Raw genomic sequence first — 50,698 nt, 5'->3', positions numbered from 1 at the left:
GCTCAGCCCAGTGGAGTACGAACTGCGTGCAGAACCTGTAGCGTGAAATCAGGTATCCCGACTCTGTGTAACTCGGGGCAGGCCGGAGCCTCCACAGATCCCGGAGCGGTGCAGTATGGGCCTGGCGCTGAAGCCGCATCAGCGGGTGGATTGCCTGTCCAAGTCGCACGAGGTGCGGGACGAGGTGTTGGTGCGGCGCACGGTGGAGCTGCCTGAGCATGCAGCGCCGGTGTACGTCTTCGGGCACACAGCCGTGCGGTCGCGGGTGAGTTTGGGAGCAGTGCGGCATGCGCTACGACGGCTGGGCGCGGGTGCCCCGGGTCGTTGGCCGTGAGGGTGTGCGACGCTATTGCGATGTCGCTCGCCCCTGACTCCGCAGAGCCGATAACGCCCGACCCGGTGCGCGGAGTACCGGACACGTTACTCACGCAGTCCTGGCTCGACCTGTCGTTCCTGCACTGGGCGGCCGACCCTGCGGACGTGGCGCCGCTGCTGCCGGCCGGGACCGTGCCCGACACCCATGACGGGCTCACCTACATCGGCCTGGTGGCGTTCCGGATGTACCGGGTGGGCTGGTTCAGGGTGCCGGGCATCCCATACCTCGGCACCTTCCCGGAGACCAATGTGCGGCTCTACTCGGTGGACCGGCACGGCCGGCGTGGGGTGGTGTTCCGCTCGCTGGAGGCGTCCCGGCTGCTCCCGGTGGCCGTCGCCCGCAGCGCTTTCCAGCTGCCCTACATGTGGGCCCGGATGGCGATCCACCGCGAAGCCGACACCATCACCTATGACAGCAGCCGACGCTGGCCGGGGCCGCGTCGGGCGCACTGTCGGATAAAGGTGCGAATCGGTGAGCGGATCGAGGAGCCGACCGCCCTCGAACACTTCCTGACCGCCCGTTGGGGCATGCACAACGCCTTCTTCGGCCGGCCGGTGTACCTGCCCAACACCCACCCGCGATGGCCGCTGCACCGAGCCGAACTTCTCTGCTGTGAGGATGAGTTGGTGACCGCTGCCGGGTTGCCGTCGCCGGTCGGACCGCCGGTGAGCGTGCTGTATTCCCCGGGTGTGCCGGTTCGCTTCGGCCGCCCAGCCCGCCCGGGGGGCCTGCCCACACCGTGACGCCTCGTAGGCGGCGGCCAGGCGGGCGCCGGGAGCGCGCCATCACTCGCGGGAACGTGTGTTCCATGGCCCGGTCCACGGCAGCGATGGGATGTTCTGCGGCTGGTGTGGCCCGTCCTGGTCTGGGGCAGCGGGCCCAAGCCGGCCGGCCGGGCCGGTGCCCGGCCGGCTGCTCCCCGGTCTTGGGGCGTCGACGGACGGCGGCCCGTCCTCCTGCGCCACGCGATCCACGGCTCAGCGATCGCGACGGCGGCGGCGATCACCGCACCGAGGGTGCCGCCTTGACCGAGGTTCCTCTGCGGGCCTTCGATCACGAGAAAGCCTGGGTGCGCGGCGCCGGTTTCAGAGGCCGCGCAGATTGACGCGGTGGGGTACCTCGGTGGCAGAACGGGCACGATCCTGGTCACCATGGAGTTGCGAAGCTCTGTGATCACTGGGGAGACCTGTGTCCGCCCTTCCGACATGGTTGACCGAACCGTTCCGGGGCCAATTCGCGCCCCTGCGTCCCAAGCGGCCAGAGTTCCACCTGGACCATCCGCTCGGCTGCTAGCGCCGGCGCATCAGCGTCCGGGTCATCTTTGACGAGCTACTGCACCTGCTGCGCTTCAGCTGTTCTTACGAGGCGATCGCCGACACGGCCTGTTCGGCTACCGCGATCCGCAACCGTCGCGACGAGTGGATACGATTCGGCGTCTTCTCCCGGCTCGAGCGATCGCAGTGGAGTCCTACGACCGGATGGTCGGCCGCGTCCTCGACCGCGGCAAACAGGGCCTCGAACGCTCGGGCATGACGGATGGATACGGCATTTCCCCAGGGCGCGTCCTGGCCGGTGCCAACCGTCACGACTCTCCATTGCTCGACCCACCCTGGACCGCCTGGACGACCTCGGCCCATTGCCCGACGACATCACCGTGCACCTGGACGACGGCTACGACTCGGACAAGACACGCGCGCCGCCCAGCGAACGCGGCGTCCACGGCCGCATCGCGCACAAAGGCGAGAGGGCGCCCATCCAGGCCAGTCAGCGTGGGCACGTCGACCGCACCCACGCCTGGCGCAATGCCTTCCACCGGCTCGCCCGATGCTACGAGCTGCGCACCGTCGTCAGCGACGCCTTCTTCGACCTCGCCGATACGATCATCACCGCTCGCCGCAGGGGCCATCCCCGCCTCCACTCGCGTCCAGGAATAGCCGCGGGCCCGCCCCGCGTTGCCGCAAGTATGACGACGAATGCGCCGCGGCCCGAGGTACTGCGATACACCGCCTTCTCCAGCGCCCCTGACGGCGGAAACCCCGCCGGCGTCGTTCTGGATGCCGCCGCCCTGGACGACAGCGACATGCTGGCTATCGCCGCCGACCTCGGGTACTCGGAGTCCGCGTTCCTGACCGCGCCCCCGGAGGGCCTCGGCGGCCAGGAGGGACGGGCGTACAGCATCCGTTACTTCAGCCCCAAGGCCGAGGTGCCGTTCTGCGGGCACGCCACCGTCGCGACCGCCGTCGCACTCGCCGAGCGGATAGGCCCCGGGGAGCTGGTATTCGCGACGCGTGCCGGCGCCGTGCCGGTGGAGGTGGCCGTGGAGGGCGGGACGGTCAGGGCCACACTCACCAGTGTCGAGCCGCACATCGAGGAGATCGCCGACGCCGACCTCACGGAGGCGCTCGCGGCGCTCGGCTGGCCGGCCGCCGATCTGGACCCGACCTTCCCGCCCCATATCGCGTTCGCCGGTGCCCGCCATCTCGTTCTCGGGGCGGCGACACGCGCGCGCCTCGCAGATCTCGCGTACGACTTCGCGCGCCTCGAAGCCCTGATGCACCGCTTGGACCTGACCACGGTCCAGTTGGTGTGGCGGGAGTCGGCCACCGTCTTCCATGTCCGTGCCCCGTTCCCAGTCGGCGGCGTCGTCGAAGACCCTGCGACCGGCGCCGCGGCCGCCGCGTTCGGCGCATACGCCCGTGAGCTCGGCCTGGTCCCCGAGGACGCCGTCCTCACCCTGCATCAGGGCGAGGACCTGGGCTGCCCCGGCGAACTCACGGTGACGCTGCGCGCGGGTGACCCACGCGTCCGTGTCAGCGGCACGGGAACTTGCATCGGCTAAAGCGCCAGCCATGACGGCAGAGAAGGCACAAGTCTCCCCAGTTGTCACAGAACGTCCCACTTCCGCGAACCTAGACCCGGGTTTCTACGCCGCCGCGCAGTTCAGCGCGGCGGCCCAGGTCGACGGCTTGCTGTCCCAGGCCGCCCAGGCTGTCAGCCTGCTGCTGCGGATGGAGCCAGCCGTACGGCCGGGGTCGAGCGCGTCAACGAACTGCCCGTGAGCGCCACCCCGGACGGAGACTCTGATCGAGCTGGGCGGCCTGTACTCCGGGGAGACTCGCACTCTGACTCTCGTCCTCGACGTGTCGGCCGTACCCCCCGGCTGAGCCCTGTGCGACTCGGCGAACTCGTCCGGCCAGTGACAACCCCCTCCCTGTTCGCCGTTCCCGGTTCCCGGGTACGGCGAACACACGCTCCGCTACCGAGTGGTACACGCATCCGTGTGAGTCCAACCGACCGCGAGCAGGAGTGCCGGGCCGCCCGGCGTCACCCCGAGGGTCGCCAGTGTTGCCCCATGAGCGCATTGGACACGGCCGAGCGCGAAGCCATGATCGAAGAGGCGACTGTCGACGCCTACAACGAGGACGAGCAGTTGACCGGTCTGTTCACCATGCTTGAGGAGCATCTCGACCTGCCGTTCACCACCGTGGTTCTCGGCGTCGAGGTCACCGTGGGCGGCATCGACCTCACGCCGGACGGAAGGATCGTCGCCCTGTGCTCTCGCGGCGGCGTGCGGCAGTCGATCGGAATCCTTGATCTGCCTTTGCCCAGCCCGGCGCCCGAGGGTGCTCAGTGGATCGCGGCGTACCATCACTGGGCCGGTTGAGGTCGGGCACGTCGCACCCACGGGGAACCGGTTGTGTGGAAGGGCTGGACATGGCTGACACCGGACAAGGCACGCACCAGGAAGTCGGCGGACGGTTGCTGACCGACCTCATCGAGCGCAGTGCCGAGTTGAAAGGCCAGATGGTCGCCTTCGGGCAGAGCTCCCGCTTCGACCGGTGGTTGACGCCTCTCCTGCTGGAGGCCGCCGGGCCTGAGCGGCAGCTGGACGAGGGCGAGGCGATCCGGATCGTCGACCACTTCATCCTGCGGTACCGCCTGCCGGACGGTTCGACCGTGGTGGACCGGTTCGTCGCCGAACGGAAGGACTTGACCGCGGTCGACCGGGAGATGCTGCTCGGCTGGCGCGACCCGGTCGAGGGCATCTTCGAGATCCAGCGCAAGGAAAAGGATGCCCTCGTTCTGCTGAACCTGGTCGACGACCTGGAGTACCGCACGTACTCGAATGTCGGGCGGGCGGCGTTCCGCGGAGTGACCAAGGGGGGCTTCCTCCACACCTGTCTGGTACCAGTGCACTCGGCCGGCGGGGCGTGGCTGGTGTCCGGGGCGATGTCGAGCTACCCCGAGTCCAGCGCAACCGAGATCGCCCAGGCCGCTCTCCAACTGGCCACCAGCCGACCCGAGCTGGTCTTCCGCAACCCCCAGAAGGTCGAGCAGGGGTGGCAGGCGATGCGGGAGGACCGGGCCGCGTTCGTCGAGTTCTGCGGGGGCGACGAACTGGTCCTTCCGCCTGTCGAAGCCGAGGACCTCCTCAACGCCTACTACCGCCACCGCCAAGAGGCCGCCGTCGCCGCACAGCCCGACCGCGCCCGGGGCAGGCGGCTGCCCGGACTGGACCTGCCCCTCTTCGAGTTGCCGCAGGAACTGGCGGGCTCGGACACCGTCGGTGTCATCTACGACCGGGTCGACGGGCTCAACTTCTACGCGGACTACGGAATGCTCCGAGACCTCTTCGCGGACCCGGTGCTCGGGGGCCGCAGGCAGTACCGGGACTTGCTGCGCACGTACCTGTGCGAGGAGACGATCGGGCCGCTGCCGATCCGCCGACTGGCTGCCGCTCACCCGGAGACAGCCGACGCTGTGTTCCGAAAGCTGCTGAGGAAGCCCGGATTCACCTGGAGCGAGCACGGCGAGGCGCTGCTGCGCCGACGCAAGCCCTGGTACTACGCGCACGAGCCCCGCCCCGGTGTCTCCGTCATCGGCGACCGCCTCAGTGCGCTTGCTGCCGGCCGTCGACAGTCACCGTTCCCACGACCGTGACTGCGGCGCAACACCGGTCGGTGCACGGGCTGAGGCCGGAGGCGCTGCCGGTCTTCCTGGGGCGGCCCGGCCTGTGAGACGGCTGCCGGTGCGGGGCTCCCGAGCCGGCCCGCGGCCCCGGCTGAGGTTCGCGGCACCAGGTGGTCGCGCGATACGGAAGAGCAGACCCCGGGCCCGCTCGTCGGGCAGGTCACCGAGGCCGCCGATGAAGCACAGGCGGAAGTCGTGAAAGGCGTAGCAGAACGGCCGGGGCTCGATGATGCCCGACGCCGCTTGCCGCAGTGCCCGCACCGCGGATCCGTACACATCGGAGGCACCGGACCGCAGACCGGGCGGGATATGGAGATGCAAGTGTTCGCTGAAGGCGTCGCACTGGTGGAGGTAGGGCAGGTAGTCCCGGTTCTTCCACTCGACCAGGTCGTCGTAGAAGTGTTCGATATCAGCCGTTCCCTCGTTCAGGGCGAAGGTGAAGTCGACCGACACCACGCCGAGCCACGGGTATACCCGCATCCGGCAGTCGAAGCTCCACTTGGCTCCGGCGAGTACCGCTTCCCCGCCGGGCAGCGTGCACGAAAGAACCGGTGCGTGCCCGGCAAGATAGGACAGGTTCCAACTGCGCAGCAGTGTCGTGTCCACGACCACCTCGCCATGCCGCGCCTCCAACACCTCCGCGAGGCACCTGGTGTCGGCAACGGTCCCACCCAGGTCGTACTTGAAAGGAACGAAGACCCTCAACCCCGATGTGCGATGCGCGTCCACGCACCCTCCCGTGAATCCCCCGACGCCGCGCGCAGCCCAGACACCCACCATACGGTCCGCGACCCCACAACGACCGCAAATCACCCAGGAGAAACGGTTCTTTGAGCAACATAACGCCGCGATCCGGCTGAGCGGGTCCTCGTAGGCGCGGGTGGCGTCCAGGAGCATCGTGGCGAGCCTGATCCTGCTTGCGCGGAGGGAGGAGCGGGCCTCTTCCCATTCCTGAACCGCCCGTGCCGCAGTGACGTCGGCACGGGAACGCACGTACGCCTCGGCGGACGACAGGAGGAGACGTTCACCGATCCCCAGAGGGTCTGCGGCCTTCTGCACCAGGATCTGGGCGAGCGAACAATGGCTCGTGGTTGCCCAGAGCGGGGCGACCGCGGGCCAGGGCGGGCCAGCCCACCGGCGGCGGCCCACTGCTGCAGCCACGCCGGCGCCTCGGGTACGCGCCCATCGTCCTCCAGCAGGTCGACCGATTGACGTATGTGACGGAGCACAGGATCAGACGAAGGCCGCCCTCACGTCCGGGGGACAACCAAACCCATCAGCAAGTTCGAGGCCATGTTCGACCGCAAACCATAAACGCCAAGCTTAGGGCTGCCTCGAGTACGCGTGCAGCTCTCGCCGGCGCTCAGGGCGGAGACGCCGTTAGCGCCGAAGGAGACAACGGTGCGCGGCCCGTCGCTTGTCTGAGGGGTTGCGGCGTGAGCCGGTTCGGCAGCGAGGCCGGTGATCAGGACTGCGGGGCCTCGGGCGGCTCTTCGGCGAGCGCCCTGGTCAAGGGCCGCCTCTCGCTCCACACACGATCCAGCAAGGACGAGCTCGGCATGCCGCCCGCGTCCTGGAAATCGACGTGCAGTCGGTCACCGGCACGCTGCTACCCCGGGGCAGGTGGTCACACGCAAGGCGACAACGGCGTCGCCCGCCGACGGGGACGGAAGCCTGGCAGAAGGGGTGGGGTCACGGTGATTGGGGCCCCAAGAAGTGCCAACCAGCACCCGACTTCAGCCTGCTCATCGATGGTGGGCGAGATGTCCTGATTCGGTCCAGACCGAATGAGGACGCGCTACCGCTGCTTGGATCAGCACCATAGGTGTCAATTGTTGTCCTTGCCGCCTTCCGGGCGGCCCGGTGGGAGGGAAACATGACACGCATCCGCAAACTGGCCTTTGCCGTCGCCGCAGTCGGCGCGCTCGCCGCACCGTTAGCCGGTGCGACCACCGCTCAGGCCGGATCGAACGGCCAGCAGGTCGCGGTGTCCACCTACTACTCGGACGAGGTGGATGTCTGCGGGCACAACCAGAACGGTACCTATGCCTGCACCGGCTGGTTCGCCACGCCGGGAAGCGGCTACACCGGGCGCGCCGGATACTGGTTCAAGGGAACGGTCACCATCTACGGCGTCAACGACAACACCGGCACGCGGCGGCAGGTCACCTGTTACGTGCCCACCTCGCAGTCCGGGAACTGGACGTACTGCGACGGACGCAGTAACAAGGCGCTGTAGCGCTCCTCGGCGGATCGGACGCCGCCGCATGCCCCTCGTCTCGGCCGCCGGTGACTTGACCAGTCCCCGGCGGCCGGGACGCCCGCCAAGTCGCCACCCCGTCGGTCAGCTGTACCGTCTGCCCGTCCGGAAGGTCATCAGGGCGAAGGGCACGCTGAAGGGCAAGCAACACAAGCTGACGGCTCGGCAGCAGGCCCACGTGGTCGTGCAGCGCGCCACCGGCGAGCATTCCATCGCCGGCCTCGCCGAGCTGTTCTTCGTCAGCCGACTGTGCGCGACGGCTGGCGCCCTATCCGACCCCGCTGGGGACGGATCTACCCGGAGCTGGGGTGACGCGGCCTCGGCGATTGAGGCGGAGCCTTTCGACGCGGGCCCGCGCACAGTGCGATCTCCTGCCAAGCCCCAGCACAGGTCCCTCTCTCGCCGTCGCGGCGTTCCGCCCACGGTGTGCGGGGCTGACAATGGTCAGGAGAGGTGGTGACACATGGTCGAGGATCGCTGCGGGCTGATCTCCGTACGGTGGGTATATGTCGAACTGCTCGTCGACCTGCGCCATCTGGGGCGGGTTGCCCTCTATGACGTTGTCTCCGGGGACAGCGGTGGCCTGGGATATAGCGCTGTCCCGGGTACCGAGGAGGAGTGCCGGCAGTGGCAAGACGCGGCGGGCGCGTACCGGAAGGCGGTCACCGAAGCGGCCGAGCGGCTTGGTGAGGAGGAGTCGGGCCCCTGGTGGCTGCGGTGGCTGCCGGGTCGTGCGGATCGGGCCCGGAAACGGTTCGAGGAGCGGTTCGATGCGGCCTGCGAGGAGTACCGGCCCGTGACGGAGGTCATCCAGCAGCGATTACACCTCCAGCGGGAGGAGAGGCTCCGGCGTCAGGAGCAGATGTACCGGGCGACGGTGGAGCGCTGTCAGCCGCTGGCCGAAAGGGCGGTGTGGAAGTGGATCCAGGTCCGCCCGGCCGTCGTGTACGTGTTCCGCCATGACGTGCCGCCGGCCCACGCGCTCCCCAGCGGATATCGGCAAGCCGTGGAGCCACTCAATGCCGCCGACCTGCTGACGGCGCTCGCAGATCTGGTCGAGGGCGGAGTGGCCAGGATCGACTGGGACGCGAACGCCCGCAAGGCGGTGGAGGACGAGTGCTCGGTGCCGGGTGACCGAGTATCGAACGGCAGGTGGTGGATCGTCATCACGAAAGGTCAGTGGCCCCAACTGAATCGGCACCCCTCGCACTTGAATGGCTTCCCCTCACCCGCGGGTGTCAACTCCACTGAGAGGTCCTGGGGATGGCCCTACGCTGGCGGCTACGACGGCCACTACTACGACGACGGCTACAGAGCCTCTGGCGCTCACGGAGGCCACCACTCCGGCGGCTACCACAGCAGTTACGGAAACCCCTTCGGCGGCATCTTCTGACAGAGTGACGGGCCCGAACCTCACCCGCTCCGCGCGGATGCAACCTCGGAACAATCCGACGAGCACAGCGCCCTGATCGTTCCCGACCGTCCGGATGCAGGTGCGGCCTGGTAGGGTCCGCGACCGCGTTCGGGTCCGGACTTCATGCTGGCCAACATATCCGTGAACAAGCAAGCGAGGTTCTTTCATGTGGGTGGGCCTTCTTCTCCGTGCCACAGGTCATGACGCGCGGGACGCCGCGCAGCCCTGGGCGGAGATCGAAGCGGAACTGGGGACCGAACTGCCGGTTGACTACAAGGAGTTGTGCCAGGCGTTCGGCGTCGGCGAGTTCTCTCGGGTGGTGTCGGTGCTGTGCACTGATGAAACCCGCGTGGCGGATCTGCTGAGGATGTGGCGCGTACTGCTGGAGCACGACGACCCTTCGGACGGCCCGTTCGCGCCCTACCGGATCCATGAGCCCGGGACGACACGGGGCCTGATCCCGTGGGGAATCTCGCGTGCGGCCGACAAGTTCTTCTGGCAGGTCACGGACGGCGCGGTGGACGCATGGCCGGTTCTCGCCAAGATGGAGGACGCCGAGGAGTGGGACCGTTACGAGATGTCCGCCACGGAGTTCCTGTACCGGATCCTCACCGATCCGGGATTCCGGCCCTACACCGTGGCCGATGCCGTACCCGAGCCGATCTTCGAGCCTGTCTGAACAGCCGGTGATGGAGAGGAGGGCTGTGATAGACCGGGGCCGCAGTTGTACGGGCTCAGCAACCGGCTTCCGCGCGGTATACCTCCCAGATCATTGGGCTGGTCACCCTCACAACAATCAACTGAATACTTGAATTGCCGGTGGTTGATCAGGCAGCAGGCGAGTTTGAGGAACGCCTGGTGCATGTCCGCTCGTCGTTCCCAGCGCACGCGAAGCCGGCGGAAGCCGTCAGACAGGCAGAGGTCCACGTGATCACCCACCTGGGGGCGCCCAGGCCGCTGCCGTGCCCGGTGCCGCGCCGTGCGATGGCGGGCGCGGACCCGCTTGCGGTAGCTGTCGTGGTCGTAGCCGCGGTCCGCGTAGAGCGCGACCGCTCTGCGGCGCGGTCGGCCGACCCGGCCACGAACGGGCGGGACGGCATCCAGCCGGGGCAGGAGCCGGGTGACGTCGTTGCCGTGGCCGCCGGTCAAGATCACCGCCAAAGGGGTTCCGTGCCCGCTGGTGATCAGGTGGTGCTTGGAGCCGGGTCCGCCCCGGTCGACCGGTGACGGGCTCGTGTGGCTCCCCTTTTTTAGCGCTCTGACGTGGGAGGAATCGACCACACAGCGGGCCGGTCAAGCCTGCCGGCGGCGTTGAGCTCGGCGAGCGGGACCTCGTGCAGCAGCTGCCGGACCCCGGCCTCGTTCCAGTCCGCAGCCGACGCCGGCACGTCATGCCCGAGCCGAACCCGAGCTCCTTCGGCAGGTACTCCCACTGGCTGTCGGTGTGCAGCACGTACAGGATCCCGCACAGCACCTGCCGGTCCGGCAGCGGGTTTACGGCCCGGGTACCGGAAAGCCGCGTTCCCTCTGCGGCAGGAGCGGCTCGATCCGCGCCCACAGCTCATCCGACACGATCCACGGTGATTCCCCCACGCGTCGGACAACGCTCGACTCATCGCCCGGACACGGCCCACGGGGCCGATCCGCCTCATTGTGTCAGCCCTTGTCAGTCACCCTTTCTTCGTAATGCGTCCGAAGGATCACGCCATGCCCGCTGAGCAGTACGGGACGCTGAATCAGCGCCGCCGCCGCCGGCTTCGTGCAGGACGAGTTCCCGGCTGCTGCACGTAACCGGGGAGCTGGCGGTCACTGTCCCGAGACCACCCCGTACGGTGTCGGCGTCGAGCCTCGGTAGCTGCCGGGGTCAAGAGCGGTGGTGACACCACGGCCATCCAGTGCCTGCCCCTGGACGACCACTTTCGCGCCGGGCCGCTGGGAGGCGTACTCGAAGGGGTGCGCTTCGCGTGCAATCTCCTTGCCCAGCGTCGAGCCGGGGTTGATGCGTCCACCGGTAACTCCGCCGCTTTCGGAGTAGCTGTTCACGAGTGAGGTCCAGCGTTTGTTCTCGCCGAGCGTGAAGGTGCCGTCCGGTGCCATGTCGAGGTGGTCGGCGATCCGTCCTCGGCGTGCGCCGAAGGAGCGGTTGATCGTCTCCACCGGAACGAGGGTGCCGTCCTCGAGCCGGACACCGAGGATTTTCACCTGCAGAAGGTAGGCGTGGTCCGGATGGGCCAGCGCATTGTCGAGAACGGTCTCGCGTTCCAACTGGTTGAACACCGCCTTGGCGTTGCGCAGCCGTGCCGAGCCACCCGGCTGCCGGATGCGCTCGTCCAGCCGGCGGCCGAGGGGAAGCTGCTCCTGGCGTCCTGCGGCGACGGCACGGGCGTGATCGGTGAGGCCTCGCTGAAGGGACTTGCTCATCCGCACGTAGTCACGGTCGAACACCGGAAGGTTCCGATCCATCGGATGGGGCCGCGACAGCGGTCGCGTCGGCAGACGCTGCACGCCGTTGCGGTAGACCTTGCCCGTCACCCCGCTGCCCGGCTCCACCGGAACCACGGGCACAGTGGCGGGCGGCTGAGCAGCCGCCGTCCCGCCGGGGCGGGACGGCGACGCCGGAACAGGCGGTTCGGGAGCCACCGGGGGAGTCGGCGGCACCGCGCGGGGTCGGGAGGCAGGCCCGTACCTGCGGTAGGCGGAGACTCCCCGCTCAGCCAGGGCCGCCGTCTCCAGTACCCCGAAAACCGCGTCGACCATGGCCCGCCCGGACTCACGGGACAGCTCCACTGCGCGCTGCCAGTCCCGTGGGGCGACGCGCAGTGCCTCACCGGCGAGCTGGTCTGCCTCGACCGGCTTGATGAGTACGCGGGTCATCGGGTTGAGCACGGAGTTCGCGGCCTCCCACGGGCTCTCCCCGAGCGAGATCCGTTCGTCGATGCCGTCGATGATGCGGCCCATCCGCCGCAGGGAGTTGGTGAGCGGGTCGCCCGTCGTGTCCTCGGCAAGGCCCTGTGCCTGGCCGACGGCCGCGTCCAGCAGGCCGAGGCCGACGCCTTGGATCAAGGCGAGTCCAAGATTGCCGGGGCGGGTCGCAGCAACGGCCCTTGCGGCCTGTTCACGCAGCGCGTCGGCGCCCGCGCCGATCAGATCCTGCGGGTACGGCAGCCGCGAGTTCGGCACCAGCCCCGGCATCGGCACGAACGGTGAGATCCGCAGATCGGGCACGATGCTGCGCCGCAGAAGGGCCTTCGCCTGCTCGAGGGCCTGGTAGGGCGTGGGCTCCGGCCGGGCTGCCAGCCTCTGCTGTGTACGCGTCAGACCTGCGACAAGGTCGGCGAACGCCAGGGCCTGGCCGGCAGTGAGCGCATCGGCAGCCATGGTGGATACCACGTCAGCCTCCTCTGCGGCTCGTTCGTCAATCGGCGTGTCCGCAGCCGGTGGCGGCACCGCGTAGCCCAGCGCGGCATCCTTGCCGGGAGCCTCGCCACGCTCCATGAGCACTGCGTCGGCAGCGGACTCGCTGCGCCCCGGTCCTGGCCCGCCCGAGCGGGTCGGCGCCGCCCGTAGCACGCCGAACTCGCGGGCCAGGGTCTCGTCGCTCAGCGGCTGCGCGACCGTCGTCACCGGAGCGTCGCTGCCCGACGAGGCGCCGACGACGGGCACCACGCCTGTGTACCCTTCGGCACCGGTGTATCCGGCCACCTGGCTGGAGTGCAGCACCCCCGAGTAGTCGCCACTGGCTGCCATGGCCGCCTACTGGGAGTCGTCGTTGCTGACGGCGGCCACAGGCACTACCTCGATCTCCGGTGTCTCGGGGAATATCTTGGTCCAGGCGTCGATCTTGTCCTTCTCCGGTGCCAGATCGCTGACGAGTGCCAGCGCGTCCGTAAGCCGGCGCGTGTCTGCGATGCGCCACGCCGTGTCCGCCTGCCGGGACTCCAGGTCCAGAGCTTGCAGCGCCGACGCGTAGGGGTCCAGCGCGTCCGCCTCGCCCAACAGCGCTTCGACCACGATGTTGTCGGTGCGCAAGACGATCTCCGACGTGTCCGTGATCAGTCCCCGGATCTGCCGTCGAGCCCCGGGTGTCAGCGCTCCCGGCTTGAACCGCCAGTGCACCTTCGGGGACAGCGGATCGCCGTCGAAGTCAAGGTCGCCGTTGTCGTCCAGAGCGGCGTCCTGCCACGTGTAGTGGCGACCATCTCGACGCTCGCCCTTCTGCAACACCGCCACCGGATTGCCGTCGGCGTCCAGTCGCTCGGCGCACAGTCCCAGCACGAACGCGGCCACCTGAGCGTGCCGCCCCGGCGGGAAGTGGCGGGTGATGAGACGCCGCAGATCGGGCAACGGCACGACCTCCGCCGATCCCGCCCGGCCGTTGTAGAAGGCCACCTTGATGTCGCGCAGCACGACATGTGTTTCGTACGTCTGGTTCAGTTCCCGGAACACGAAGTTGAGGACCCGGCGCAGGTTGGTGTTCGCGATCTCCCTGACCGTGGTCGTCGTGGTGCCACTGGACGTGGTGGTGGTCGACGACTGCTCCACGGCCTGCCGGCGGCTGTTGTTGGTCTGGTTCGCGTGCTCGCTCGCGGCCTGGCTGATGTCGCTCGCCCAACGCTGGCTGGCCTCCTGGTGGTTGGCGGAGAATCCCGCCTCGACCGACGCTGACCCCTGCACGATCCCGAAGCTCGCGGACGCGGATGCGCTGGTCGAAACCGAGAGGGCCCAGCCGCCCTGGTCCTGGAACGCGGAACCTGTCTCCGACGTGACGCTGTCTGCGAAGCGGCTCTGCGCAGCAATGTCCGACGAGTCGAAGATTGATGTGGCGTCCTCGCGGGTGGCCGCGTCTGTGCGCCACGTCTGCATGGTGATCATGGTTCGCTCACCCGGGAGCAGTGAGAACGTCTGCACGGTCCGCCCCAGCCCGTAGTCGCCCAGAAACGACCGCAGTTCCCACGTCTCGACAAGCGCGAGTTGCGGCACAGGGGGCGCCACGGGGTTGACCGCGAGCTCCTGGATGCTGTGGCCAGGGCCTTGCACAGGCAATGAGATCGTGGGCAGGACCCGGGCGTTGGCGACGGCGGGTATGGCGGCGGATTGAGCGTCACTGAGCCTGTCGATGTAAGAGCGCACGCGTCGCCGCTGCACCTCCACGTCGTCGGGCTCGGCGACAAGCTGCCGTCGCTCCAGCACACTCAGCGCGTCGGTGTCATGATCGGCTGCCAGTCGCTGGACGTCGCCCTTGCTTCCGGGCCTGGTGGCGTCCGTCAGCAGCGGCTCCACATCACCGTCGACCTTCGCCACGTGCCGCAGCGACGGGCGTGCGGTCGGCGGCAGGGTGCGCCGGTAGAACTGGGCGAGTCGTTCGATGTCGATGCCGCGGAGGCTGTTCTCGTCGCCTTGAACCACACCCAGGTCGATCAGCGACGAACCTAGCCGGGTACTGCCCTCGGAGAACCATTCCCCTGGTATTTCCATCGGCACGATGCGATTGATCGTGTACGCCCCTGGCAGGGGAACGTTGTAATTGATTTTCGCGACCGGACTCGGCTGCCCGTTTCCGCCGAACCGAGCAATGTCGTCGGAAACCACGGGCTTGGTCAGATCGGGCAATGACATGTCGTCCCCCTCTTTCAGCTCAACCGCTCCACCTGCTGCTCCTCCAGCGTGGACGCACGCATTCCATGCCGGTTCGGCGGTGTGGGGCTGCGTATCTGATATCGACACCTTCCATCGACAGTCAAGGCCTGCAGGCGAATGCGCACACGACGGCAGATAATTGTCTTGGGGTCCGCGGGGCAAACAGCGTGTATTTCGCTGCGCGTTCCAGGGGAGGGGGTGTCGGCAATGTGAGGAACATAGCCGACCGGTGCAGTACGGTACGAGCACTTCCGGGCGCGCAGCGCCCTGAACGCGATCCGGGACGTCAGCTCTCGGCAGGCTCGCCGAACTACTCGGCGGCTGTATGACCGCAGTCGGCGCGAGCTGCGGATCCGCGCCGCCACCGACACCCATGCCGCCCTGGTAGAGGCGTCGGTCCACCTGTACGCCGGCGAGCTCGCCGAGCGCCTGGGCCTCACCGTCGCCGGAGTGCTGGGCCGGCGTACCGGCTGGGAGATCACCTGCCTGTTGCAGGGCAGGCACCACCTCATCGACCTGACGGCACACCAGCCCCAGTCGTGACCGCGCACCGCGACGACCCTCAGAAGCGGACGACGGCGGGATGCCCTTCTGGCAGCGCTTGTGCGGGCGAGGACCGCACGGGCCGGCCGGCACCATCACGGCGCGAGCGCCGACGAACGCGCGCTGGCCGCCCGGCCTGCTGACCCCGCTCGGCGCATTCCGTCACTTCTCGTCGATCCGCTGGATCATCATGCGCGTCACCGCCAGGCCCGAACCCCGCATCAGCTCATCAGATGGCATCGACACCAGGAGCCATCCCGATGGCGATCCCCGCTCCCTCCCCTCACCGACCGGCTGTGCGATTGACTGGGGCCGGCAATGATCGAACGACACTGAATTCATGGGGACCGTGCAGTGAAGAGCAACGACATTCCGCTGATACCGGATGCGGTGTGGCTGGAGGAACGGCTGGGCGAAGGCTCGCTCTGGCGACCGGACGAAGCCGGCCTGCCGGCTGAGCTGACCCATGCGGGGTCGAGGGAGTTCCTGCTCACGGTCGGCTTTCCCGTCGTCCACCTCGACACCGTGGGGATCGACACGAGGCACTTGCGAGACGAGGACGGGCTGCAACCGTTCGATGCCGACGAGATATACGGGGAGCGGTACCCCGACGACGACTCCCCGCCCACGAACTTCTGCTTCACCGTGGCCACCTGGTACGACCAGCACCTGATGCTCGACGCGGCGAATGGTGGCATCACCCATTACGACCCCAACGGGTGGGACCACGGGGCCGGGTGGAAAGGCCCCGCCGCCGATTCCCTGCCCGACCTGGCCGTGCTCCTCGGGCTGATCGCCGAGTCGAGCAACGCCCTGGAATCGGCCGATGACGCCGTGCGTGCGGCCACCATCACCGAGCTGCGCGAGCGCATGATCGGCCAGGACCTGAACGTGGACGACTCCGCGTTCTGGGACGAGATCTTCGAGTGTCTGGGCTGAGAACAGGGCCGGTGAGGACAGACGCCGATGCCGGCGCCGATGCAGCCCTTGTCGGCCAGGGTCGTCAGGCCGCCGGCCGCGGCCTTGTAGAGGGCGGGCAGGGCGTGGATTTGGGCGGCGGTGATGTCCGGGGTGGAGCCGGGTTCGACGTCGGAGACCCACAGCGGGGTCCCGTCCGGATCCACGTCGACATCCGCCCGAGCTTCGTGAAGGCCGGCCTGGACACGCACGTCGACGACGACGCCAGGGCCTGACGCACATCCCCCTCGACGGCACACTGATCGAATCCGACCGCCTCGCGGGCGTCCGCGAGAACGGCAACGACCTGTGCTTCAGCCAGAAGCACAAGGCGTTCGGCGGCGACATCCAGTTCCTGTCGGCTGTTGCTGACGATTGCTACCTTCACCCCGGCTGCCTTGAGCGCGCCCAGGGTGGGTTCGACATCGACGGCGAACACGTTGTCGGTGACGTCGCACAGAGCTTCGTACATCGCCTCGGCCAGGGCGCAGTCCGCGCCGGCGGCCGTCACCCGGCGGAGACAGCTCTCCCGGTGGGCAGGAGCGGACCTGTCCGCTCCTGCCCAGCCCTCTGCGACGTCAGGGCGCTTGCCTGCTGCGCTCAGGGCTGCAGCAGGTGCGTGAGCAGGCAGGCTGCCACTTGCCTGCCGACGGGGCAATCTTCCCGAAGCCGCCCGCCGGCACGCCGGGCCGTTGGATGCGACGGTGGCGCCGGGCGCGTGCGATGCGGCTGTCGCCGGTCTCGGCTCTGGTCCCAGGCGCGGGCTCTGGGCGAGGTATGAGGGGCGTCTCTCCGGCGGCTGCTTCAGCGCCCGGTACCGGGCACATGTGCCTCGGCGGCGAGAAGAGCAGAACCGCTCCCGCTGTCCCTGGGTTGCCGTACGCTACGCGGCAGATGCGGACGGCTACGGACCTCGGGGGAGATCCGCGTGGATGCCTCATTTTTCATCTCCTATGCTCGCCAGGACGTGGCATACGTGTCCCGGCTGGCCGAGCATCTTCAGGGGTTCGGTCTTCCGCTGTGGTTCGACCTCCATATGGCGTGGGGGAGCCGTTACCCGGAGGAGATTCGCCTGCGGCTGTCCGAGGCCTTGGGGATCATTGTTGTCATGTCCCCCGGGGCCGACGCCTCCGAGTGGGTCGAGCGCGAGATTCTCGAGGGCCAGCGGAACGATCGTGACTTCCTTCCGATTCTGCTGGCGGGGGAGCGGCTCTTCCTGCTGGCCAGCAGCCACTACTTCGACGCCCGGGACGGCGCGTTGCCGGGCGAGCGCGAGATCCGCCAGCTCAGGGCGATCTGCGATGCGCGGACCACGGGCGTCGAAGCGGGACCGGCCCTGGTCCTGCGGCCACCGGTGCAGCCGCCGCCTCCGCCGCCGGTACGCCCCTCTCCGGACCGGGCATTGCTCAAGCTCACCTCTTGCCTCGAGGAAGGACAGGTGGAGCACGCCGACATCCTGACCACCTCGCTGCTGCTGGAGGCGGTGGGCCGACTCGGCAGCGGGTGGATGCGCCGGGCCGACGGGAAGCGGCTGCCGGTCGCGTTACTGGACCGCATCGACCTGGCCTGGTCGACGTTCTCCCAGGGGGCCATGGGGTTCCGGGCGCAGCTGCACAAGTGCCCGAGCCCACCACCGGGGGCACCTGCCGGCAGTCAGCGGGACTTCTCGCTGCTGGCCTTGTCGCTGGGCTGGAAAGCGGAACGACGCGACACCACGCCGAGGTACGGGGAGTTCGTCAGACCGGTCGGCCACCCCCCGGGGTTCTTTCCCACGCTGCGCAACCCGCAGCTGGAACGCCATGTGAGCTGGCACGACCAGTGGGTTGAGACGGTGATGGCCGTCCATGTCCGGCTGCGCACCTGGGGAGGGCACGCATGAAGTGGCTGCTGTTGTTGGTCCTGGTAGCTGCGTTGGCCGCTGGCGCCTACGTGGTGGCGACGGGGACCCGCCGGGTTCCGACCGGTCACCTCGGCGTGGTCCGCCGACGGTTCGGCGTCGCGCACCCGGAGGACCGGTTCAAGGTGCGTACCCACGGGACTCCGGGTCCGCAGGCGCAGACCCTCGAGGCGGACCGCCTCTATTTCCGGCCGCACCCGTTCTTCGAGGTGAAGTACGTACCGCAGACCTATGTGCCGCCCGGCACCATCGGTGTGGTCGTGGCGAAGGCGGGAAGTCCGCCGCCGCTGGACCGGATGCTGTGCCGGCACGTCGAGTGCGACTACTTCCAGGACGGTCGGGCCTTCCTGCTCGGCGGCGGGCAGCAGGGTCGGCAGCCCGGCATCCTGCCCGGGGGCGCGTACTACGACATCAATCCGCTGCTCTTCGAGGTGCTCACGGTCGACACGATCGAACACGGTCGGCATGATCTCACCGCTGCCGACCTCAGGGAGATCACCATTCCCGAGGGCGCGACCGGTGTGGTGATCGCGCTGGAGGGCGTGCATCCCGACGAGAGTGACGGGACGGTTGGTCGCCAGGTCCCGGGCCACGAGAGCTTCCAGCGGCCCTCGGTGTTCCTGGACAACGGAGGCCAGCGGGGCGCGCAGGCGGAAACCCTCACCCGCGGAGGGGTCTACCGGATCAACCCCTGGTTCGCGCGCATCGTCCTGATCCCGACCCGCGACCTCATCCTGGAATGGCGCGCCAAGGACGACAAGCCTGACCGCAACTTCGACGCGTCGCTCGGGCAGATCGTCATCAACGTCGAAGGCCATCGGCTGCGGGCCGGCATGACGCAGACCATCCGCATCCCGGCCAAGGCGGCCCCGCGTCTGGTCGGCCGCTTCGGTGAGCAGGAGGGTGACACCTTCGGTGCCAGCAGCGCCTCCGATCCCGCTCCGGTACAGCGTTTCGTCGAACGCGTCCTGGGCCGCACGGTAGAGGGGTACTTCCAGGGCATCGCCAGTTCGTACGACGTGCTGGACTTCATCACCGGGCACAACGAGGTGCGCCTGGAACTGGAGGAGCGGGTACGCCAATCACTGGCCGAGTGGGGCGTCGAAGCGGTGCGCACAACCCTCACCGAGTTCGAACCGGAGAACTCCGGTCTGGACGAGTTCCGGCGCGAGATCGCCACCGAGCGGGATCGCAAGCGGCTGCTCGAGCATCGTCACGTCAGCGCAGACCTGGAGGCGAAGACCGAGCTGATCAGAATCGATACCGAGAAGAGGCGCCGACGGATCGAAGTCACCGAACTGGAGGAGAAGATCAGGGTCCTGGGGCGGGACACCGTCGCCCTGGAGCGCTTCCTCGCTCAGCTGGCCAAGATGAACGTGCCCGAGTTCGTGGGCGGTGACGCCGATTCGCTTCTGCAGTACCTGCCGCTACCGGTCGCACGTGACATGATCAACAGGGCGTTGCGGCGCGTTGACGCAGCGGAATCCTCCGTGGGGCATCAGCAGTTGGACGCCGGTTCGGCACGCGCGCACGGCAGGCAGGATGCCGGTCCGGACGCCGATCTCGGCGGGGAAGCAGCCATCGCGCCGCAGACCGATGCGGTGGACACCCCTCGGCCGAGGTCCCCCGACCAGAGCGGGCCGGACAGTGACATCGGCCGGCTGGGGTCGGCGCGGTGACAGCACCATTCATGCATTGAAGTGCAGTCGAGCCGTGGTCCGGTCGGCCCGGCTCTGTTGTACCTGGCCGCTCGGTCCCGGCACAGCGTTCGATGCCCCGGGTCGCCGAGTGGCCGGCCTTTACGGTCGCGGAGAGCATGGTCTTCTCCATCCGGCCGTACTCGGCGAACGCCTGGCCCAGCGGGGTCGCGCGGGCCTTCGCGACCGAACATCCGCAGCAGGTCGTAGGCGCGGACCGGGTTGGTGACCAGCGATCCGGCAACGCGGAGCGTGTCCGGCCACCAGGTTGGCCTTACTCTCCCCGCGGACACGAAGGAGAGACCCCACGTTTGAGCCGCGCGGACCTCGCTGCCGGCAGGGCAGCGAGGTCCGTCGGCCTGGCCGGGGTGGAAGGACTACTGCTCGATTGTCCAGCGCTGCCGGTCTGCGTCGTTGCACTGCTCGGCGGTCACATCGCCCTTCTCCCTCAGCGGCGGGACCAGGCACAGGTGCGTGGCCTCGTCGCGGAAACGCAGGCTGCCGTCGGCGTACGGCTCCGCCTGCCAGCGGTGTCCGGTGCCGTCGTTCTTGCTGTTCGGGTCATCGCAGTTGAACAGCACGGTGTGGGTGCCGGGCCGGCGCGGTCGCTCTCGAAGACGTCCACGCACCGGCCGCTCGCGACTCCCTTGATGCGGACCAGGTTGTCGCCTCGGGCGGCGTACTCGATGTTCCAGCGCTGGTTGTACGCCGCGCTTGTCTTCGCCGCCGCGCCGCCGCTGCCGCCGTACCCGAGGTAGTACCAGCGCTCCACGGCTGTGCCGACGGTGAAGCGCTGCTGGTCGTTCCAGCGCGGGGGATGGGTGATCACGCGGCCCGAGCCGTCCGCGGGGACGTCGATCATAAAGACCCGCACCATGGGCAAGGCCCCCGCACCGAGACCCGACCCCGGCCGGCCGGGCGCCTTCCTGCCCAACGGGGCCTTGGCCAAAGCCGGGCTCAACAGGTCGATCGGCGATGCCGGATGGGGGGTGTTCCTGACGATCCTGCACGCCAAGGCTGAAAGCGCCGGACGGGAAGTGATCGCCGTCAACCCCCGCAACACCTCCCGCACCTGCCCCGAATGCGGGCACACCGCGCAGGAGAACCGGCCCACACAGGAAAAGTTCCACCGCGTCTCGTGCGGCCACCACGCGCACGCTGACACCGTGGGCGCTCTCAACGTTCTACGGGCCGGGCTGGTCCGTCGCGACGCTGACCCGGCGTAACGAGAAGCCCCCGACTTCAGCCGGGGGAGGAGTCACGTCCTGCGTACCGATGACGGAGAGCAGTTCCAGCTGCGCGGCGGCTTCGGTGCCGGGCGGTGCGGTGAACCACAGCAGGCGCTGGCGTCCGTCCTCGCTGAACAGGCTGTTGCAGTCCGCCGCGATGACACCGAGGGCCGGATGGGCGATGCGCTTGTGGTCCGACCGGCGCAGGCCGACGTCGTGGGTGTCCCACAGCGCGGCGAACTCCTCGCTGCGCCGTCGCAACACGCCTACAAGACCGTCCACTTCGGCATCACGGCCGCGCCGTGCGGCGACGGCCCGAAGGTCGGCGACGAACGCCCGGGATTGGTGTGGGTGTTCGTCCGACGGGTAGAGCGCGCGGGAAGCGGGATCGGTGAACCAGCGGTGGATGAAGCTCGCCTTGACCCCACGCCCGGTCGGCTGCCGGCCCACGAGCGCGATGGCGGCCTCGTTCTGTACGAGGGTCTCGTGCAGGTCGGTGATGATCTGCGCGGGAGTCGCCGCGAGCCGGTCAAGGAGCGCCAGTAGCCCCGGCGTGATGTGCGCGGTCAGGCCGCCCGAAGCCGGGGGCACGGGGCGGTCGGCGAGGTGGAACAGATGGTCGCGCTCGTCGCCGCCAAGGCGCAGCGCACGGGCGAGGGCGGCCAGGACCTGTGCCGACGGCTGGGTCCCGCGCCCGCGCTCCAGCTCGGTGTAGTAGTCGACCGACAGGCCCGCGAGCTGAGCCACCTCCTCCCGACGCAGTCCGGGTACCCGGCGCCGGGGACCGGCGGGCAGACCGACGTCGGACGGCCGGATCCGCGCGCGCCGGGACTTGAGGAACGCGGCGAGTTCGGAAAGGTCCATGCCCGCATCGTGCCGCGTACGACCCGGACGAACCAGGGGGCGGCAACCCCAGGGTGTGCACAGCCTGGCTGCCGCCCGCAGACCGGGTGATGGTGGGTGGGCGGCGAACGCACGACGCCGCACCCCACCCATCGGAACCCCGGCAGGAGCGAACGCGATGCCGTACGCGAACTTCAAGGTTCCCGCGGGCACTCTCACCGACGAGCAGAAGGCGCAGATCATCACCCGCACCACCGATCTGTACACCGAGATCTACGGCGAACGTGCCCGCGCCACCACCCTGGTGCTCGTCGAGGAGGTGCCCGACGGCGGCTGGGGCATCGGCGGCCACGTCCTGACCGCCGCCGAGATCCAGCAGCCGCCCGCCGGCTGACCGCACCTCCATCGGCGCCGGCCCGGCGCATCCGTAGCCGGGTGGGCGAGGCATACGGCCACCGCCGACCAACCGGCTCCGGGAAGGGTTCGCTGCCGGGGCCGCCGGGCCAGCGCTCCAGGACGACCAGCACTTTGTACTCGGCGCGCTGTGGGAGCTTCACCTTCGGCAGACGGATGACGCCGGTGCGCTCGACGACATTGTTGTCGTAGCGGAAGCCGGGCACGGCCTCGCCGTCGCGCAGGAATGAGTGGTGCAGGTCGTCCTGGCTGAGCTCGGTGACGACGAGGCTGGCCACCTGGCGGTCCTGGAACGTCACCCGGATGCCGCAGGGGTCGCTGTCCGGGGTCAGGTAGTCGCCCTCCCCGATGGGCGCCGAGCCGGCGTTCTCGATGCGCAGCAGGACGAAGGAAGGATCCTTCAGCAGATGGCCGTCCTGCCGCATGTCCCGCAGCACGCCTGCGTAGGGGGACTGGGAGGCGTCTGTGGCCAGGGTGTCCATCTGCACCCGGTAGCCGAGCCGTTTGCGGCCGACGACGTTGAACTCCCACAGGAACGCGCCCAAGGGGAGCGCGAGGCTGACGACCGCGACCCATCTGTCGAAGTCCAAGCTCCAGTTCATCGCCGGATCCCCCGTCTCCGTGCCCCTGCGAAGTTGACAGGGAGCCCAGGGTGACGAGGGTGGGTGACTGGTTGCCAGTCCCGCCGTGAACGTACGGACGAAGTTCATGCGGGCGCCATCTCGGTAACGTTACGTTTCCCGACGTGAGGCGGGGAACCGTGCGGTCGGCCACGCCATCGCCTTCCACCGGCACGACGTCGGCACGCTGGGGGACTGCGAGTGGTGACCCGCGGTCGAGCCGACCATGATCACGGCTTGTCGGCGCTGTCCCCGCCGAAGAGCGGGATCTCCTGCGGACCCTCCAAGCCCCCGGTGCCGCAGCCGCTCCCAGAGCTTCGCCGCCCCAGCGCCGGCCTGCGACGACGTCAGCCCTGTCTCCCGTTCCGGCTCCGGCCGGCTGATTCCGCCCGGATGCGTCCACACCGTTCGCGCGACCTGGCCCGCGCACAACTTCCCCTCGATCACGTGGGCCGCGATCATGCCGATGACCAAGCGGCTCACGCGCCGCACGACCTGCCTATCCGGGCGCTGCCGTACGAGTCCCGTCGCTCCGCGAAATCCAGTCAGTCGGGGGTTGCCGGGTTCGTGGCGGAGTTCGTAAGGGCATCGAGCTGGGCGGCGAGGTGGGGGTGGGCGGGGGTGAGGTGGGGGCGGGTGGCGCTGAGGGGGTGGGTGAGGGCGGCGGGGTCGTCGTGGGCGAGGGCCGCGTGGAGTTGGCTGAGCGGGTTGCGGGCTGCGGTCGGCAGGTCGGTGAGGGCGGTGATCTGGCCGGCGATGCGGCGCAGGTCGGCTGCGTTGCGGCGGGCCCAGGTGGCGGTGGTGCGTTCGGCGGCGCGGCGTTCGCGGGTGGCCTGGACGCGTTGTTCGCCGGTGGTTCCCGCGGGGCCGGGCCGACCCCGCAGGTAGCGGCGTTCGGCGGCCTGGCGGCTGGAGACGCCGAGGGGGTGGGCAAGGTCCGCCCAGCTGGCACCCGCCTGGCGGGCGGTTTCGATCAGGCCGGTTTCCCAACCGGCGAGCTGCTCGCGTACCTGCCGCAGCAGCAGAAGAGAGGCCAGGGCCTGCTCCGGGCCGACGTCATGCGTCTCGGCAGTGCCGGGGGCCTCGCGCCGGGCGGCCTGCAGGGCATCGTCTATGGCTTGAAGCGCTGCCGCGGTGGCGAGGAACGACGCCGGGCTCGGTGCGTCGGCACTGGACGATGCCGGCTGGTCGGTCGGGGTCATGGGCACCTCCCTCATCGGTCATCCTTTGGACGACACCGTGTTTGTCATCCATTGGATGACATGCTACAACGGTATCAGCAAGGCGCATTGGCAGCGACTGCCCGAACCTGCTGGAGGTGTTTTCACGATGTTGATGCGCACTGACCCCTTCCGTGAGCTGGACCGGCTGGCGCAGCAGCTGATGGGCCCGGGTACCTGGTCGCGGCCGTCCCCGATGCCGATGGACGCCTACCGCGAGGGTGACCAGTACGTGGTGGCCTTCGACGTCCCGGGCGTCAGCGCGGACGCGATCGACATCGACGTCGAACGGAACATGCTGACCGTCAAGGCCGAGCGCCGGCCCGTGACGAAGGCCGACGACGTGCAGATGGAGCTGTCGGAACGGCCGCTGGGCGTCTTCTCCCGGCAGATCGTGCTCGCCGACACGCTGGACACCGAGCACATCCAGGCCGACTACGAGGCGGGTGTGCTCACCCTGCGCATCCCGATCGCCGAGCGCGCCAAGCCCCGCAAGATCGCCATCGGTGTCGGTTCCGGCCGCAAGGAGATCTCCGGCTGAGCCGGACAGACGAGGGCTGAACAGCGGCGGAGGACTGGTATCCGATCTCCCCCCGGGCCTGTCCTCCGCACCCCCGTGGACCGAGGAAGGGTGGCGGCCGAGATGACGGTGCTACGGGAAGCGTTCCTCGACCATGTGAAGGAACGCGGTGAGTACGACACCCTGCAGGAAGCCGAACGCGCGGCCCGCGTGGTGCTCGCCCTGCTGGGCGCACACCTGGTCGGCGAGGTACGCGCCCAACTGGCGGCGCGTCTGCCGGAAGGCTTCGCCCTGATCCTGCTCAACCCGCTGCAGAGCGCCGAGCCGCTGCCCCCGGAGCGGTTCGTGCGCGCGACCGCGGCCTGGATCGAAGGGGCTACCGAACAGACCGCGGCCTGGGACGTCAGCGCCGTCCTGTCCACGGTCGCCGACGCCGCCGGCGGCGACCTCCTCAAGGAGATCCTGCTCCAGCTCCCCGCGGGCTACGACCTCCTCTTCGGCCGCCCCCAGCCCACCTGACCACCCACTTCCCGGTGACCGCACACCGGCCACCACGATCCCGGTGACAGAAAGGCAACCACCACCGTGATGTCCGACCGGCGCGCGCCGCTCCAGCACTCCTACGGGATGGCGTACGAGCAGCTGCTGGAAAAGGTCCGCTACGACGGCGCCTACCCCACTCGTGAGAAGGCCGAGGAAGCCGTCCGCCTCGTCCTCGCCGGACTGGGACGCCAGCTGACCGGCGACGAACGCGTCGAACTGGCCGCCCGCCTTCCCTTCGAAGCCGCACGCATCCTCACCGCCCAGATCCCCGACACCCAGCCGCTGGGTGGCTGGGCCTTCGTCAAGGACCTCGCCGCCCGCACCGGCGCCTCCCTGGCCACCACCCGCTGGGACACCGGATCCGTCTTCTCCGCCGTCGCGGCCTGTGCCGGCCCCGACCTCACCACCCGCATCCTGCGCCAGCTCCCCTCCGGCTATGCGCTGCTGTTCGGCCGCGCCGAACTCACCCAAGCGGCATAGGCGGGCCGCGCCTTTCCGGCGCCACAGCATGCCGGTGACCGTGACGCGTGCACGGGCTGCAAAGGCCGCACAGCGCGTCACGGCGCGTCGTGCACTCCGCACCTCTGCCGCTCGCGATGCGGCCCTTGTAGACACAGCACATGTGCGGTGGCTGGCTGGCCCGTTTCCCTGAGCGGCGGCGGGAGGCTCGTCGCAGGCGGGGGCCCCGACGGCGGTCGTGGGATGAAGCCGCCCAGCAGGCCGGGACGACCTGGAAGGCCGTCAGTTGCTTCGCCCGGTCAGTCGCTGGTCAGGCGGGGGTGCCGGGTACGGCTTGGGTCAGCGGGCCGAGGTCTCCGTACACGGCGGCGTGAAGCGCGGCGGCCAGCTCGCGGGCCCGGTGCTCGCTCTCCAGGTCGTACAAGACGAAGTAGACCGGTCCGCATGAGGAGTCGGGGCGAATTTCGCGGGAACGGATCAGGCGGATGACCGCAGCGCGGATGGCGTCGTACACCGTGGTGTCGATGGCGTGCTGCGGGGCGGTGAGCGCGTCTGCCTTGACCGTCCAGCTTTCGGCCTGGCGCTCGACGGCAACCCATACGGCACCCTGCTCCTTGGCTGCCCTGTACGCGACGTTGCAGACGTCCATGCTCGTGACTTCGGGGATCAGATCGGCGGGGCAGGGTGTCGGCAGCGGCTGCATGATGAGCATCGTGCCAGAGTCGTCGGCCGCGGCGGTGCAGGGGCGCGTTCATGTTCGCGTGCCGAAGCGGGGAACCCGGGCGTTTCCTAAGTTGATGCCAGAACGCGGTCAAGCGCTGCCCGGCCTGCGGGCCCCCATGCCGCCTTGCCACCGGGAAGACCCCGCTCCCCGGCCTGGCCCATGAGGATGAGGAAGAGGCTTTTCGCAGCGGCCAGTCCTCGTGCGCGCTGGATCATCGCCTCGTCCGCGTGTGCGTACGCATCGAAGAACCGTGATGCCGCGCCCGCGGGAAGGAGTACCCACGCAGCCGCGAGATCGACCGCCGGATCGCCTGCGCACATGTCACCGAAGTCGATCACTCCCGAGAGTGTCCCGTTCGAGACGACGACGTTCGCCGGGTGAAGATCGCCGTGCAGCCATACCGGCGCACCCTGCCAATCGGGGGCCGCAAGGGCCTCGTTCCAGATGTCTCGGACATTCCGGAGGTCGGCAGCAACGCCTCCGGAGGCGACTTCATCGAGCAATTTTTCGAAACCGTTTGTGAGTGTTTTAAGGGGAACCCCGCGGTCCGGACTGATCGGCGCGTCGGCGGGTGCCTTCACATGGAGCGCCTTGAGGAAGCTCGCCAAAGTGTCGGCCGCGCGGTCGTGGCTGATTGGGGCATGGTCTGCTGGTTCGCCGGGAACCCAGGTTGCGATGGTCCATGGCCGCGGGAAGCGAGCGGACGGTTCACCGATCCGCATGGGGGTCGGGACCGGTAGTGGAAGGCCCGGCGCCAGGGTCGGCAGCCACCGGTGCTCTTTGCGCAGGAGGGTTGGCGCGCGCTCCGTGCGTGGCATGCGCACGGCCAACTCGTCCCCGAGGCGCCACAGTTGGTTGTCCCAACCGCCGGCCACCTCACGCAGGCTCAACCCCGCAAGGTCCGGATGCTGCTCTCTCACCAGGGAGCGCACCAAGCTGTTGTCGATCCCGAAGCTGTTCATGATCTCACTCAACCACGGCGGCACGGACGAGGAGCGAGGCGGTGAAGGTCGGCGTGACGGCCGGCTGCCCGGAGTGCGGGACGTCCTCGCAATCAGGCCTGGCACAAGCAGCGCACCGGGCATCTGGAATCGGTTCGGTGTCGTGCCGGGTGGAACCTGCTCACCCCCGACGTGGTATAGGTCCGTGTGAGGCCCGTACTGTCAGGCCATCGAACGCAACCGGTCCAGTTCGCTGCCGATCGCATCCCGCAGAGCATCGTGCTGCGGGCCGAGCCTGCACCGCTCGTCACTCCATCGGTCACGCGGATACAGCCACACAGGCTTGCCCACCAGCTCGGCCGGCTCCCACTCGAACCGCGGCCAGACGTGGGCATGCAAGAATGGGTCCGTGTTGCCGAGGATCTCCAGGTTGACCCGGCGGAAATCGGGATCCAGTCGCCGACAGGCCCGCTCAACCGCTTCCCCGAGCTGGTCCATGTCGGAGAGAAACGACAGCCGTTTGGCCCTAGGCAGGCCAGAGAGCCGTTGAACACCCGGCTCGTCTGCGAGCAGAACTGAGTACCCGGGCAGGAACTGAACGTCGCCGATCACCGCGAAGCCAGACTCAAGCCGCCGCAGCACAGTGGGATTCTCGCCCCGCAGAGCAGCCCCGATCCGGTCTCTCCGCCAGTCACCGGTCATCGCCCGAGCCTACCTCGCAGGTGATCAAGGCATGCTCTTGGCTCCACCACCCTCCCCACTCACCTCAAGGACCAACCAAGTGAGGGGGTGAGCACCTCCGGTCGTTCTGACAATCGCCATCAGCGGCCCGGAAGACATCGGCGCTGAGGTCGATGACGGACTGTCCTTGAGCCTGTCCTGGCCGCATCGGGCCCCGCCCGGGAGCAGCTCCACGAGCGGCTCGTCAGCGGTGAGCGGGCGGTCCTCTCAGCGGAGGAACTGTACTCCTGCACGCCGTTCTGCTGTCCGTCCACAGCATGTTCGCCTTGGAGGAGGCGTTCCACATCCAGCTCGGCTTCTGCCACGAGAACGCGTTCGAACTCGCGACCGGTCTGGTGAGAGCCGTCCAGGAGGCCGCCTCGGCCACCTGATCTCCGAAGCAGCGGTCTCCCTTCCGGCACCCGCGACCGCCTGCGTTCAGGCCGCGACCAGTTCGGCGAGCCCCCTACGTCGTTCGCTCTGATCGCGCCTTGGGCTGTGGCATGGCCTGCGTGCACCCGACAGCACCGTCGGCAACGGTGACGCAAGCACGGCATCCGTCCGGCCTGCGGGCGCGGCCGGAATTTCACCTACTCGTCATCTCCAGGCCGCCATTGATGCCATGTCGCGCTCCCTGACGGACCGGTTCACTGGAGTGCCCCCCAACCGGACCCGAAAGAGGGACGCATGTTGAGACGCACGCTAAAGTGCGGGTTTGTCACGCTGGTCGCCGTCGGCCTTGCTTCTTCCGTGGGTTCGGCCGCCACGGCATCGGCGGCCAGCAGCCCACTCACGCTCGCCGTGTTCGGCGACTCGCCGTATGGCAAGTCGGCGTACGCGCCTGCGGGCCAGAGCGCCGACACCTCGCAGTTCCAGAAGACCCCGGCGTTCATCCGCACCATCGACAGTGACCCGACGGTCAGCGACGTCGTCCAGGTGGGCGACATCCACTCGGGAAAGGAGTTCTGCACCGAGGACTACGACGCCTCGATCGCGTCCGTGTGGCAGACCTTCACCAAGCCGCTCGTCTACACGCCGGGCGACAACGAGTGGGCCGACTGCCACAAGGCGTCGAGTCTCACCTCGCCTGGTCAGGGCGGTGGCTTCTACGACTCGGCCTCCGGTGCGATCAACTACATCGGCACGAGCGGCCTGTCGGCCAACACGGCGGACTGCGTCAGCTACCACTGCGGCAATCCGCTCGACAACCTCGCCGAAGTCCGGCAGGACTTCTTCGCGCAGCCCGGCCGCACGCTCGGCCGGGGGACACTGAGCGTGGTGTCCCAGGCCACTGCCTACGACCCGGGTCACCCGGGCGACGCGCAGTACGTCGAGAACGTGAGGTGGGCGCAGAACGACATCGTCTTCGTGACCATCAACGTTCCGGGCGGCTCGAACAACGACGCCGACCCCTGGTACAAGGTGCCGACCGCGACTCAGGCGCAGTCCGATGAGCGGACCAACCGGACCGCGGCCGACGTCCGCTGGCTCGATGCCGCCTTCGCCGATGCGCGGGCCAAGCACGCCAAGGCGGTGGTGATCACGGCACAGGCGGACATGTGGGACCTCGACGGCAAGACCAAGGACCACCTGACGAACTACGAGCCGATCATCAACGAGGTCGCCGCGAAGACGACCGAGTTCGGCCGTCCGGTGCTGATGCTCAACGGTGACTCGCACCTGTACCGCTCGGACAACCCGCTGTCCCCGACGGCGACGTGCACCGGCGAGACGGACCCGGCCACCGGCGCCGGCGTGTGCGCCCACGACCCGGGTGACAACGCGTGGAACGAGCACCCGTACTACAACGTTTCGAACTTCCACCGGCTCGTCGTGCATGGCAGCACCACCCCGCTTGAATGGCTGAAACTGACCGCAGATCCGAACGCCAACTACGCCGTCACCGACACGACCTACGGCCCGTTCAGCTGGCAACGGATGCCGCAGCCACAGCTGTAAACCCGCTGAGCGCACACGACCGGCCACGGTGTCCCCTGTGGGCGGCCGGCCGGTCGCGTGCCGCCGGCAGTCGGCGGACTGGGCCGGTCACCGGGACCCGGCGGGCGCAGCACCTGCTGGGCGGCGCCAGGTGGGACGCTGATGCAGTCCGGGACGATGTCCGCCCCGCGTCGGACCGGCAGGAACCGCCTGGGCGTCTGGTTGAAGAACCGCAGGGTCCGCAACTACAGGCTCGTCGCGGCGCGACCACCCTCACGCCGGGGTCATCCTGAGCATGCCTGGCATCGGCCCCGTTCCAGGCGCCGAGTTCATAGCGCACACCGGCGGCGGCATGAGCGTATTCGGCACCGCCGACCGCCTCGCCGGTGTCGCTGGTCTGGCGCCGGTCCAGAAGGACTCGGGAGGGACTCCTACGCGACGGTCGCCCCTTCGTGAGCAGCCCGCCACTCCGCGCTGACCGCCTCGGCTGAGGCTACAGCCCGTCACGAGGCAGGCGCTGACAACCACATTGGGAATCAGAAGCAGTCCGCGGGCATGTCCAGGGTGGTGCGGTCGAGGCTTTCCAGCAGCGCGAACTGCGCCTCCGTCCTGGGCAGTTCGTATCGGAAGAAGTACTGACCCGCCCGGCGCTTGCCCTCGTAGAAGGCGCCGCTGCGTCCGGCGGCGGCCAGCATCTGCTCCAGCCACATCCAGGCAACCACGACGTGTCCCACGGCCTCCAGATAGACCGAGGCGTTGGCGAGGGCTGTCTCGGCGTCCCCGGCCTCCCACAGGTGCTGCGTCACGGCGGCGACGCGGGTGACGGAGGCGTCCAGCTGCCGTCCGAAGCCGGCGACCTGGCCGTCCGCGGCCGCCGCGCGGGCGGTCGTCATGGAGACGGTCTCGATGAGCAGGCGGAGCCCCGCGCCGCCGTCCATGACGACCTTTCGGCCCAGCAGGTCGAGGCCGTGGACGCCGTGCGTCCCCTCGTGGATGGGGTTGAGGCGGTTGTCCCGGTAGAACTGCTCGACGTTGTACTCGCGGGTGTAGCCGTAGCCGCCGTGGACCTGGATGGCAAGGTTGTTGGCCTCCAGGCACCACTGGGAGGGCCAGCTCTTGGCGATCGGGGTGAGCATGTCCAGCAGAAGCCCGGCCCTGGCCCGCTCGTCGGCCGTCGGGGCGGTGCGCTCGTCGTCCAGCAGCCGCCCGCAGTACAGGATGAGAGCCAGCGCGCCTTCGACGTACGACTTCTGGGCGAGGAGCATGCGCCGGACATCGGGATGCCCGACGATCGGGATCTGGGGGGCGGTGGCGTCCCTGGCCATGAGCGGGCGCCCCTGCGGCCGGGTGCGCGCGTAGTCCAGGGCATGCAGGTAGCCGGTGTAACCGAGCGCTGTGGCGCCGAGTCCGACACCGATGCGGGCCTCGTTCATCATGTGGAACATGTAGGACAGTCCGCGGTGGGGCTCCCCGACCAGGAAGCCGACGGCACCGGGGGCCCCGCCGGGCCGGAAGGCGCCCTCACCGAAGTTCAGCAGCGTGTTGGTCGTCCCTCGATACCCCATCTTGTGATTGAGGCCGGCCAGGGCGACGTCGTTGCGCTCGCCGAGCGTCCCGTCTGCCCCCACCAGGACCTTGGGGACGATGAAGAGCGAGAGTCCCTTCACCCCGGGCGGGCCGCCCGGGATCCTGGCCAGGACCAGGTGGATGATGTTCTCCGTCAGTTCGTGGTCGCCACCCGAGATCCACATCTTGTTACCGAACAGGCGGTAGGTGCCGTCGTCGGCCTGTTCGGCGCGGGTGCGCACATCAGCCAGCGAGGAGCCCGCCTGTGGCTCCGACAGGCACATGGTCCCGGAGAAGCGGCCCTCGACCATCGGGCGGACATAGGTGTCGATCTGCCCGGGGGTGCCGTGGGCCAGCAGCAGGTTTGCGTTGCCGATGGTGAGGAAGGGGTAGGCGGCCGTTCCCACGTTGGCTGCCTGGAACCAGGCGAAGCAGGCGTTGGCCACCACGCTGGGCAACTGCATCCCTCCCACCTCGTGGTCCATGCCGCCGCCGATCAGCCCGGCCCCGGCGAAGACCTTCAGGGCCTCCTCGACTTCGGGGATGATGTGCACCCGCTCGCCGTCGAAACGCGGCTCCTGGGTGTCGTTCTTCTTGTTGTGCGGGGCGAAGTGCCGGGCAGCGATCGTCTCGCTGAGGTCCAGTACCGCGTCGAAGGTTTCGCGCGAGTGGTCGGCGAAGCGGGGGCGCGCGGTCAGGGATTCAACGTCGAGCCACTCGTGCAGCAGGAAGTCGAGGTCTCGGCGGGAGAGCAGGAGGGAGGCCATGGTCCTCTTCTTCTCGGGTTCGGATTGCTTGTGCCAGGGGGAGGGGAGCTGTCGCCGGCCGGTCAGACCGTGGTGCCGAGGCCGCCGTCGACGGGGATGACGGCGCCGGTGACGTATGCGCCCGCACGGCTGGCCAGATAGACGGCGACGCCCGCCATGTCGTCCGGCCGCCCGATCCGGCGCAGCGGAGCCGCCTCCGCGATCGCCTCGCCCATGGCGTCCAGGGTCGCGGCCATCATCTTCGACTCGAAGGGGCCGGGCGCGATGGCGTTCACCGTGATGCCCTGTGGCCCGAGCTCCTTGGCCAGCACGCGGGTCAGGTGGTGCAGGCCCGCCTTGCTGGCCGCGTAGGAGTAGGCCGAGACCGGGCTGACGTGCAGGCCGTCGATGGATCCGACGTTGATGATCCGCGCAGGGTCCTCCGTCGACCCGCCGGCGCGCAGCTTCGGCAGGAGGGCTTGGGTGAGGAGGAAAGGGCTGCGCAGGTTGAGGTCCATCACCTTGTCCCAGCCGCTGACCGGGAACTCGTCCAGGGGCGCCCCCCAGGTGGCGCCGGCGTTGTTCACCAGAATGTGCAGCCCCTCCTCCCGCTCGCCGATGTCTTCGGCGAGTCGGTGGCACTCCTCCTCGCGCGACAGGTCGGCGGGCAGAGCGACCGCCTGGCCGGGACCGGAAAGCCCGCGCACGGCCTCCTCGCAGGCTTCCGCCTTACGGGAGCTGATGTAGACCTTGGCTCCCGCTTCGACCAGGCCCCGGGCGATCATCAGGCCGATGCCGCGGGAACCGCCGGTCACGAGGGCGGTCTTGCCGGAGAGGGAGAACAGTGAGGTCACGGTGGCTCCTAAGGGGCAGGGGCGGCACGGGCAGGCTGTTCCCGCCCAGACTGCATACTAAGCAGTCGCTTAGCTGATTTCCAAGCCTTGCGCCCACGGAACCCCTTCCGCGCCTCCTGCGCCTCGACCGGTGGAGTGGACCGGCAGCGGATCCCTCAGGGGCGTCGGCCTCGCCCGACGCCCGAGGCGACCAGCACGACTCCCTCAGCGGCGGCAACGCGGTCCTTGGAGATCTCCTGGTACTCGGGAGAGCGGGCCCACGCATCAACAGCAACCCGACCCTTGAAGGGCATAATGACGATCTTGTCGTGATCCCATCGCCCCTCCACGACGTCGACCTGCTCGTCCGCCGCCAGCAGGCGGCCGTCGTGACGGATGAGCACCTCCGTGAAGCGCGAGACGTATCGCTGATAGCACTCACGGCCATGGACAGCTGTCTGCGCGACGGCGTAAACCGGCATGCCGGCCCCTTTCGCATTGGCGAGTTGTCTACCGGCGACTATGGCCGCACGTCCGAGGTGCCGGTCAAGGCGCCCCGGTCTGCCCGTCGTTCATCTCGAGATGTGCAGGTGATCGTGTTGCCGGTGAACGCGCCGAGCGCGTCCAGGACGAAGGTGTCGGGTACAAGCGAACTGCGAACGTGCGCCACCTCGTGCGGATGAAAGTGCACCGTTTTCGGTGCGGTGATGAGGTGAAGGCCGCGAGTGTGCTGCTGTCGGTTGGGGCTGGCAGGGAGGCGGCTGACGGGGGTCTTGGATCCGCATCGGTGGCTGGAGTTGAGGCGGTTCCGTTCGCTGTACGACTCCGGCGCGATGAGCCTGCGGGAGATCGCGAAGGAGCAGAGCGCGGACCGGTAGATGTGACCCGTGACCGCTCTGTCGTAGGGGGCAGTCGGGAGCATAAGCGAAGCCGTATCGAACCGAGTCGGCAAGCTCGCTCGTTTACGGCCGAGTAGTTGACAGGGCATTCAGGTCCACGGCGGAGGGGCAGGGTGGTATCGCCGACGGCCTTGACGTCGCGCGCGGGCCGCGCGGATCGGCTTCTTGTGGCTGGGGTCCAGAAAGAGCGCCGGCATCCAGGGTTGGCGCAGGGCCGCAGTCTGCCGAGCATCGTCTCCTGGGGCGGACCCCAGGCCACCACCGCTCCACCGCCGGGTGGGAGCCGGTTGAAGAACAGTGCTGCGCCGCATGCGCCCTGTTGATCACGGGGCGCACACCAGCGTCGGCCACGCCTCAGGCGTGATCACGCAGATCGATGCTGCCGGTCAGGGCAGGGCGCGGTGGGTCCACTCAGCTGAGGAAGACCGGAAGGCTGCGGTGGCCGTTGGAGATGAAGGACTGCATCGGTTCCACTTCCGTCTCCCTGACGGCCAGTGCGAGCCGGGGGAAGCGGTTGAACAAGGCGGGCAGCGCCACTTCCGCCTCGAGACGGGCCAGTGGAGCCCCCAGGCAGAAGTGCACACCGTAGCCGAAGGCCAGGTGCTCCTTGTCTGGGCGGGTTATGTCGAAGTCCCCTGCGGTGGGTCCGTACTTGTCCGGATCCTGGCCGGCTGCCGCGTACGAGTTGAGGATGGGATCGCCCTGGCGAATCGTGACGCCTTCGATCGTGATGTCCTCCACCGCGTACCTCAACGGCAGGTGAGCCACGGGTGCCCGGACCCGAAGGCTTTCCTCGATCACGTCGTGCCAGCCCACTTGGCCGGATTGAACCAGGGCGCACTGCTCGGGAGCGGTGAGAAGAGCGAAGATCGCGTTGTCCAGAAGGTTCACGGTCGTCTCGTGACCGGCGGCGATGATGAGCAGCAGAGTATCGATCAGCTCGGTGTCGGTGAGCGTGTCGTTGTCTTCCTTGGTCGCAAGAAGCAGACTCGTCATGTCGTCACCCGGCCGACGCCTGCGATAGCTGACGAGGTCGTGCAGGAGTTCGTACGTCCGCTGGTAGTTGGCGGCGGCGTCCTCAGCGCCGAGCGATGTGTTGAAGATGTTGTCGATGCAACGGCGGATGCCTTCGGCCATGTACCCGCCGGGGACTCCCATGAGGTCGGTGATCACCCCCGCCGGGATGGGGTAGGCGTAGCGCTGACGCACATCCACGACCTCGTCGGGGGAGTCGGCCAGGTCGTCCAGTGCCCTCTGCACGATCGTCTCGATCCGCGGCCGCATCGCCGCTGTGCGCCGTGCCGTAAAAGCCGGCGAGACCAGGCGGCGCAGCCGCCGATGCTCCGCGCCGTAGGCGGTGAACATGTTCCGCACGGACACCCAGGCGTACAGGGGCCACTCGGCTGTGATGGCGCCGGACATGAACTGCGGCCAGTGCTGGTGTGTGTCTTTGGAGACCCTCGGGTCGGTCAGTAAGCGCTGCAGCACGTCGTGCCGGTTGACAGACCAGGCTTCGATGTTGCCCGGGAGGACAACCTTGGTCACTGGTCCACGAGCGCGCAGCTGTGCGCCTTCCTCCTGCAGTGACCTGCCCTCGGGATCCAGCATCAGCGGGCACTTGTCCATGTAAATCACGCGAGCCTTTCGGTCGGTATGTCGGTGCCGGGGACGGCGGACCTTTGGGGAGGGGCGTCAGGCGGGACGTGCACGTTGCGGGGTCGAGGTGCCGATATGGACGGTTGTGGCCGGGATCAGTGCTTCTTCAGTGTCTGACGGTTGACCAGGTGACCAGGTGACCAGGGCGTAACGACATCTGCCGAACTCTTCGGGACGCCGACGGCGGATGTCGCCCCCATGCTCAGGTAACGAGGCTAGCGGCCTTGGTCGGAGATTTGTTGTTGTCTGGGCGTGACTCCTCCTGGACCAAAGATCCCGCCGTTGTCGGTAGCCGATACCCAGCGGGCCGTGCTTGTTTCCCCCCGCGGGCCAGCACGATCCACCACTTCATCACCTGACGCCAGACGAGGCGTCGGATGGCCTGCAGAGTGGTTCTCGCACTGAGCACCACTACGGTCCATGCGGACGATCGGTTGGACGGACCGTGGCGTGGCCCTGCGCTTCCTCTAGAGTCGGCTGTATGACGGAGGCACCAGCCCCGGACCGCGGCGCACGGTCCCGTGACGCGATTCTCGACACCGCTGGCGAACTGATGTCGCGGTATGGCTATGCCGCCACGTCCATCTCGATGATCTCCGCCGCGTGCGGTCTGCCGACCAGCTCGCTCTACTGGCACTTCGGCAGCAAGGACGGGATCTACGTCGCGGTACTGCGGCGCGCCAGGACCGCCCTGCTGTTGGCGCTGCCACCGGCCGAGATGCCGGGCGCTGACGTCGCCCAGCGCCTGGACGCCTTCCTCGCGGAGGTCAAGGACGCGTTCGAGCGTCACCCGCACGGTCTGAGGCTGCTGCTGGGGCTGGGCATGGTGCAGCAGGATGCCAGTACGGCGGCCGTGGCCGAGGTGCGTCACTACCGCGACGCGCTGCTGGCCTGGGCTCGTAAAGCGGTGAGCGCCGTCTTGGGACTGCATGAAGGTTCGCAGGTGGCGGACGAGTTGGCGCGCTTCACGCTGAGGATGGCGAGCGGAACCGCCGTCGCCCGCTGGTTCGAGCCGGGTGCCGTCCTGGACACCGGGCCGCTGCGTGTGGCATTGCTGGCACTGGCGGCGCACCACGGCGTGCCGTTGCGCGGCGCGCTGGGCGAGGACGCCCCGCGGCACGGCGCCACCGAACGGGAGTGACGCGCGGAAGGTGCCGGTCGGGCACTGCTCGGGGGGTCTTGAGCGTGTTCGACGCTTTCCTTAATTCCGGACAGCTCGCGGTGATACGGGGCGCGGGCGAAGTCGACGACCGCAGCCAAGCGCTCTCACGGACGCTGCACCAGGGCGTGCGGGCCCCGGTGCAGCGTCCGGCGCCCGACTAGCGCAGGTCCGACGTCGATGTCATCGAGCGGCTCGCCGGGACCTGGGTGGGAGAAGACTGCCAGAAAGCGCAGTGATGGTCGGTCGCGAACCCGGTGGAGGGGCCGATCCGGTCCGGCGCCAGCACCTGGACGCGGTCCCCGTCGGCCGTGTAGCGCGGCCATGGGGGAGTGCCGGGCCCGTTGGGGTCGCCGGTGGCCGCGAACCGGGCCCAATAGGTGGTCATGGTGGTGGACAGCCGCCGTTGGGCCGGCGTGAAGGGGGACAGCTGCTCCATGGGGAAGAGATAGGCCAGTTCGGAGGCGTGGAAGGCGCCCTGGGGCGTGTGCGGTGCCGGGATGAACGGGGGAGCCTTGGGGTCGTTGAATTCGTAGGCGTACACGGGTGTCCGGGTGCTGTACAGCCGGCTGTCGGCCCGCGCCGGACAGGCGAACCGCTGGTCGGTGCCGGCGGCGGAGTAGGCCAGGTTGGGCGAGGGATGCGCCGAGGCCGGATAGGTGTCGAGGACTGCGGCTGCACGGTCGCCGTGCTGGAGCCTGATCAGGGCGGCGTAGGAGTCGGAGGTCAGCGGACCACCGCCGAGCAGATCCACGAGCAGTGCGGTGAAGTAGCGATATTCGTCATGAGTGTTGCCGCTCAGCGTGGGGACCGCGTGCACGCGCCCGTCGGCCCATGCCGCGCGCGGAGAGCGCGGCAGGATGCGCGGCCCGGTGTTCGGACTCCACAGGGACGCCGCCCCGGTCCCGGCGCCGCGGATGAGCTGGGTGGTTGGCACGGCGCGCAGACAGGTTGCCGCGGTCGTCGGATCGGCGCAGCCGACCGAGGCGGCGAAGTCGCCGCCCTTGCGCTCGGCCGCGTCGAGCGTGAGCGGGGTCAGACCGCCGTCCGAGGCGCAGCTGCCGCTCTGCTGGATGGCCCGCTGGAACAGGCCCTTGGCAGTCGGCGACGCGATCTGCAGGCAGGTGTCCGCCGATCCGGCGGACTGCCCGGCGAGCGTCACCCGGTTCCGGTCGCCGCCGAAGGCTCCGATGTTGCGCCGTACCCAGCGCAGGGCGGCCTGTTGGTCCATCAGGCCGTAGTCGCCGGAGGCGCGGTCTGCGCTCTCGGCCGACAGGGCGGTGTGGGCGAGAAACCCAAGTGCGCCGAGGCGGTAGTTGACGGTCACCACCACCACGCCGCGCTCGGCCAGCGCCGATCCGTCGTAGTCGCTGCCCGCGCCGTAGGCGTTGCTGCCGCCGTGCAGCCACACCAGTACCGGGCGTGGCCGGCCGCCGGTGCGGGTGGGCGTCCACACATTGAGGTACAGGCAGTCTTCGGTGGTGCTGCCGATGCGGTTGGACTCGCCCGGCAGGACGGGGCCGCCGCCGGGCAGCAGCGTCAGCGGTAGTTGGGGGCAGGGGTGGGCCGGTGCGGTGGCGTCGCGTACGCCGGACCACCGTGCGGCAGGCCGAGGCGGACGCCATCGCAGTGTTCCGGTCGGCGGTGCGGCGAATGGGATGCCCTGGAAGACCCATCCGCCGCCGCGGTCGGCTGCGCCGCGCACCCAGCCGTGGTCGGTGCGCACGAGCAGGGAGTCGTGGGCGGCGGCGGCTCGGACCGTGCTCGGGGGAATGGTGAGGGACAGCAGGAGGGCCGCTACGGCGGTCATGGCGCGGGCCGAGATGCGGCGCAGGCTCGATGATCTCATCGTGTCGCTCCTGGTGCGGGTACGTAGGCGGGGTTATGGAATGTGTTCGTAGGCGCCGATGTCGCAGCCGGCGCCCTGAGGGCGGGCGACGCCGCGCTGATCGGTGGCCGGGCAGCCGTCGGCCGCGTCGAGAGCGGGGCTGCCCGGCAGCAGCGCGGCGGTGTCGGTGGGGCCGCCGTTGTCCGTGAGCGGCCCGATCAGCGCAGCACGGCTCGGCAGGTCGCCGATGGCGGTGAGTCGGCAACTGCCGTCACCGTCGATGTTGTGGCCTTGCGATGCGATCGTGGCGAACGCCTTCTCGCAGTCCGCGGCCGCTCCGTCGACGGTGTTGCCGGCGACAACGGAGTTGCGCAGGGTCAGACGGCCCAAGGGGAGATCGACGATGTCGGGGATGGGCCTGGGCAGGCTGTCGAGGTAGGCGGGGGCGATGTTGATTCCGCCCCCGCCGTCGCTGGAACGGTTGGCAGTGATGGTCGAGTTGCGGATCTCCACGACTTCAAGACCGCGGATGTCGATGCCTCCGCCGCGACCGCCGAGGCTGCCGGGGCGGTCGCCGGGGTCCGTCACGCGGTTGTCGGCGATTGTCGAGTTCGTAACGGTGCCGCCGTCGTCGAATCGGATGCCCCCGGCCTCGCCTGCGGCGTTCGCGCTCACGGTGCTGTCGATGAGATCCAGGTGGGAGCCGGGGGTGTTGAAGACGCCACCGCCGTAGCCGGCGGAGTTCCCGGTCACGGCGACCCGTCGCAGCGTCAGATGGTTTCCGTTGGCGATGGCGCCACCACCGGTGTCGGTGAAGGGCAGTTCGCGCTGCCTGGCCTCACCGCCGGTGAGTGTCACATCCGAGATGAGGGTATCCGCCCGCACGCGGAAGACCCGGTCAAGGCGGTTTGCGTCGACGACGGTGGTCCGCGCGCCGACACCTCTGATCGTGGTGGGAGCCTCGATGTTCAGATCGCCTGTGGTGGGGTCGGGATGGGACCCGATGATCAGCCGGGGGTCGGGCGGGATCGTCAGCCGGTAGCGGCCGGGAGGCAGGACGATCTCACTGCCCGGCCGGGCATTGGCGGCCATCACCGCGGCGCGCAGGGTGCACGCGCCCGACACCGTGCGGCACCGGCCGTCCGTTGGGTCGGCGTCGACTGCATCAGTCGTGGTGTCCACGGTGAACTCCGTCGGTGCGGTGGCCACGGGTGTGGCGGCACCGGCGGCGGGGGCTGCGAGGTTCGCCACTGTGGCGAGGACGATGGCGGCCAGTGCCGCCGGGGTGGCTCGAAACCGCATGCGATGGACTCCTCTCGGCGATGCATCCGGGGATGCGAGGACTCGGCTGCTGCGAAGACGTCGTGCGAGTGCGGGATGAGCGGCTCGTGCGAGGCACGCGGTCGGCGCGCGGCGACGGGCGGGGTGGCGCTGGAGCGACTGAGCGGATGGAGCACCGCAGAAAAAGGGAGGGGCGCACGGCATCTCGACGGGCTCGCGTGAACCTCCCAGGCTCTGGAAGGAGCGTTCCATTCAGAGAGGCCGGTGTCTACGGCCGACGGAGAAGATGACCGAATGGAAACGCTGCCCTGGGACGAAGTCGCTTGCCTGCCCCGGACGTTGGCCTCAGAGAAGTCGGCACGCCGTACGCGACGACCTGTAGGCTGACGCGCCCATCGACGCGCCGATGGTCCAGGAACGCCGCGAGTGGACCGGGGCGGCCTGACTGTCGCCCGACACGCTGCATGAGCACGACGACGTCACTGCCGTTGAGCCCGCTCGCGGAGTCTGTGCCGGCGCCGGCGGGTCGGCGGCGTGTGAACCTGCCGCCTCGCACGTGTACCCACGGGGAGAAGCTGGGCTCGATCATCATGGGATGACCGGCGTACGGGTAGACACGCCAAGGGATCGTCCGGACTCTTGCGTGATTGGGATCGGAGGTGCCCTTGACGCCTGAGGTAACTAGGCGCGGTCCTCGTCGATCAGACCATGATCGCCGATGCCGCCCGCCTGCTGCAGAACGTTCCGTGTGGCCGAGCCTTCGCAGGCTACTTGGTGGACGCGGGATGTGACCCGGTGCTGGCCGCGCCGTTGGAGGCCCGCGTCCTTGCCCCTCAGTTGATGAAGGCCGAGCGCCCGGCCGATCTCTCGGCTCTCTGCGACGCGTTGTTGTACGACAAGCTGTATGTGCTCCGGTGCGGGACACCACCGGACGCCGAGGGCCTGGAACTGCGTGTGGCGTTCCGCAAGCTGCAGTGGGACTCCGCCGTCGCGCGGACCCTCGGCGATCTGCACCGGAACCGGAAACGGTTCTCGGCAGCGCTGAACGAACTCCGGACGCCGGACGGCGCCGCCCTCGCCGTGCTGGGGACCTCGATCGATCTGTTACCCGATGTGGTCAAGGCCGCTGCGAATCCACTCGATCTGGCGGGGCGGCTTGCCCGGGACCATGCCCGGGAAGAGCCACCGAGGCCCCGGGCGGACGCGCGCTCTGGTGTGCCGCCCGGTGCCGCCGCCTGGGTGCCGGTCTGGTGTCGGCTGCACTGCTGTGACACGCTGGGGGGAGAACCAGCCTGGTCTGGTGAGGGACCCCGCGCTACCGTGCGGTCACCCACAAGGGTGGCTGGTGGAAGGTGCGGGTGGTCTCGCTCGGCTGTGAGCGGCACGCATGTCGCGCGCTTGACGACCTTCTCCCCGTAGGGGAGCCGACCGATGGCCTTCGATCCCGGACGGTGGTTTCTCACCATGACGGATTTCAGAGTACATGTCAGCAAATTCCCGGGCCGTTGCGTAGTCACGCTGGTTGGCGAGCTGGACTTCGATACTTGTCCGCAGGTCACCCAGGCCACGGATGTGATGATCATGCGCGGTCGGACGGTCAGCCTGGACCTTGCGGGTGTGTCGTTCATGGACGCCAGCGGCCTGGGGCTGCTGCAGTGCTTGCGCCGACGCGCCGGTGCGGAGGACGGCGTGCTGGAGCTGTGTGGCCTGCAGGCCCAGCCGCAGCGTGTACTGGACCTCACCGGCACCCGTACCCACTTCCGCATCGTCACCGCCCCGGGCGCGGCAGCCCGGTTGGCGGCGTATCCCGCCGCGATGTGACGGTTCAGGCGTCCGGTCGCAGGCCGGCCCCCGACACGGGAAGGTTCGGGTCCGGGCTGCGGCCACCTGGGCGTCGCACCGGCCCCCCTCCACACCGAGCCCGGCGAGCAGTGCGATGCTGTCCCGGTTCGGCTTGGTGAATGAGTACTCGCCGTTGCTGCTGACTGCCGTCACTATCCCGCTCATCCTCGGAGCCCCTCCCCGGCGACGGTGATCAGTCACGGCCCTGACCCTCGGGCCTCTGTGCGCAGCAGCCACGGTCAATCAACTGCGTGAGCTGCTTACCACGATCGCCCTTCAGCCGGGCCGGCGCCTGATCCTGGACTTGGCCGGCATGGAGTTCTGTGACTCCAGCGGCATCACAGCCCTGATCGCAGCCCGCAAACCACGCCCACGCCGTCCAGGCGGACATCGCGCTCGCGGCGGTCCCTCCCCACACACTGCGCGTGCTGCGCATCGTCGGCCTCACCAGATCTTTGCTCTCCATCCCGACAGCCACTCTGCCACCCGGTCCTGACTCCGGTGACGTTCTGACCTAGGACCTGCCGGGGGCAAGGGGATGTGCGGCAGGGACAGACTGCATGTCAAGGACCGCATGCATCGCACCGCGGTCACCTCCGGCCGCCATGGAAGCCGGCCCTGCGTGAGCGGGGTTGTCGTGCCGTCGAACGGACGAGCACAGCTCGCTGGCCTCCCGTTCAGCCGATTGCGACCGCCGACGACAAAGCCAGGAATGCAAGAAGCGCACGGTTGCCCGCCGCGGTAAGTCGAAGGCCTTGCCGGATCTTTTCCGCGAAGGCCCTCGCCGAGTACAAGGTGTCAGTGCTTGACGGCGTCCTTGGCCTTTTCCTTGGCTTCACGGGCGGCGCCCGTGCTCTTCTGCGCCTGTCCCTCGGCGGCCATCGGGTCATTGCCGATGGCGCTTCCCAGGGCATCCCTGGCCTTGCCTTCGGCCTGCCCGGTCTTCGCCTGGGCCTCCTCGCCGGCAGTCATGGCACAGGGCTCATAACCTGTGGTGCCGCTGTCGCGGTAACCCGCTCGTGCCTCGTCCTGTCCTCCTCCATAACAAGGCGCCGCCCGGGCATGCAGGCGGATAAGCAGGGCAAGCGGGGGCCAGGAGGTTGATAACTATGGTTCCCCTGCTTCTTGTTCTGCTTCTCGCGGTGATCCTCTTCGGCGCCGGCTTCGCCGTCAAGATCCTGTGGTGGGTGGCCTTGGCGGTCCTGGTGCTGTGGCTGCTCGGGTTCGTCATGCGATCCACCACCGCCGGCGGTGGCCGCGGCCGCTGGTACCGATGGTGACCTGACCCGCACCACCCTCTCGCGGGGCCCGGCTGTCACGGCGGCCGGGCCCTACTCGTACGCCCGAGGAGCAAGAGTACGAACCACACTGGATCGGCCGAAGGGGTATCAAAACGGTACCAGGGTAGGTGTGTGCAGTCGGGGGCGGGACGGTCATACGTGACGGAACCAGGCAACCTCCCACCGCCTCCCGACCTCGACCCCGACGAGAGCCGCCTGCCCCGGGCTGGCTGGGCAGGGGCGGCTGGAACCAGGCCCAAACGTCCTTGCCGCGGGGACAGCGGTAGGCGCCGGCGGCGGCGAGGCCCGCGGCGGGGCTCAGCGAGGGGGACGCCGTAGCGGGCCGGACGCAGCGGCATCACAGCGTCGACGGGGGCCTTGTGGCGCCATGCTCGGCCGAAGCGCGAGCGGAGGCTGATCTGGTAGACGCTTGGCTCTCGTACGCGGGACGCAGGGCGCGCCCCGCGACGCTGCCGCTCTCGCCGCCCACGTATACAAACGGGACGGCATCACCGGCGCGGGCGGGCAGCCCTTCGGGGGCGAGGATTTGGAGCCGTTCGTCGCCTCCTTCCAGGAGCGCAAATTCGGTGGCGCTGAACCGCCCCCCGATCAGACCGCGAACGACGCCGCGAGGAACGGGCCGGACGGGGCCCCGCGAGTCGAGGTGATCCTCAACCGCTGAGGTCTGGCGCATGGGTGCGAGCCACCGAGGAGAAACGCGTTCTTTAGCCGACATCCTCAGCGAACTCGCCGGAGCCCCGGGCCACACCCTCATCGAGGTCTACGCCGTCAGCGCCGCCCACGCCGCCGGACCCGCCCGCCGCGAGTTCTTCAACGCCCTGGTGATCGAAGAGGCCGAGATCATCACCTTCGGCCACTTCGACGCCTGACAGACCCGCACCGCCCCTCACCAGTCCCGGAGGGCACCGGGACGCCCGAACGAAGGAACACCACCGACGCGGGCTCCGGTGTGGCGCAGGATCTGCGCGCACACATGGGTGTCGATGATCTGCGGCACCCCGGTCAGGACGATCGGGGCATCGGCCAGAAGCGTTGCCGCGTACAGATGCAGAGCGATGATTTTGCTGCCCTGCACGGAGATCCGGCCGGACAGCGGGCGGCCACCGGTGACACGGACCAGGGCAGCATCCACAGCAGCGCGGCGGGTGGAGGTGGCGGTCACGGCCCTCACCTGATCCGACACCAGCGGGCAGGAAGCCGCCGATGTGGTCGTGGGGGTAGATGACGGTGGCGGGCCCGATCGGGTTCCGGGCGCCAGGACCGTCCCGGCCGGCAGCGCCACCTCGTCGCCGACGACGACGCCGAACTTCCTCTGCCCGGTGGTGATGCGCTGCCCGTCGAGGTTGACGGTGATCTCTTCGATCGCCGGTTCGGCGACCGGTCCGCGGTCGCACCGCAGTGCGGTGGTGGAGCAGAATGCGCCGATATCGACGCGGCGCCCGATCACCGAGTCGCCGATGAAGCCGGGGTGCTTCATGAAGACGTGCCCGGCGATCAGGCTGCGGTGATCTCCGCGCCGAAGCCGATCCGGCAGCCCGCCCATCTTGCCGGGACGATCCCGGATGGCAAGGCCGCGGGGCTCACGCTCGCCGTGACCGCGGTGGTCGGTCTCGCATGGCGTGTGTCCGCTAAACCCGGTAACCCAGTGGCCGGGAGCGCCTGTACGGGTGCCCCCGGCCGCCGCCGGTCAGAGGTATTCGTTCAGGCGGCCGGGCGCAGGTCGCTCTTGCGGGGGACCGCGCCGGTGGCGTGTTGAGGGCCTGGCGCGCGTCGACACCCCCGATGCGAGGCCGCGTCGAGACGGAGCATGCTTTGAAGGCCTCAGGGGCGAGCTTCGCCCCGTCCATACGTGCCGCGTGCTGTGGGGAGATGTGCGGTGCTTTCGTGTGCTATGCCCAGAACACTGCGTTATCAGTGGTATGGAGAGTATTGTCAAATTACATGACAGATCCCCGGACCAATTCCGCGGCCGGTTCGCCCCTGGCGTTCGGCGCGGACCTTCATCTGGAGCTGCGCGGACCCGGGCTGCGCGCAGGGCTCACGGACGCCTTGAGGGAGGCCGTGCGCACGGGGCGTCTGGCGCCCGGCAGTCGGCTGCCGGCCTCACGCTCACTCGCCGCGGATCTCGACGTCTCGCGTAACACCGTGGTCGAGTCCTACGCCGAGCTGGTCGCCGAGGGCTGGCTCACCGCCCAGCAGGGCTCCGGGACCCGGGTGGCCACCCGGGTCGAGCCGCACAGGTCCACGCCCGACGCTCCTCGCGCGAGGCCCGACGAGCACCGTCCCAGGTATGGCCTGTGGACCGGTGCACCGGACCTGGCGACCTTTCCGCGCACACAGTGGCTCACTGCGGCCCGCCGGGCTCTGACCGCCGCGCCACACGACGCCTTCGGCTACGGCGACGCCCGCGGCCGGATGGAGCTGCGCACCGCACTCGCGGACTACCTGGCGCGGGCCCGCGGGGTGTACGCCGAGCCGGAGCGGATCGTCATCGGTTCCGGTTTCTACCACGGTCTGGCGCTGATGGCGCAGGCGCTCAGGGTGCGGCGGGTGCGAGGGGTGGCAATCGAGGCCTACGGGCTCGACCTGTATCGCGACCTGCTGGCGAACGCCGGTTTGCACACCCCGCCCCTCTACGTCGACGACCATGGGGCACGCATAGACGACCTCGCGCGACTGCCTGAAGTGGGGGCAGTGCTGATGACCCCGGCGCACCAGTACCCGACGGGGGTCGCGCTCCGCCCGGACCGGCGCACGGCTGCCGTCGAGTGGGCACGTGCCACTGGCGGCTTGATCCTGGAGGACGACTATGACGGGGAGTTCCGATACGACCGTCAGCCGGTGGGGGCCCTGCAAGGCCTCGATCCGGAGCGGGTGGTGTACTTCGGTTCCGTGAGCAAGTCCCTGGCGCCGGGGGTACGGCTTGGATGGATGGTGCTGCCGGAGGAACTCATCCCGGAGATCGTGGCGGCCAAAGGGCCCGGCGACTACATGACGAGCGCCCTGGAGCAGATGACGCTGGCGGAATTCATCGCCTCGGGTGCGTACGACCGTCATGTGCGCTCGATGCGGCTGCGCTACCGGCGTCGCCGCGATCAGCTGGTCGAGGTGCTGCGCCAGAGGGCTCCTGGCATTGGTGTGAACGGGATGGCTGCGGGACTGCAGACGGTCCTCGAACTCCCGCGTGGCACCGAGAGCTCGGTGGCCCAGGCCGCGGCCCGGCAAGGTCTGGCGATCAGGGGGTTGACGCAGTTCCGCTGCGAAGTGGCGGACTGCGGATGGCAGTTGCCCGAACGGGACGCCCTGGTGTTCAACTACGCGGCGCCCTCGGACAGCGCGTGGGCAGGCGCACTGGACGCACTGTGCAGGGTGCTGCCCTAGAAGGGGTTCCGAGGGCGGAGCGGACGCGCCTCTGTCCGGTTCGGGAGCGTCCCTGCCGAGATTGGAGGTGCTGGGGCTGTCGGCCTCAAGTGCCAGGCCGCCCGTGCCGGAGTCCGCGCGATCTTTTAGGCGGGGAGCCGTGTTGTCACGATCTCGCCATCCGTTCCAACGCAGTTCTCCACGGTGGCGAGTGCGCCAGCAGCCGTGTCGGCGACGAAGACCAGCTCTCCAAGGGGCAATGGCACCAACCCCTGCTCGTCCATTCGCCGGGGCGTGAGTATCAGCCCGTCGTGGAAGCCCGCCGTGTTCAGCAGCACCACGGGGTCGTCGTACAGGCCGTGCTTCCTTAGCTCCAGAACCTCGGTCCCTTCGTCCACGTGCCCACGCCGCCGGGCATCACCACTACTGTGTCGGACACGGCGAGCAACCGTGCCTTCCGTTCAGCGAGATCCCTGGCGAACGCCATTTCGTCGGCGTCCTTCTCGACCCACTTCCGGCGAAAATCGACCGAGATCCCCATGAGCCGCCCTCCCGACGCCTGTACTCCGTCGGTGACGACCTTCATCAGCCCGGTATCGGATCCGCCCCACACCAGTGTGTGGCCGGCCCTGCCGATGAGCTAACCGAACTCGCGGGTCGGCTGGTGTAGAGCTCGTCGAGGACACTGAAAGGAAGGCAGCGATGTTCATCGCGGTGGGCGCTGTTGCAGTCATGACCGGACCGTATGCGCGCGTCCGCCCACACGTGTGGGCCATTTTCTGAGTAAAAAGACCCGGGGCCACTTCGCGTCGAACCGCCAGGCAGGTCCCTGGGCGCCGTCAGTCAGACCGTTTACACAGCGAAGCCGGAACGCCACGTCGCATGCGCGGAGCACCACGGTCAGGAGCGGGTTAGTGTCCCAGCTCCATAGATCCCGAGCTCGCTTCGTCCGCAGAATTGGTCTGGGAATCTGTCATAGAAATGGACCATACTGCGGTGCCACTGGGTGCCTAGCGTTGCACGCATGAGTACGAACGAAGCACGCGGAAGCCAGCAGCGCCTCCCACGCGGCGATCGTGCCCGCGTCCTCCTGCAGCCCACGTCAGTCTTTCTCGCCGAGGCTGGCGGCATGACGGTCATCATGCTGGCGGACGGGTTTTACATGGCTCATGCCCGCTGTGTGCGCCTGGTTCCGTACGTCATAGGACTGTCCGTTGCGCTGGTGATCGCTTTTCTGCGGCCCTGCAGCGGGGGCTTGATCAACCCCGCCCGCCAGTTCGTCCTGCCGCACTCGCTGTGCAGACCACCGATCTGCGGATCTGTCTGGTCGCTCCGATTCTGGCGGCGGCCCTCGGGGCCCGACTGCACCACCTGCTCAGCAGTCGCCGAGTGACGCGTGAGGTGCGGGTGAGAACAAGCGGGGAGTCACCGGACGGCCGTGTTGCTGCCGTCGCTGTCAGCCGACGGCCCGTTGGCTGCACCCAGGCCCCGACAGGGGTCCCGCCGGAGCACGTCTGGCGGGCAGAGACACCGCCGCAGCCACCGTCGAGGGCACTGTGAATGGGCTGTGGCCTGCCGTGCCTGGTAGCTCGATCACTCCTGCCCTGGACCTATCCATCCACCAGACAGCCGAGCAGTTGGGGGCCGCATCGCAGGGGGGACATAGAAGGGAAGAGCAATGGGCAGTTCCGCAGAGACAGCAGTCCCCGAGGCTCAGACGGCCATCGAGACAGTCTGCCCGGCGATAGCTCTCCTCGACGCGCAGGGGACGGTGGTCGGATGGTCGCAGGCCGCTCAGCGGCTCGTGGGCTACTCGGCCACGGAGGTGGTGGGGCGGTCCGCCGGGGTCCTCTTGGCGGCCACTGACGACCGAGCAAAGGCTTCCCAACCCGCACAGGAGAGCACCCTTCGGGACTGCTGGTCCGACCTCGCTCAGGTCCGCCACCGCGACGGCCGCAGCATCGACGTGCGCCTATGCGTGTCATCACTGACCGGGCAGGACGGCCGGGACTGGTGGGTGGTCTGCGCGACCGACAAGGCCTCGCTTCCCGCGTGGCCGGCCAAGGCCACAGTGGCGGACCCGCTCCCCGCTACGCTGCCGCTGCCCAGCCGCCTGCCGATCGGTGTCGTCGTACGGGACACGCACCTGCGCTGCATCCGGGTGAACGACACCCAGGGCTCCAAGGACGGCATCCCTCTCCCCAAGCGGCTGGGCCGCAGGCTGACGGAGACAGCGCCCGGGACGGAGGCCGAAACGCTGGAGGCAGTGATGCACCAGGTGCTGGAGAGCGGCGACCCGGCGATCAACGTGGACTACCAGGCCTTCCTGCCGGCGAATGTGCGAAGCAGCCGCATATTGACAGCGTCCTACTTCCGCCTCGACGACGCGCAGGAGCGCGCGCTGGGCGTGTGCGTCGTGAGCGTGGACGTCACCGACAGCCGACGGGCGCGAGAGCGTCTGGCAATCCTCGGCGAGGCCAGCAGGCGCATCGGCACCACTTTGGACGTCATGCAGACCGCGCAGGAACTGGCCGCCCTCACCGTGCCGTTCCTCGCGGACTACGCCACCGTCGACCTGGCGGAGACCGTCCAACACGGCGAGGAGCCCTTGGCCCATCTCGGCCCACAGGACGAGCGCGTCCCCGCCTTCCGCCGTGCGGGCCTGGCCTCGATCCACCCGGGAACGCCGGAGTCCCTGTTCGCTCGCGGAGAGCCGGTCTTCGTCCCCCCCACTTCGCCCTTCGCCGGTGTCCTGCGCTCCGGGAAATCCCACTTCGAGCCGATACTGGACACATCCCCGGGCACATGGCTCGACCACCACGACCCGGCGCGGGCGGAGAAGATCCGCAAGCACGCCATGCACTCGTTGATGGTCGTCCCGATCCACGCCCGGGGCGCGGTGCTGGGCATGGCGGTCTTCATGCGGACGGAGGACCCAAGGCCGTTCGAGGAGGACGACCTGCTCTTGGCCGAGGAACTCGCCAGCTGGGCAGCGTTGGCCCTGGACAACGCCCGCCAATACGTGCGCGAACGCTCCGCGGCTCTCGCCCTGCAGCGCCTGCTGCACCCCCACCGCCCCACGGGCGGCTCCGCCGCGGACGTGGCCTGGCGCTACCTGCCGGCCAACAGCCACCACGGCATCGGGGGTGACTGGTTCGACGTGATCCCCCTCTCCGGCGCCCGCGTCGCCCTGGTCGTCGGCGACGTGGTCGGACACGGCATCAACGCGGCGGCGAAGATGGGCCAACTCCGCACCGCCATGAACACCCTCGCGGGCATGGACATGCCTCCCGACGAAGTACTGTCCCGCCTCGACGAGCAGGTCATCCGCCTCACCGAGGCGGAAGACCCCCGGCATCCGGCCACCACCACGATGGCCGCCACGTGCCTCTACGCCGTCTACGACCCGGTCACCCGCACCTGCACCATGGCACGGGCCGGCCACCCCCCGCCCGCGATCATCGACCCGTACGGCCACGTCACCTTCCCCGACCTGCCCACCGGAGCACCGCTCGGCCTCGGACTGGTCCCCTTCGAGTCCGTAACATTGGAACTCGCCGAAGGAAGCGTGCTCGCCCTCTACACCGACGGCCTGATCGAGGCCCGCGACCAGGACATCAGCGCCGGCATGAACCGTTTGCGCGCGGCCCTCGCACAGCCCGACCTCACATTGGACGAGCTGTGCTCTTCGACGGTGGACACACTGCGGGCCAAGCCGCCGAGCGACGATGTCACTCTGCTCCTCGCACGGACCCGCTCGCTGGGCGCAGACCAGATTGCCTCTTGGCAGTTCCCCAGCGACCCCGCCGTCGTCAGCCGTGCCCGAACTCTCGCTGCCCGGCAGCTGACCCAGTGGGGACTGGAACACCTAGCCGAGTCCACAGAGCTGATCGTCAGCGAATTGTTCACCAACGCCATCATCCACGGCAGCAGCGACTGCAACAGTGGTCGAACCATCGGCCTACGCCTCATCCGGCACGAGATGCTGACCTGCGAAGTCTCCGACGCCAGCCACAGCCACCCGCTTGTGCGACACGCCCGCACCACTGACGAACACGGCCGCGGCCTCTTCCTCGTCACCCAACTGTCCCGTCGATGGGGAACCCGGCAAATCCCGGACGGCAAAATCATCTGGGCTGATCAGCAACTGCCAGCCAGTGCGTGAAACCACAGAAGCCGTCGATCATCTGGTCTCTCCTTCGTGGATACCCCCGGCTTCAGCCGGGGGAGGAAACGAAGCCCCTGCGGAGCAGGGCAGGGAAAGCCGGTTCGCCGCCAGGGCGGACCGGCGTCCACCGACCACC

41 protein-coding genes and 8 pseudogenes are annotated in these 50,698 nt (G+C 68.8%); 28 read left to right on the top strand and 21 right to left on the bottom strand.

Features of this window, described 5'->3' with window-relative positions; genetic code table 11:
• Positions 1-354 precede the first annotated feature (354 nt).
• The 5 genes and pseudogenes from ABZ876_RS37195 to ABZ876_RS37175 all read left to right on the top strand — a co-directional run bounded on the left by ABZ876_RS37195 (position 355) and on the right by ABZ876_RS37175 (position 5,317).
• Positions 355-1,119: a DUF2071 domain-containing protein gene (locus ABZ876_RS37195; protein ID WP_361790206.1), complete on the top strand. Its 765-nt coding sequence runs from the start codon at positions 355-357 to the stop codon at positions 1,117-1,119.
• A gap of 445 nt (positions 1,120-1,564) precedes the next feature.
• A pseudogene (locus ABZ876_RS37190) lies at positions 1,565-2,270 on the top strand (IS5/IS1182 family transposase); the annotation flags it as partial.
• Between the two features lie 69 nt (positions 2,271-2,339).
• Positions 2,340-3,215, top strand: coding sequence for a PhzF family phenazine biosynthesis isomerase (locus ABZ876_RS37185; RefSeq protein WP_361790209.1), 876 nt, complete (start codon positions 2,340-2,342; stop codon positions 3,213-3,215).
• 513 nt (positions 3,216-3,728) lie between these two features.
• Positions 3,729-4,040, top strand: coding sequence for a calcium-binding protein (locus tag ABZ876_RS37180; RefSeq protein ID WP_361790203.1), 312 nt, complete (start codon positions 3,729-3,731; stop codon positions 4,038-4,040).
• A gap of 50 nt (positions 4,041-4,090) precedes the next feature.
• The gene (locus tag ABZ876_RS37175; protein WP_361790200.1) at positions 4,091-5,317 is read left to right on the top strand and encodes a hypothetical protein; all 1,227 of its coding nucleotides are present in this window, start codon (positions 4,091-4,093) and stop codon (positions 5,315-5,317) included.
• On the opposite strand, the gene ABZ876_RS37170 is transcribed toward ABZ876_RS37175, so the two are convergent.
• Entirely contained in the window at positions 5,297-6,508 is a 1,212-nt protein-coding gene (locus ABZ876_RS37170) for a hypothetical protein (RefSeq protein ID WP_361790197.1), read from the bottom strand. The genes ABZ876_RS37175 and ABZ876_RS37170 overlap by 21 nt on opposite strands.
• A gap of 715 nt (positions 6,509-7,223) precedes the next feature.
• On the opposite strand from ABZ876_RS37170, the gene ABZ876_RS37165 reads away from it, so the two are divergent.
• The 3 genes from ABZ876_RS37165 (at position 7,224) to ABZ876_RS37155 (ending at position 9,700) form a co-directional block, all read left to right on the top strand.
• A complete protein-coding gene (locus ABZ876_RS37165; protein ID WP_361790194.1) occupies positions 7,224-7,586 on the top strand; it encodes a hypothetical protein in 363 nt (120 codons plus the stop codon).
• Positions 7,587-8,070: 484 nt separating this feature from the next.
• Positions 8,071-9,000 (top strand): hypothetical protein, encoded by a 930-nt coding sequence (locus ABZ876_RS37160; protein WP_361790191.1) that lies wholly within the window; start codon positions 8,071-8,073, stop codon positions 8,998-9,000.
• A 193-nt stretch (positions 9,001-9,193) separates the two neighbouring features.
• Positions 9,194-9,700 (top strand): SMI1/KNR4 family protein, encoded by a 507-nt coding sequence (locus ABZ876_RS37155; protein ID WP_361790188.1) that lies wholly within the window; start codon positions 9,194-9,196, stop codon positions 9,698-9,700.
• Between the two features lie 146 nt (positions 9,701-9,846).
• Here ABZ876_RS37155 and ABZ876_RS37150 read toward each other — a convergent pair.
• The 3 genes and pseudogenes from ABZ876_RS37150 to ABZ876_RS37140 all read right to left on the bottom strand — a co-directional run.
• Positions 9,847-10,614: pseudogene (locus ABZ876_RS37150) on the bottom strand (IS5 family transposase); the annotation flags it as partial.
• A 213-nt stretch (positions 10,615-10,827) separates the two neighbouring features.
• Positions 10,828-12,768, bottom strand: coding sequence for a hypothetical protein (locus tag ABZ876_RS37145; RefSeq protein ID WP_361790185.1), 1,941 nt, complete (start codon positions 12,766-12,768; stop codon positions 10,828-10,830).
• Between the two features lie 6 nt (positions 12,769-12,774).
• Positions 12,775-14,820 (bottom strand): hypothetical protein, encoded by a 2,046-nt coding sequence (locus ABZ876_RS37140; RefSeq protein ID WP_361790182.1) that lies wholly within the window; start codon positions 14,818-14,820, stop codon positions 12,775-12,777.
• A gap of 421 nt (positions 14,821-15,241) precedes the next feature.
• Here ABZ876_RS37140 and ABZ876_RS37135 point away from each other — a divergent pair, with 421 nt between their 5' ends.
• Positions 15,242-15,523 (top strand): hypothetical protein, encoded by a 282-nt coding sequence (locus tag ABZ876_RS37135; protein WP_361790179.1) that lies wholly within the window; start codon positions 15,242-15,244, stop codon positions 15,521-15,523.
• A 32-nt stretch (positions 15,524-15,555) separates the two neighbouring features.
• On the top strand, positions 15,556-16,140 hold the full coding sequence (locus ABZ876_RS37130; RefSeq protein WP_361790176.1) for a hypothetical protein: 585 nt from the start codon (positions 15,556-15,558) through the stop codon (positions 16,138-16,140).
• Positions 16,141-16,160: 20 nt separating this feature from the next.
• Here the strand turns inward: ABZ876_RS37130 and ABZ876_RS37125 are convergent.
• Positions 16,161-16,322: pseudogene (locus ABZ876_RS37125) on the bottom strand (IS5/IS1182 family transposase); the annotation flags it as partial.
• 764 nt (positions 16,323-17,086) lie between these two features.
• On the opposite strand from ABZ876_RS37125, the gene ABZ876_RS37120 reads away from it, so the two are divergent.
• Both ABZ876_RS37120 and ABZ876_RS37115 read left to right on the top strand, forming a co-directional pair.
• A complete protein-coding gene (locus tag ABZ876_RS37120) occupies positions 17,087-18,037 on the top strand; it encodes a toll/interleukin-1 receptor domain-containing protein (RefSeq protein WP_361790173.1) in 951 nt (316 codons plus the stop codon).
• Positions 18,034-19,734 carry an SPFH domain-containing protein gene (locus tag ABZ876_RS37115; RefSeq protein ID WP_361790170.1) on the top strand — a complete coding sequence of 567 codons (1,701 nt, stop codon included), beginning with the start codon at positions 18,034-18,036 and terminating at the stop codon, positions 19,732-19,734. The genes ABZ876_RS37120 and ABZ876_RS37115 overlap by 4 nt, the downstream gene beginning before the upstream one ends.
• A gap of 395 nt (positions 19,735-20,129) precedes the next feature.
• On the opposite strand, the gene ABZ876_RS37110 is transcribed toward ABZ876_RS37115, so the two are convergent.
• The gene (locus ABZ876_RS37110; RefSeq protein WP_361790167.1) at positions 20,130-20,381 is read right to left on the bottom strand and encodes a hypothetical protein; all 252 of its coding nucleotides are present in this window, start codon (positions 20,379-20,381) and stop codon (positions 20,130-20,132) included.
• Positions 20,382-20,627: 246 nt separating this feature from the next.
• On the opposite strand from ABZ876_RS37110, the pseudogene ABZ876_RS37105 reads away from it, so the two are divergent.
• Positions 20,628-20,978 (top strand): annotated as a pseudogene (locus tag ABZ876_RS37105) (transposase); the annotation flags it as partial.
• Here the strand turns inward: ABZ876_RS37105 and ABZ876_RS37100 are convergent.
• Positions 20,937-21,845 (bottom strand): helix-turn-helix transcriptional regulator, encoded by a 909-nt coding sequence (locus tag ABZ876_RS37100; protein ID WP_361790164.1) that lies wholly within the window; start codon positions 21,843-21,845, stop codon positions 20,937-20,939. The pseudogene ABZ876_RS37105 and the gene ABZ876_RS37100 sit on opposite strands and share 42 nt — an antisense overlap.
• 157 nt (positions 21,846-22,002) lie before the next feature.
• On the opposite strand from ABZ876_RS37100, the gene ABZ876_RS37095 reads away from it, so the two are divergent.
• Positions 22,003-22,218: a 4-oxalocrotonate tautomerase family protein gene (locus tag ABZ876_RS37095; protein ID WP_361790161.1), complete on the top strand. Its 216-nt coding sequence runs from the start codon at positions 22,003-22,005 to the stop codon at positions 22,216-22,218.
• Positions 22,219-23,403: 1,185 nt separating this feature from the next.
• Here the strand turns inward: ABZ876_RS37095 and ABZ876_RS37090 are convergent.
• Complete coding sequence (locus ABZ876_RS37090) at positions 23,404-24,060, bottom strand: type III effector protein (RefSeq protein WP_361790158.1); 657 nt, start codon at positions 24,058-24,060, stop codon at positions 23,404-23,406.
• Positions 24,061-24,187: 127 nt separating this feature from the next.
• Between ABZ876_RS37090 and ABZ876_RS37085 the strand changes: the two genes are divergently transcribed.
• The 3 genes from ABZ876_RS37085 (at position 24,188) to ABZ876_RS37075 (ending at position 25,621) form a co-directional block, all read left to right on the top strand.
• Complete coding sequence (locus ABZ876_RS37085) at positions 24,188-24,619, top strand: Hsp20/alpha crystallin family protein (RefSeq protein WP_361790155.1); 432 nt, start codon at positions 24,188-24,190, stop codon at positions 24,617-24,619.
• Between the two features lie 102 nt (positions 24,620-24,721).
• A complete protein-coding gene (locus tag ABZ876_RS37080) occupies positions 24,722-25,117 on the top strand; it encodes a DUF2267 domain-containing protein (RefSeq protein ID WP_361790152.1) in 396 nt (131 codons plus the stop codon).
• Positions 25,118-25,183: 66 nt separating this feature from the next.
• Positions 25,184-25,621: a DUF2267 domain-containing protein gene (locus ABZ876_RS37075; RefSeq protein WP_361790149.1), complete on the top strand. Its 438-nt coding sequence runs from the start codon at positions 25,184-25,186 to the stop codon at positions 25,619-25,621.
• Positions 25,622-25,910: 289 nt separating this feature from the next.
• On the opposite strand, the gene ABZ876_RS37070 is transcribed toward ABZ876_RS37075, so the two are convergent.
• The 3 genes from ABZ876_RS37070 to ABZ876_RS37060 all read right to left on the bottom strand — a co-directional run bounded on the left by ABZ876_RS37070 (position 25,911) and on the right by ABZ876_RS37060 (position 27,967).
• The gene (locus tag ABZ876_RS37070) at positions 25,911-26,303 is read right to left on the bottom strand and encodes a hypothetical protein (RefSeq protein WP_361790146.1); all 393 of its coding nucleotides are present in this window, start codon (positions 26,301-26,303) and stop codon (positions 25,911-25,913) included.
• A gap of 86 nt (positions 26,304-26,389) precedes the next feature.
• Complete coding sequence (locus tag ABZ876_RS37065; protein WP_361790143.1) at positions 26,390-27,286, bottom strand: aminoglycoside phosphotransferase family protein; 897 nt, start codon at positions 27,284-27,286, stop codon at positions 26,390-26,392.
• 201 nt (positions 27,287-27,487) lie between these two features.
• Positions 27,488-27,967 carry a diadenosine tetraphosphate hydrolase gene (locus tag ABZ876_RS37060; RefSeq protein WP_361790140.1) on the bottom strand — a complete coding sequence of 160 codons (480 nt, stop codon included), beginning with the start codon at positions 27,965-27,967 and terminating at the stop codon, positions 27,488-27,490.
• 768 nt (positions 27,968-28,735) lie between these two features.
• Between ABZ876_RS37060 and ABZ876_RS37055 the strand changes: the two genes are divergently transcribed.
• Positions 28,736-29,944 carry a hypothetical protein gene (locus ABZ876_RS37055; RefSeq protein WP_361790137.1) on the top strand — a complete coding sequence of 403 codons (1,209 nt, stop codon included), beginning with the start codon at positions 28,736-28,738 and terminating at the stop codon, positions 29,942-29,944.
• A gap of 238 nt (positions 29,945-30,182) precedes the next feature.
• A pseudogene (locus tag ABZ876_RS37050) lies at positions 30,183-30,344 on the top strand (transposase); the annotation flags it as partial.
• Positions 30,345-30,459: 115 nt separating this feature from the next.
• Here the strand turns inward: ABZ876_RS37050 and ABZ876_RS37045 are convergent.
• The 4 genes from ABZ876_RS37045 to ABZ876_RS37030 form a co-directional block, all read right to left on the bottom strand.
• A complete protein-coding gene (locus ABZ876_RS37045) occupies positions 30,460-32,256 on the bottom strand; it encodes an acyl-CoA dehydrogenase (RefSeq protein WP_361790134.1) in 1,797 nt (598 codons plus the stop codon).
• Positions 32,257-32,318: 62 nt separating this feature from the next.
• A complete protein-coding gene (locus ABZ876_RS37040) occupies positions 32,319-33,089 on the bottom strand; it encodes an SDR family oxidoreductase (protein ID WP_361790131.1) in 771 nt (256 codons plus the stop codon).
• Between the two features lie 155 nt (positions 33,090-33,244).
• Positions 33,245-33,550: a DUF1330 domain-containing protein gene (locus tag ABZ876_RS37035; protein ID WP_361790128.1), complete on the bottom strand. Its 306-nt coding sequence runs from the start codon at positions 33,548-33,550 to the stop codon at positions 33,245-33,247.
• 828 nt (positions 33,551-34,378) lie between these two features.
• Positions 34,379-35,593, bottom strand: coding sequence for a cytochrome P450 (locus ABZ876_RS37030; RefSeq protein WP_361790125.1), 1,215 nt, complete (start codon positions 35,591-35,593; stop codon positions 34,379-34,381).
• A gap of 511 nt (positions 35,594-36,104) precedes the next feature.
• Between ABZ876_RS37030 and ABZ876_RS37025 the strand changes: the two genes are divergently transcribed.
• Positions 36,105-36,764 carry a TetR/AcrR family transcriptional regulator gene (locus ABZ876_RS37025; RefSeq protein WP_361790123.1) on the top strand — a complete coding sequence of 220 codons (660 nt, stop codon included), beginning with the start codon at positions 36,105-36,107 and terminating at the stop codon, positions 36,762-36,764.
• Positions 36,765-36,942: 178 nt separating this feature from the next.
• Here the strand turns inward: ABZ876_RS37025 and ABZ876_RS37020 are convergent, their stop codons facing one another.
• Positions 36,943-38,631, bottom strand: a complete 1,689-nt coding sequence (locus ABZ876_RS37020; RefSeq protein ID WP_361790120.1) for a carboxylesterase family protein — start codon at positions 38,629-38,631, stop codon at positions 36,943-36,945.
• A 33-nt stretch (positions 38,632-38,664) separates the two neighbouring features.
• Positions 38,665-39,912: a choice-of-anchor Q domain-containing protein gene (locus ABZ876_RS37015; protein ID WP_361790118.1), complete on the bottom strand. Its 1,248-nt coding sequence runs from the start codon at positions 39,910-39,912 to the stop codon at positions 38,665-38,667.
• 687 nt (positions 39,913-40,599) lie between these two features.
• Here ABZ876_RS37015 and ABZ876_RS37010 point away from each other — a divergent pair.
• Entirely contained in the window at positions 40,600-41,310 is a 711-nt protein-coding gene (locus ABZ876_RS37010) for a hypothetical protein (protein WP_361790115.1), read from the top strand.
• 12 nt (positions 41,311-41,322) lie between these two features.
• The gene (locus ABZ876_RS37005) at positions 41,323-41,712 is read left to right on the top strand and encodes an STAS domain-containing protein (RefSeq protein WP_361790112.1); all 390 of its coding nucleotides are present in this window, start codon (positions 41,323-41,325) and stop codon (positions 41,710-41,712) included.
• Between the two features lie 84 nt (positions 41,713-41,796).
• Here the strand turns inward: ABZ876_RS37005 and ABZ876_RS37000 are convergent.
• A pseudogene (locus tag ABZ876_RS37000) lies at positions 41,797-41,898 on the bottom strand (MOSC domain-containing protein); the annotation flags it as partial.
• Between the two features lie 79 nt (positions 41,899-41,977).
• Between ABZ876_RS37000 and ABZ876_RS36995 the strand changes: the two are divergent.
• Positions 41,978-42,229, top strand: a pseudogene (locus ABZ876_RS36995) (STAS domain-containing protein); the annotation flags it as partial.
• 302 nt (positions 42,230-42,531) lie between these two features.
• Here ABZ876_RS36995 and ABZ876_RS36990 read toward each other — a convergent pair.
• Entirely contained in the window at positions 42,532-42,705 is a 174-nt protein-coding gene (locus tag ABZ876_RS36990) for a CsbD family protein (RefSeq protein ID WP_361790109.1), read from the bottom strand.
• A gap of 137 nt (positions 42,706-42,842) precedes the next feature.
• On the opposite strand from ABZ876_RS36990, the gene ABZ876_RS36985 reads away from it, so the two are divergent.
• From ABZ876_RS36985 to ABZ876_RS36975, 3 genes are all read left to right on the top strand, one after another.
• A complete protein-coding gene (locus ABZ876_RS36985; protein WP_361790106.1) occupies positions 42,843-43,013 on the top strand; it encodes a hydrophobic protein in 171 nt (56 codons plus the stop codon).
• A gap of 430 nt (positions 43,014-43,443) precedes the next feature.
• Positions 43,444-43,695, top strand: coding sequence for a hypothetical protein (locus ABZ876_RS36980; RefSeq protein WP_361790103.1), 252 nt, complete (start codon positions 43,444-43,446; stop codon positions 43,693-43,695).
• 10 nt (positions 43,696-43,705) lie between these two features.
• The gene (locus ABZ876_RS36975; RefSeq protein WP_361790101.1) at positions 43,706-43,903 is read left to right on the top strand and encodes a hypothetical protein; all 198 of its coding nucleotides are present in this window, start codon (positions 43,706-43,708) and stop codon (positions 43,901-43,903) included.
• A gap of 17 nt (positions 43,904-43,920) precedes the next feature.
• On the opposite strand, the gene ABZ876_RS36970 is transcribed toward ABZ876_RS36975, so the two are convergent.
• A complete protein-coding gene (locus ABZ876_RS36970; RefSeq protein ID WP_361790098.1) occupies positions 43,921-44,577 on the bottom strand; it encodes a hypothetical protein in 657 nt (218 codons plus the stop codon).
• A gap of 398 nt (positions 44,578-44,975) precedes the next feature.
• Here ABZ876_RS36970 and ABZ876_RS36965 point away from each other — a divergent pair, with 398 nt between their 5' ends.
• Positions 44,976-46,415 (top strand): PLP-dependent aminotransferase family protein, encoded by a 1,440-nt coding sequence (locus ABZ876_RS36965; RefSeq protein ID WP_361790095.1) that lies wholly within the window; start codon positions 44,976-44,978, stop codon positions 46,413-46,415.
• Between the two features lie 125 nt (positions 46,416-46,540).
• Here the strand turns inward: ABZ876_RS36965 and ABZ876_RS36960 are convergent.
• Positions 46,541-47,094: pseudogene (locus ABZ876_RS36960) on the bottom strand (LOG family protein).
• A gap of 978 nt (positions 47,095-48,072) precedes the next feature.
• Here ABZ876_RS36960 and ABZ876_RS36955 point away from each other — a divergent pair.
• The gene (locus tag ABZ876_RS36955) at positions 48,073-50,559 is read left to right on the top strand and encodes a SpoIIE family protein phosphatase (RefSeq protein WP_361790092.1); all 2,487 of its coding nucleotides are present in this window, start codon (positions 48,073-48,075) and stop codon (positions 50,557-50,559) included.
• Positions 50,560-50,698: the final 139 nt, after the last annotated feature.

The organism is Streptomyces sp. NPDC046931 (genome assembly GCF_040644655.1).
In the GTDB taxonomy this organism is placed as follows: domain Bacteria; phylum Actinomycetota; class Actinomycetes; order Streptomycetales; family Streptomycetaceae; genus Streptomyces.
This window is presented reverse-complemented; position numbering and strand designations above follow the sequence as displayed.

Excerpts from the sequence above, each read along its gene's own strand:
- ABZ876_RS37195 (WP_361790206.1), top strand. The coding sequence starts at position 355 with ATGTCGCTCGCCCCTGACTCCGCAGAGCCGATAACGCCCGACCCGGTG.
- ABZ876_RS37185 (WP_361790209.1), top strand. The coding sequence starts at position 2,340 with ATGACGACGAATGCGCCGCGGCCCGAGGTACTGCGATACACCGCCTTC.
- ABZ876_RS37180 (WP_361790203.1), top strand. The coding sequence starts at position 3,729 with ATGAGCGCATTGGACACGGCCGAGCGCGAAGCCATGATCGAAGAGGCG.
- ABZ876_RS37175 (WP_361790200.1), top strand. The coding sequence starts at position 4,091 with ATGGCTGACACCGGACAAGGCACGCACCAGGAAGTCGGCGGACGGTTG.
- ABZ876_RS37165 (WP_361790194.1), top strand. The coding sequence starts at position 7,224 with ATGACACGCATCCGCAAACTGGCCTTTGCCGTCGCCGCAGTCGGCGCG.
- ABZ876_RS37160 (WP_361790191.1), top strand. The coding sequence starts at position 8,071 with ATGGTCGAGGATCGCTGCGGGCTGATCTCCGTACGGTGGGTATATGTC.
- ABZ876_RS37145 (WP_361790185.1), bottom strand. The coding sequence starts at position 12,768 with ATGGCAGCCAGTGGCGACTACTCGGGGGTGCTGCACTCCAGCCAGGTG.
- ABZ876_RS37135 (WP_361790179.1), top strand. The coding sequence starts at position 15,242 with ATGCCCTTCTGGCAGCGCTTGTGCGGGCGAGGACCGCACGGGCCGGCC.
- ABZ876_RS37115 (WP_361790170.1), top strand. The coding sequence starts at position 18,034 with ATGAAGTGGCTGCTGTTGTTGGTCCTGGTAGCTGCGTTGGCCGCTGGC.
- ABZ876_RS37100 (WP_361790164.1), bottom strand. The coding sequence starts at position 21,845 with ATGGACCTTTCCGAACTCGCCGCGTTCCTCAAGTCCCGGCGCGCGCGG.
- ABZ876_RS37095 (WP_361790161.1), top strand. The coding sequence starts at position 22,003 with ATGCCGTACGCGAACTTCAAGGTTCCCGCGGGCACTCTCACCGACGAG.
- ABZ876_RS37090 (WP_361790158.1), bottom strand. The coding sequence starts at position 24,060 with ATGACCCCGACCGACCAGCCGGCATCGTCCAGTGCCGACGCACCGAGC.
- ABZ876_RS37085 (WP_361790155.1), top strand. The coding sequence starts at position 24,188 with ATGTTGATGCGCACTGACCCCTTCCGTGAGCTGGACCGGCTGGCGCAG.
- ABZ876_RS37080 (WP_361790152.1), top strand. The coding sequence starts at position 24,722 with ATGACGGTGCTACGGGAAGCGTTCCTCGACCATGTGAAGGAACGCGGT.
- ABZ876_RS37070 (WP_361790146.1), bottom strand. The coding sequence starts at position 26,303 with ATGCAGCCGCTGCCGACACCCTGCCCCGCCGATCTGATCCCCGAAGTC.
- ABZ876_RS37065 (WP_361790143.1), bottom strand. The coding sequence starts at position 27,286 with ATGAACAGCTTCGGGATCGACAACAGCTTGGTGCGCTCCCTGGTGAGA.
- ABZ876_RS37060 (WP_361790140.1), bottom strand. The coding sequence starts at position 27,967 with ATGACCGGTGACTGGCGGAGAGACCGGATCGGGGCTGCTCTGCGGGGC.
- ABZ876_RS37045 (WP_361790134.1), bottom strand. The coding sequence starts at position 32,256 with ATGGCCTCCCTCCTGCTCTCCCGCCGAGACCTCGACTTCCTGCTGCAC.
- ABZ876_RS37035 (WP_361790128.1), bottom strand. The coding sequence starts at position 33,550 with ATGCCGGTTTACGCCGTCGCGCAGACAGCTGTCCATGGCCGTGAGTGC.
- ABZ876_RS37030 (WP_361790125.1), bottom strand. The coding sequence starts at position 35,593 with ATGGACAAGTGCCCGCTGATGCTGGATCCCGAGGGCAGGTCACTGCAG.
- ABZ876_RS37025 (WP_361790123.1), top strand. The coding sequence starts at position 36,105 with ATGACGGAGGCACCAGCCCCGGACCGCGGCGCACGGTCCCGTGACGCG.
- ABZ876_RS37020 (WP_361790120.1), bottom strand. The coding sequence starts at position 38,631 with ATGAGATCATCGAGCCTGCGCCGCATCTCGGCCCGCGCCATGACCGCC.
- ABZ876_RS37015 (WP_361790118.1), bottom strand. The coding sequence starts at position 39,912 with ATGCGGTTTCGAGCCACCCCGGCGGCACTGGCCGCCATCGTCCTCGCC.
- ABZ876_RS37010 (WP_361790115.1), top strand. The coding sequence starts at position 40,600 with ATGATCGCCGATGCCGCCCGCCTGCTGCAGAACGTTCCGTGTGGCCGA.
- ABZ876_RS37005 (WP_361790112.1), top strand. The coding sequence starts at position 41,323 with ATGGCCTTCGATCCCGGACGGTGGTTTCTCACCATGACGGATTTCAGA.
- ABZ876_RS36990 (WP_361790109.1), bottom strand. The coding sequence starts at position 42,705 with ATGACTGCCGGCGAGGAGGCCCAGGCGAAGACCGGGCAGGCCGAAGGC.
- ABZ876_RS36985 (WP_361790106.1), top strand. The coding sequence starts at position 42,843 with ATGGTTCCCCTGCTTCTTGTTCTGCTTCTCGCGGTGATCCTCTTCGGC.
- ABZ876_RS36975 (WP_361790101.1), top strand. The coding sequence starts at position 43,706 with ATGGGTGCGAGCCACCGAGGAGAAACGCGTTCTTTAGCCGACATCCTC.
- ABZ876_RS36970 (WP_361790098.1), bottom strand. The coding sequence starts at position 44,577 with ATGGGCGGGCTGCCGGATCGGCTTCGGCGCGGAGATCACCGCAGCCTG.
- ABZ876_RS36965 (WP_361790095.1), top strand. The coding sequence starts at position 44,976 with ATGACAGATCCCCGGACCAATTCCGCGGCCGGTTCGCCCCTGGCGTTC.
- ABZ876_RS36955 (WP_361790092.1), top strand. The coding sequence starts at position 48,073 with ATGGGCAGTTCCGCAGAGACAGCAGTCCCCGAGGCTCAGACGGCCATC.